This is a genomic window from Sinorhizobium sp. RAC02 (assembly GCF_001713395.1).
Taxonomy (GTDB): Bacteria; Pseudomonadota; Alphaproteobacteria; order Rhizobiales; family Rhizobiaceae; genus Shinella.
In genome coordinates this window covers 1859950-1916841 of sequence record NZ_CP016450.1, presented here as the reverse complement: position 1 = coordinate 1916841, position 56892 = coordinate 1859950, and the positions used below count along the sequence as shown (strand labels likewise).

General features: G+C 61.6%; 52 protein-coding genes and 1 tRNA gene (2 of these 53 cut by a window edge). 23 read left to right on the top strand and 30 right to left on the bottom strand.

Annotated features, from left to right (window positions below; genetic code table 11):
* Nucleotides 1–352 carry the final stretch of a DMT family transporter gene (locus tag BSY16_RS09190; RefSeq protein WP_069059380.1) on the top strand. The gene continues 587 nt to the left of window position 1, outside the view, so the window shows 352 of its 939 coding nt (coding positions 588–939); the start codon falls outside the window, past its left edge; it ends in the stop codon at nt 350–352.
* Nucleotides 353–377: 25 nt separating this feature from the next.
* Here BSY16_RS09190 and BSY16_RS09185 read toward each other — a convergent pair whose 3' ends face one another.
* The 7 genes from BSY16_RS09185 to BSY16_RS09165 form a co-directional block, all read right to left on the bottom strand.
* On the bottom strand, nt 378–1658 hold the full coding sequence (locus BSY16_RS09185) for an MFS transporter (protein ID WP_069059379.1): 1281 nt from the start codon (nt 1656–1658) through the stop codon (nt 378–380).
* A gap of 376 nt (nt 1659–2034) precedes the next feature.
* The gene (locus tag BSY16_RS32350) at nt 2035–2178 is read right to left on the bottom strand and encodes a hypothetical protein (protein WP_160860611.1); all 144 of its coding nucleotides are present in this window, start codon (nt 2176–2178) and stop codon (nt 2035–2037) included.
* Between the two features lie 41 nt (nt 2179–2219).
* Nucleotides 2220–2396, bottom strand: coding sequence for a hypothetical protein (locus BSY16_RS32345; protein ID WP_171902399.1), 177 nt, complete (start codon nt 2394–2396; stop codon nt 2220–2222).
* Nucleotides 2397–2607: 211 nt separating this feature from the next.
* The gene (locus BSY16_RS09180; protein WP_069059378.1) at nt 2608–3468 is read right to left on the bottom strand and encodes a uracil-DNA glycosylase; all 861 of its coding nucleotides are present in this window, start codon (nt 3466–3468) and stop codon (nt 2608–2610) included.
* A gap of 45 nt (nt 3469–3513) precedes the next feature.
* Nucleotides 3514–4806, bottom strand: coding sequence for an Hsp70 family protein (locus BSY16_RS09175; RefSeq protein WP_069061457.1), 1293 nt, complete (start codon nt 4804–4806; stop codon nt 3514–3516).
* A gap of 141 nt (nt 4807–4947) precedes the next feature.
* A complete protein-coding gene (locus BSY16_RS09170; RefSeq protein ID WP_069059377.1) occupies nt 4948–5736 on the bottom strand; it encodes an SDR family oxidoreductase in 789 nt (262 codons plus the stop codon).
* 24 nt (nt 5737–5760) lie between these two features.
* Entirely contained in the window at nt 5761–7164 is a 1404-nt protein-coding gene (locus BSY16_RS09165; RefSeq protein ID WP_069059376.1) for an FAD-binding oxidoreductase, read from the bottom strand.
* A 264-nt stretch (nt 7165–7428) separates the two neighbouring features.
* On the opposite strand from BSY16_RS09165, the gene BSY16_RS09160 reads away from it, so the two are divergent.
* The 5 genes from BSY16_RS09160 to BSY16_RS09140 all read left to right on the top strand — a co-directional run bounded on the left by BSY16_RS09160 (nt 7429) and on the right by BSY16_RS09140 (nt 12894).
* The gene (locus BSY16_RS09160) at nt 7429–9093 is read left to right on the top strand and encodes an electron transfer flavoprotein-ubiquinone oxidoreductase (protein WP_069059375.1); all 1665 of its coding nucleotides are present in this window, start codon (nt 7429–7431) and stop codon (nt 9091–9093) included.
* 158 nt (nt 9094–9251) lie between these two features.
* Nucleotides 9252–9884 (top strand): L,D-transpeptidase, encoded by a 633-nt coding sequence (locus BSY16_RS09155; RefSeq protein WP_069059374.1) that lies wholly within the window; start codon nt 9252–9254, stop codon nt 9882–9884.
* A 164-nt stretch (nt 9885–10048) separates the two neighbouring features.
* Nucleotides 10049–10462, top strand: a complete 414-nt coding sequence (locus tag BSY16_RS09150) for a VOC family protein (RefSeq protein WP_069059373.1) — start codon at nt 10049–10051, stop codon at nt 10460–10462.
* 385 nt (nt 10463–10847) lie between these two features.
* Nucleotides 10848–11846 carry an ABC transporter substrate-binding protein gene (locus BSY16_RS09145; protein ID WP_069059372.1) on the top strand — a complete coding sequence of 333 codons (999 nt, stop codon included), beginning with the start codon at nt 10848–10850 and terminating at the stop codon, nt 11844–11846.
* A gap of 160 nt (nt 11847–12006) precedes the next feature.
* The gene (locus BSY16_RS09140) at nt 12007–12894 is read left to right on the top strand and encodes an ABC transporter permease (protein ID WP_069059371.1); all 888 of its coding nucleotides are present in this window, start codon (nt 12007–12009) and stop codon (nt 12892–12894) included.
* Between the two features lie 178 nt (nt 12895–13072).
* Here BSY16_RS09140 and BSY16_RS09135 read toward each other — a convergent pair whose 3' ends face one another.
* The gene (locus BSY16_RS09135) at nt 13073–13981 is read right to left on the bottom strand and encodes a DMT family transporter (RefSeq protein ID WP_069059370.1); all 909 of its coding nucleotides are present in this window, start codon (nt 13979–13981) and stop codon (nt 13073–13075) included.
* Nucleotides 13982–14122: 141 nt separating this feature from the next.
* On the opposite strand from BSY16_RS09135, the gene BSY16_RS09130 reads away from it, so the two are divergent.
* Entirely contained in the window at nt 14123–14593 is a 471-nt protein-coding gene (locus BSY16_RS09130) for an Lrp/AsnC family transcriptional regulator (RefSeq protein WP_069059369.1), read from the top strand.
* Between the two features lie 112 nt (nt 14594–14705).
* Here BSY16_RS09130 and BSY16_RS09125 read toward each other — a convergent pair whose 3' ends face one another.
* A complete protein-coding gene (locus BSY16_RS09125; RefSeq protein ID WP_069059368.1) occupies nt 14706–15122 on the bottom strand; it encodes a DoxX family protein in 417 nt (138 codons plus the stop codon).
* A 191-nt stretch (nt 15123–15313) separates the two neighbouring features.
* Nucleotides 15314–16537: an MFS transporter gene (locus BSY16_RS09120; RefSeq protein WP_069059367.1), complete on the bottom strand. Its 1224-nt coding sequence runs from the start codon at nt 16535–16537 to the stop codon at nt 15314–15316.
* 371 nt (nt 16538–16908) lie between these two features.
* Here BSY16_RS09120 and BSY16_RS09115 point away from each other — a divergent pair, with 371 nt between their 5' ends.
* A complete protein-coding gene (locus BSY16_RS09115) occupies nt 16909–17847 on the top strand; it encodes a diacylglycerol/lipid kinase family protein (protein WP_069059366.1) in 939 nt (312 codons plus the stop codon).
* Between the two features lie 168 nt (nt 17848–18015).
* On the opposite strand, the gene BSY16_RS09110 is transcribed toward BSY16_RS09115, so the two are convergent.
* Nucleotides 18016–19374 carry a glutamine synthetase family protein gene (locus BSY16_RS09110; protein WP_069059365.1) on the bottom strand — a complete coding sequence of 453 codons (1359 nt, stop codon included), beginning with the start codon at nt 19372–19374 and terminating at the stop codon, nt 18016–18018.
* Nucleotides 19375–19523: 149 nt separating this feature from the next.
* Between BSY16_RS09110 and BSY16_RS09105 the strand changes: the two genes are divergently transcribed.
* The gene (locus tag BSY16_RS09105) at nt 19524–20897 is read left to right on the top strand and encodes an aspartate aminotransferase family protein (RefSeq protein WP_069059364.1); all 1374 of its coding nucleotides are present in this window, start codon (nt 19524–19526) and stop codon (nt 20895–20897) included.
* Between the two features lie 329 nt (nt 20898–21226).
* On the opposite strand, the gene BSY16_RS09100 is transcribed toward BSY16_RS09105, so the two are convergent.
* From BSY16_RS09100 to BSY16_RS09085, 6 genes are all read right to left on the bottom strand, one after another.
* Nucleotides 21227–21544: a PIM8 family immunity protein gene (locus BSY16_RS09100; protein ID WP_069059363.1), complete on the bottom strand. Its 318-nt coding sequence runs from the start codon at nt 21542–21544 to the stop codon at nt 21227–21229.
* A 151-nt stretch (nt 21545–21695) separates the two neighbouring features.
* The gene (locus tag BSY16_RS09095; protein WP_069059362.1) at nt 21696–23198 is read right to left on the bottom strand and encodes an AMP nucleosidase; all 1503 of its coding nucleotides are present in this window, start codon (nt 23196–23198) and stop codon (nt 21696–21698) included.
* Between the two features lie 61 nt (nt 23199–23259).
* On the bottom strand, nt 23260–23580 hold the full coding sequence (locus tag BSY16_RS09090; protein ID WP_069059361.1) for a YnfA family protein: 321 nt from the start codon (nt 23578–23580) through the stop codon (nt 23260–23262).
* A 68-nt stretch (nt 23581–23648) separates the two neighbouring features.
* Entirely contained in the window at nt 23649–23825 is a 177-nt protein-coding gene (locus BSY16_RS32340) for a hypothetical protein (protein WP_171902398.1), read from the bottom strand.
* Between the two features lie 26 nt (nt 23826–23851).
* Nucleotides 23852–24016 (bottom strand): hypothetical protein, encoded by a 165-nt coding sequence (locus BSY16_RS32335; protein ID WP_171902357.1) that lies wholly within the window; start codon nt 24014–24016, stop codon nt 23852–23854.
* A gap of 196 nt (nt 24017–24212) precedes the next feature.
* On the bottom strand, nt 24213–24551 hold the full coding sequence (locus tag BSY16_RS09085; RefSeq protein WP_069059360.1) for a DUF2147 domain-containing protein: 339 nt from the start codon (nt 24549–24551) through the stop codon (nt 24213–24215).
* A gap of 466 nt (nt 24552–25017) precedes the next feature.
* Between BSY16_RS09085 and BSY16_RS09080 the strand changes: the two genes are divergently transcribed.
* On the top strand, nt 25018–25287 hold the full coding sequence (locus BSY16_RS09080; protein WP_069059359.1) for an SEL1-like repeat protein: 270 nt from the start codon (nt 25018–25020) through the stop codon (nt 25285–25287).
* A 104-nt stretch (nt 25288–25391) separates the two neighbouring features.
* On the opposite strand, the gene BSY16_RS09075 is transcribed toward BSY16_RS09080, so the two are convergent.
* The 4 genes from BSY16_RS09075 to BSY16_RS09060 all read right to left on the bottom strand — a co-directional run bounded on the left by BSY16_RS09075 (nt 25392) and on the right by BSY16_RS09060 (nt 28845).
* Nucleotides 25392–26504 carry a pyridoxal phosphate-dependent aminotransferase gene (locus BSY16_RS09075; RefSeq protein WP_069059358.1) on the bottom strand — a complete coding sequence of 371 codons (1113 nt, stop codon included), beginning with the start codon at nt 26502–26504 and terminating at the stop codon, nt 25392–25394.
* 117 nt (nt 26505–26621) lie between these two features.
* Nucleotides 26622–27050: a PilZ domain-containing protein gene (locus tag BSY16_RS09070; RefSeq protein ID WP_069059357.1), complete on the bottom strand. Its 429-nt coding sequence runs from the start codon at nt 27048–27050 to the stop codon at nt 26622–26624.
* A gap of 94 nt (nt 27051–27144) precedes the next feature.
* A complete protein-coding gene (locus BSY16_RS09065) occupies nt 27145–27501 on the bottom strand; it encodes a hypothetical protein (protein WP_069059356.1) in 357 nt (118 codons plus the stop codon).
* A gap of 120 nt (nt 27502–27621) precedes the next feature.
* The gene (locus tag BSY16_RS09060) at nt 27622–28845 is read right to left on the bottom strand and encodes an acyl-CoA dehydrogenase (protein WP_069059355.1); all 1224 of its coding nucleotides are present in this window, start codon (nt 28843–28845) and stop codon (nt 27622–27624) included.
* On the opposite strand from BSY16_RS09060, the gene BSY16_RS31910 reads away from it, so the two are divergent.
* Complete coding sequence (locus BSY16_RS31910; protein ID WP_150129910.1) at nt 28844–29035, top strand: hypothetical protein; 192 nt, start codon at nt 28844–28846, stop codon at nt 29033–29035. The genes BSY16_RS09060 and BSY16_RS31910 overlap by 2 nt on opposite strands.
* A gap of 37 nt (nt 29036–29072) precedes the next feature.
* Nucleotides 29073–30101 (top strand): extracellular catalytic domain type 1 short-chain-length polyhydroxyalkanoate depolymerase, encoded by a 1029-nt coding sequence (locus tag BSY16_RS09055; protein WP_069059354.1) that lies wholly within the window; start codon nt 29073–29075, stop codon nt 30099–30101.
* Between the two features lie 7 nt (nt 30102–30108).
* Here BSY16_RS09055 and iolB read toward each other — a convergent pair whose 3' ends face one another.
* The 5 genes from iolB to BSY16_RS09030 form a co-directional block, all read right to left on the bottom strand.
* A complete protein-coding gene (iolB, locus tag BSY16_RS09050; RefSeq protein WP_069061456.1) occupies nt 30109–30903 on the bottom strand; it encodes a 5-deoxy-glucuronate isomerase in 795 nt (264 codons plus the stop codon).
* Between the two features lie 35 nt (nt 30904–30938).
* Complete coding sequence (iolE, locus tag BSY16_RS09045) at nt 30939–31856, bottom strand: myo-inosose-2 dehydratase (RefSeq protein ID WP_069059353.1); 918 nt, start codon at nt 31854–31856, stop codon at nt 30939–30941.
* A 177-nt stretch (nt 31857–32033) separates the two neighbouring features.
* Nucleotides 32034–33884, bottom strand: a complete 1851-nt coding sequence (gene iolD, locus BSY16_RS09040) for a 3D-(3,5/4)-trihydroxycyclohexane-1,2-dione acylhydrolase (decyclizing) (RefSeq protein ID WP_069059352.1) — start codon at nt 33882–33884, stop codon at nt 32034–32036.
* A 74-nt stretch (nt 33885–33958) separates the two neighbouring features.
* Nucleotides 33959–35881 carry a bifunctional 5-dehydro-2-deoxygluconokinase/5-dehydro-2-deoxyphosphogluconate aldolase gene (locus tag BSY16_RS09035; protein ID WP_150129909.1) on the bottom strand — a complete coding sequence of 641 codons (1923 nt, stop codon included), beginning with the start codon at nt 35879–35881 and terminating at the stop codon, nt 33959–33961.
* A 120-nt stretch (nt 35882–36001) separates the two neighbouring features.
* Nucleotides 36002–36859: a MurR/RpiR family transcriptional regulator gene (locus BSY16_RS09030; protein WP_069059350.1), complete on the bottom strand. Its 858-nt coding sequence runs from the start codon at nt 36857–36859 to the stop codon at nt 36002–36004.
* Nucleotides 36860–37058: 199 nt separating this feature from the next.
* Between BSY16_RS09030 and BSY16_RS09025 the strand changes: the two genes are divergently transcribed.
* Nucleotides 37059–38180 (top strand): Gfo/Idh/MocA family protein, encoded by a 1122-nt coding sequence (locus BSY16_RS09025; protein ID WP_069059349.1) that lies wholly within the window; start codon nt 37059–37061, stop codon nt 38178–38180.
* Nucleotides 38181–38277: 97 nt separating this feature from the next.
* Nucleotides 38278–41622: a caspase family protein gene (locus tag BSY16_RS09020; RefSeq protein WP_069059348.1), complete on the top strand. Its 3345-nt coding sequence runs from the start codon at nt 38278–38280 to the stop codon at nt 41620–41622.
* A 73-nt stretch (nt 41623–41695) separates the two neighbouring features.
* Here BSY16_RS09020 and BSY16_RS09015 read toward each other — a convergent pair whose 3' ends face one another.
* Nucleotides 41696–42397: a glutathione S-transferase family protein gene (locus BSY16_RS09015; RefSeq protein WP_069059347.1), complete on the bottom strand. Its 702-nt coding sequence runs from the start codon at nt 42395–42397 to the stop codon at nt 41696–41698.
* Nucleotides 42398–42420: 23 nt separating this feature from the next.
* Here BSY16_RS09015 and BSY16_RS09010 point away from each other — a divergent pair, with 23 nt between their 5' ends.
* Nucleotides 42421–42939 (top strand): MarR family winged helix-turn-helix transcriptional regulator, encoded by a 519-nt coding sequence (locus tag BSY16_RS09010; RefSeq protein ID WP_083242864.1) that lies wholly within the window; start codon nt 42421–42423, stop codon nt 42937–42939.
* Between the two features lie 63 nt (nt 42940–43002).
* On the opposite strand, the gene BSY16_RS09005 is transcribed toward BSY16_RS09010, so the two are convergent.
* Complete coding sequence (locus tag BSY16_RS09005; RefSeq protein WP_069059345.1) at nt 43003–44115, bottom strand: calcium-binding protein; 1113 nt, start codon at nt 44113–44115, stop codon at nt 43003–43005.
* A 302-nt stretch (nt 44116–44417) separates the two neighbouring features.
* Between BSY16_RS09005 and BSY16_RS09000 the strand changes: the two genes are divergently transcribed.
* The 6 genes from BSY16_RS09000 (at nt 44418) to BSY16_RS08975 (ending at nt 52034) form a co-directional block, all read left to right on the top strand.
* Nucleotides 44418–44507: transfer RNA gene (locus BSY16_RS09000), tRNA-Ser, on the top strand.
* Between the two features lie 355 nt (nt 44508–44862).
* Nucleotides 44863–46296: a calcium-binding protein gene (locus tag BSY16_RS08995; RefSeq protein WP_069059344.1), complete on the top strand. Its 1434-nt coding sequence runs from the start codon at nt 44863–44865 to the stop codon at nt 46294–46296.
* Between the two features lie 386 nt (nt 46297–46682).
* Complete coding sequence (locus BSY16_RS08990; RefSeq protein WP_171902397.1) at nt 46683–48035, top strand: calcium-binding protein; 1353 nt, start codon at nt 46683–46685, stop codon at nt 48033–48035.
* A 634-nt stretch (nt 48036–48669) separates the two neighbouring features.
* Nucleotides 48670–49734, top strand: a complete 1065-nt coding sequence (locus BSY16_RS08985; RefSeq protein ID WP_069059342.1) for a porin — start codon at nt 48670–48672, stop codon at nt 49732–49734.
* Nucleotides 49735–49903: 169 nt separating this feature from the next.
* Complete coding sequence (locus tag BSY16_RS08980; protein ID WP_069059341.1) at nt 49904–50872, top strand: tyrosine-type recombinase/integrase; 969 nt, start codon at nt 49904–49906, stop codon at nt 50870–50872.
* 49 nt (nt 50873–50921) lie between these two features.
* Nucleotides 50922–52034, top strand: a complete 1113-nt coding sequence (locus BSY16_RS08975; protein WP_069059340.1) for a porin — start codon at nt 50922–50924, stop codon at nt 52032–52034.
* Nucleotides 52035–52145: 111 nt separating this feature from the next.
* Here BSY16_RS08975 and BSY16_RS08970 read toward each other — a convergent pair whose 3' ends face one another.
* Both BSY16_RS08970 and BSY16_RS08965 read right to left on the bottom strand, forming a co-directional pair.
* Nucleotides 52146–53036 carry an alpha/beta fold hydrolase gene (locus BSY16_RS08970; protein WP_069059339.1) on the bottom strand — a complete coding sequence of 297 codons (891 nt, stop codon included), beginning with the start codon at nt 53034–53036 and terminating at the stop codon, nt 52146–52148.
* Between the two features lie 119 nt (nt 53037–53155).
* Nucleotides 53156–55225 (bottom strand): lytic transglycosylase domain-containing protein, encoded by a 2070-nt coding sequence (locus BSY16_RS08965; RefSeq protein WP_069059338.1) that lies wholly within the window; start codon nt 55223–55225, stop codon nt 53156–53158.
* Between the two features lie 323 nt (nt 55226–55548).
* Here BSY16_RS08965 and dapA point away from each other — a divergent pair, with 323 nt between their 5' ends.
* Together dapA and smpB are read left to right on the top strand one after the other, a co-directional pair.
* Complete coding sequence (gene dapA / locus BSY16_RS08960; protein ID WP_069059337.1) at nt 55549–56433, top strand: 4-hydroxy-tetrahydrodipicolinate synthase; 885 nt, start codon at nt 55549–55551, stop codon at nt 56431–56433.
* Between the two features lies 1 nt (nt 56434).
* Nucleotides 56435–56892, top strand: the 5' portion of a protein-coding gene (gene smpB / locus BSY16_RS08955) for an SsrA-binding protein SmpB (RefSeq protein ID WP_069059336.1). 22 nt of this gene lie beyond the right edge of the window; only the first 458 of its 480 coding nucleotides appear in the window; it begins with the start codon at nt 56435–56437; its stop codon lies off the right edge, out of view.

The following is a 56892-nucleotide window of genomic DNA, read 5'->3' as shown; positions in this document are numbered from 1 at the left end:
CTCGCTGTTCGCCTCGATCTTTTCGCTCGGCACGCTGCCGTTCGGGTGGATCGCGCTGAGCTGGCAGTCGCTCGGCCTGATGGCGCTTGCCGGCTTTTGCGGCGGCATCGCCCAGATCCTGCTGACGTCGAGCTACCGTTATGCCGACGTGTCGACCATCGCGCCGTTCGAATATACGTCGATCGTGCTCGGTCTCATCATCGGCTATTTCCTGTTTGGCGACGTGCCCACCGGTCCCATGCTGATCGGTACCGCCGTTGTCGTCAGCGCCGGCATCTTCGTCATCTTCCGCGAACACCAGCTCAACCTGACGCGCCGGGCGGAACTTCGCCACAAGTTGCCTCAGGGGTAAAAACAGGCCGAGTTTTCGCGCGCGCTCAACGCCACTCCGGCGTCGTCGTGTCCTCGACCCGCTCGTCCGTCACGGCATCAGGCTGGAGCGCGGCAGCGGCGGCATCGGCGCCAAGCGGCTGCGCCGACATCGCCTGATAGTCCGTCTTGCTAACGAGGCCTTCATTGGCTTCGCGCCGGCTGATGCGCCAGGCGGCATAGGCGCCGTAGAGCGCGAAATAGACGGCGAGCACCGCAAACAACGAACCGGGGCCGAAGCGGTCCATGATTGGTCCGACCATCAGCGGCCCGGAAATCGTGCCGAAGCCATAGACGATCATCATGCCCGAGGAGACCTCGACATATTCGTTCGGCTGGGCGCGGTCGTTCGCATGCGCCACATTCAGCGCATAGATCGGGAAGATGACCGAGCCGACGAAGGCCGCGACTGCGTAAAGCATCATCGGCGGCCCACCGGCCACCAGGGCCATCACCAGGCAGGAAATCGTGCCGACGATGCCGCAGACGACCATGACAAGACGACGGTCCATGCGGTCCGAGGCGCGGCCGATCGGAATTTGCGCAAGCGCGCTGCCGAGCAGCACGCAGGCGAGCAGCGTTGCGCCTTCCGCGGTCGACAGGCCGGTGCGCTGCGTGAACACGCCGCCAAGATTGAGCCAGGCGCCGGAAAGCGCGCCGGCAAGAAACGCACCGACGACAGCGACGGGCGAGCGCCGGTAGAGTTTGGGAATGTCGAAGCGAGCCTGCGTCGGCGGGGCAGGAAGCGGCGATGAGGTGAGGGCGGTCGGCAAAAGGGCGACCGAGAAGATGATGCCGCACAGAATGAACAGCGAGGTGTTGGACGGATCGCCGAGCGGCACGAGATATTGTCCGCCGATCGTGCCGACCATCGTGGTGATCAGGTAGATCGAGAAGACGGAGCCGCGATTCTCGTTGGTCACGCGTTCGTTCAGCCAGCTTTCGATGATGAGATAGCTGCCGGAAATGGCGAAACCGGAAATGGCGCGGAACAGCATCCACGCCCGCCAGTCGACGACGAGCGCGCACAGCAGGATCGCGATGGCCAGCAGCGTGATCAGCGCCACGAAGACCCGCACATGGCCAACAAGCAGCACGAATTTCGGCGTGACGACGCAGGAGAGCGTGAACCCGACCGTATAGCCCGTCGCGATCATTGCGATCGTCTGCGTTGACCAGCCTTCAGCAACCGCCCGCACCGGCACGACATAACTCTGCAGGCCGAACGCCACCATCATCAGCAGGGTGGACAACATCAGGCTCAGGATGGAGACAAGGCTCGCCAGCATGGGGGCTCCGGGAGAGGGCGCAGGTTGCGCATTCTGTTTCGGAGTGTCGCTCTATTGCGGCGACGGCGCGCTGTCCACTGCGACAGTGACTGACGTAAGCAAGAAGATTTGCGAAGGACCGGAATTCAGCGAATTCGCGGAAGGGTTGTGTTACAACAATCCGCCGGGAAATCTCGGCAAGACGAAAGGAGGTGAGACGTTTGAAAATCCGGCTTACGCTGACGATCAGGTTCAGGACTTGGCGGTTCACCCTGACAATCAGCTAAGAAAACGGAGATCGGGCTTCGGCCCGGTCTCCACCGGAGAAAGGCGTCTCACCTCCTCACAGAAATGATAGTACCACGGTGGGAGCCGGGTTCAAAGCCGCGGCCGGACCTCAGTTCGGCAGGAAGGCCTTGAGCGGATCGCGGCGCTGAGCGGCATCGCGTGGCAGCGAGGCCAGCACGGAATATTCCCGGGCCGCATTCACGGCGACGCGGATGTCGGCAATGTCGGCGATCAGTTTGCGAATCTTGGTCATGGCTTGCTCCTTGAAACGGTGGCGCGGGTGAAGGGTTTCACTCAGCGCGTGATGAACTCGGAGAAGAGCTGGACGGGGCGGTTGATGCGGGCAAAGCCCGTGGCCGTGAGCTGCTCGTTGGCCCGGGCAGCGATGCTGCCGAAGCCGTGCCCGGTGCGAAGACCGGAATGGCGGAGCGTCTCGAAGCTCGAATGAATGGGCCGAAAGCGGGCGGTCATGGGTCGATTCCTTAAATCCTGTCCCTCCCGTCTCGATATATTGCGCCGCAGCATCGATTTTGCAATGCGACATTCTGCCCGGCAGATATGTCTAATTCGCATGGCTGCTGAAACAAATTGTTCATGCATGAGGCAAAGTTGCGGCGAATCTGGACGGGCACCCATGGCGGGGCGGTCAAGTAATTGAAAACGTTGGTTATGGCTTTGCTGCCTAACCTTCAAGCCCTGCACGAAAAGCAAGCAAATCCTGCCAGGCAAGGCGCTTGCTGATCGCCGCTGTCACCAGATCTTGCGGGTGCAGGGTCGCAAATGCCGGAATGGTACGCCCGCAAACATCGATTTCCCGCCATTCGCCGCGCAGTTGATGGATCGTATCGTTCGATCGGAACAGGAATCGCGCGGCGAAATTGCCGAGAACCAGCAGATGATTCGGTTCGGCAAGTGCAATCTGCCGCTCGATGAACGGCCGGCAGATATCGGCCTCGCGTTGCGATGGCGGGCGGTTGCCCGGTGGCCGCCATGGAACGACATTGGTGATCAAGAGGTCGCTGCGGGCAAGTCCGATACCGGCAAGCATGCGGTCGAGCATCGCGCCCTGCCGGCCGGAGAAGGGCTGGCCATCTCGATCGTCCTCGGCATTCGGCATGGCGCCGATGACCATGATGGACGGCCTGGCATTGCCCTCGGCAAACACGAGGCAGCGGGCGCTGGTCTTGAGATTGCAGCCGTTGAAGGCCTCCATGGCCGTGCGCAACTCGTCCAGGGAGCGCGCGCTGCTCGCGGCAAATTCGGCCTCGGCGACGGCCTGCCCGTCCGGTATGGCGACGTTCGGCAAGGGGGCAGGGGCCGCGGCGCGCGGCTGCTCCTGCCGCACGGGGGCCTGCCGCGCCGGCTGCTGCGGCGCGGACACCGCCTCCGGCTGTGCCGGCACACCCCGGGCGGCGCGCATCGCCTGGAATTCGGCAAAGCGATCGACCGGTTCCTCCTCCAGCAGCCATTCCACGCCCGCATCCGCATAGAAATGCAAAAGCGAACGAAGGTGCTCGGGGTGGAGGTCTCTGGCGGCGTTCATGTCCTGCACACTATCGAAGCCGGCTCCGGGAGGGAAGCGTTATGCTCACGCCGCCCATGTCGCGACATCGTCGCTTTCGCCGATAAGCGCAAGGCCGTGCGCGATGGAGAGAAGTTCCCCGCCGCTCTCGATCTTGCTCGCGTCGAAGCGGCGGGAAAAGATGCCGCGCACCGCCGGCACGAAGGACGTGCCACCGGTCAGGAACACCTTGTCGATTGCGTCCGGCGCCGTGTTGGTCTGTTCCAGCACCTCGTCGAGCGCACCCTCGATGCGCGCGAGATCCGGTGCGATCCAGTGTTCGAAATCGCTGCGCTTGACCATCTTGCGGCCTGCGGCCCCCAGCGGCGGAAAGTGGAATTCCGCCTCGTCGGCGGCCGACAGCGCCATCTTGGCGGCCGAGATCGCCTGGTACAGCGGGTAACCCTCGTCATGTTCGACGAGGTCGATGAAGAGTTCCAGCTTTTCCGGCTCCAGCGCCGAGCGCACCAGCGATTTGAGATCGGTGAATTCGCGCGTCGTCTTGAAGATCGACAGCTGGTTCCAGCGGGCGAAGTTGCTGTAATAGCCGGACGGCACTTCCAGCACCTTGTCGAAGCTCTTGAAGTGGGAGCCCTTGCCGATTTCCGGCGCGACGAGATGTTCGATCATGCGGGAATCGAAATGGTCGCCGGCAATGCCGACGCCCGAATGGCCGATCGGCTTTGCCGTCAGCCGGCCGGCTTGCCGCTCGAAGCGGATCAGCGAATAGTCCGTCGTGCCGCCGCCGAAATCGGCGACGAGCACCGTGGCATCGCTCTTCAGTGTCTGGGCGAAATAGTAGGCGGCCGCAACCGGTTCGTAGACATAGTGGATTTCCGGAAAGCCCAGCCGCGTCAGCGCCGCGTTGTAGCGCTCCAGTGCCAGCGCCGGATTGGGGCTTGCGCCGGCAAACTGCACCGGCCGCCCGGCGATCACCCGCGAGACCTCAGTCGGCCATTCATCCCCCGCATAGGCCTTCAGCCGGCGCAGGAAGATTTCCATCAGGTCGTCGAAGGCATGCCGGCGGGCATAGATCAACGTGCCCTGGAAGAGGGCGCTTGCCGCAAAGGTCTTGATCGATTGCAGGAAGCGGCAGTCGCCGGGATTGTCGATGAACTGGCGGATGGCCGCCTGACCTGCCTCGACCTTCAGCGCCTGCGCCCCGACGAGCGGGTCCTTCATGAAGGAGAGCGCCGTGCGCATCGTGTCGGTTTCGCCGACGCTGCTGGTAAAATGCATCGATTGTGTTTCGCTGCCGCCGGCCGCGAGCGCCATAACCGTGTTCGTCGTGCCGAAATCGAGCCCGAGTGCGCGTGCCATCGCCGTGCCCCTTGTGATCGCCATAATGTGTTGAACCGGAGCGAGAGGCTCCGCGCGAAAGGGCGCGCTATCGCGCACCCGAAAATTTGAGAGCGCGCCAGATGGCACAGGGCATGGCGAATGGCAAGGGGAGGGCGGTTTTTAGACCGACCGCGCCGCCCCGCCGTCGCAGCGCACCAGACTGCCGGTGACGTAGCTCGCCGGTGCACTGCACAGGAAGGCGGCCGTCGCCGCAAATTCCTCGACGGTGCCGTAGCGCCGGGCTGGAATGGCCTTTTCCGAGGCGGCGCGCACCTCGTCTACGCTCTCGCCGCTGCGCTCGGCCGCGGCAGCATCGAGGCTCTTCAACCGGTCGGTCATGATGCTACCGGGCAGCAGCATGTTGCTGGTGACGCCATATTGCGCGACCTCGGTCGCCAGCGTCTTTGACCAGCCGGCCAGCGCCGGGCGCAGCGTGTTGGAGAGCGCGAGACCAGGGATCGGCTCGATGACGCCGGACGAGGCGACGGTCAGGATACGGCCCCAACCCTGTTCCTTCATGCCGGGCAGCAGCCGGTTGGTCAGCGTGATGATCCTGAGCACCATGGCGTGAAAATAGGTGATGAGCTTTTCCTCGCTCATGTCCTCGGTCGAGCCCGGCGTCGGGCCGCCGGAATTGTTGACGAGGATATCGATGCCGCCAAGCTTTTCCTGGACGGCCTTGACGAGGGTGTCGACGAAACCCTCGTCGCCGAGGTCCGCTTGCACCCAATCTGCTCGGCCGAAACCTTCCGCATTGATGGCATCGCAATTGGCTTGCAGCGTTTCGGCACTGCGGCCGCAGAGCAGCACCTGCGCGCCCTCACGGGCAAGGGCAACCGCGATGCCTTTGCCGAGGCCGCGGGAAGAGGCGAGAACGAGGGCGCGTTTGCCGGCGATGCCGAGATCCATGGTGATGTCGTCCTTATGTTGCGCTCAGTCGGCGCAGTAGGGCACCTTGCCCGTATTGAACAGATTTTTTGGGTCGAGCGCCGCCTTGATGGCCTGCGCCACGGCACGGCGCGCAGGATTGCCATAGGTAAGATAAGCACGACGCTTTTCCGTGCCCACCCCGTGCTCGGCAGAAAAGCTGCCGCCGAGTTCCGCAACGCCGGAATAGACGGCGTCTTCGATCGGTTCCTTGAATGCGGCACCCGCGACACCATCGCCAATGACGGAAATATGCAGATTGCCGTCGGCGATATGGCCGTAGACATAAGCGTCGAAGCTCACGTCTATCGCCTTCAGCCGTGACCTGAGACCCGTCACATAGGCGTCGAGCGTGCCGGGCGGCACCGAGACGTCGAAGGAGGGGGCAGCCGGAAAATGCCGGTACATGAAGTCGCTGTCCTCGCGCAACGCCCAGAAGCGGCGGGCCTGTTCGAGCGAAGCGGCGACGATGCCGCTCGACAATCCCTGTTCCTCCCAGAGCGCCGCGAGCCCCTCTTCCAGGGCTTCGCGCGCCTCCGCCTCGCTGCCGGCGGAAACCTCCATCAGCAGGACTGCGGGCGTGTTGTCCTCCAGCCAATCGACATCAAACCCCTTGTCGGCCGCGCTGTCGCGCATATAACGCTGCCACATCAGTTCCGCGCCTTCGAGCTGCAAGGCCGGCTGTGCCCGGAAATGGGCGATGAGGGCAAGCGCCGAGGTGGCATCCCGCACGCAGACGAGCGCTGTGGCGCGCATAGGGTTGAAACTTTCCAGCTTCAGCACGGCGCGGGTGACGAAGCCGTAGGCGCCTTCCGAGCCGATGAGCAACTGCTTGATATCCGGTCCGGCGCTCACTTTCAGCACGCGCGTGAGATCGCTGAACAGCGTGCCGTCCGGCATCACCGCCTCGATGCCGAGCACCTGGTGGCGCATCACGCCGTTGCGGAAAGCGAGGATGCCGCCGGCATTGGTGGCGATCATCCCGCCGATCGTCGCACTGCCGCGTGCGGCAAGGTCGATGCCGGGGACAAGACCAACCTCGGCCGTCGCCTCCTGAAGCGCTTGCAGCGTCACGCCGGCGCCAACGGTCACCGTGCGGGCGAGGGTATCGATCGCTTCGATTCGGTTCAGCCGGGCGGTGGAGAGAATAAGGTCGCCCGGCCGGCTGATGCCGCCGCCGACGAGGCCGGTGCGGCCGCCTTGCGGCACGATGGGCACATTGTGCTCGAGACACCAGCGCACCACGGCCGTCGCTGCTTCGGGCGTTGCGGGCTCAGCCATGACGCCGGCGCCAAAATTGTCGCGATGCTCGCCGGGATGCCGGTTGCCTAGGCGCTCGCTTCCGATAAGGTGAAGATCCTCGCCGAAATGGTTCAAGTCGCGCTGGAGCGATCGGATAATCTCGGACATGGCTGGCGATCCTCTGGCGGCTGGATGGCTCAAATGCCTAATCCTGCATGCGGGCGGAATCAAGCGAGCAGATCGTTGCGTCTCCGACAAACAGTTGACGTTTACGTTAAAGTCAATAAACTTTCGGCGCCGTCATGAAGTCATGCGCAAAAGCGGGGAAACTCTGTCGCAGAACGGCTCGACAAGGTTTCTGGTATTTGTCATGACAGAACCGACCCGAGGGACTTTCCGCGGCTTTTGAGGGGTTGCGGGGTGGAGAGACGAATGAGCGAAGCAATGGAACTGCCCGAGCGCGAAAGCATGGAATTCGACGTGGTGATCGTCGGCGCGGGGCCTGCCGGCCTGTCGGCGGCGATCCGCCTGAAGCAGGTCAATCCGGACCTCACCGTCGTCGTGCTGGAAAAGGGCTCGGAAGTCGGCGCGCATATCCTCTCCGGCGCCGTCGTCGATCCGATCGGCATCGACCGTCTCTTGCCCGATTGGCGCGAGGATGACAGCCATCCCTTCAAGACCGCGGTGACGGACGACCATTTCCTGCTGCTCGGCCCCGCCGGTTCAGTCCGCCTGCCGAACTTCGCCATGCCGCCCCTGATGAACAACCACGGCAACTACATCGTCTCGCTCGGCAATGTCTGTCGGTGGCTGGCGACGAAGGCGGAAGAACTCGGCGTCGAGATCTATCCGGGCTTTGCCGCCACCGAAGTTCTCTACAATGACGAGGGCGCGGTGATTGGCGTCGCCACCGGCGACATGGGCATCGAGCGCAATGGTGAGCCCGGCCCGAATTTCACCCGCGGCATGGCGCTGCTCGGCAAATACACGCTGATCGGCGAAGGTGTGCGCGGCTCCCTCGCCAAGCAGCTGATTTCCAAGTTCGATCTCCAGAAGGATCGCGAGCCCCAGAAATTCGGCATCGGCCTCAAGGAGCTCTGGCAGGTCAAGCCGGAGAACCACCGTCCGGGCCTGGTGCAGCACTCCTTCGGCTGGCCACTCGGCATGAAGACCGGTGGCGGTTCGTTCCTCTATCACCTGGAAGACAACCTCGTCGCCGTTGGCTTCGTGGTGCACCTCAACTACAAGAACCCCTACCTCTTCCCCTTCGAAGAGTTCCAGCGCTTCAAGACGCATCCGGCGATCCGCGGCACCTTCGAGGGCGGCAAGCGCCTCTCCTACGGCGCGCGCGCCATCACCGAAGGCGGCTACCAGTCGGTGCCGAAACTGTCGTTCCCCGGCGGCGCGCTGATCGGCTGCTCGGCCGGTTTCGTCAACGTGCCGCGCATCAAGGGCAGCCACAATGCTGTGCTGTCCGGCATCCTCGCTGCCGAAAAGCTGGCGGATGCCATCGCCCATGGCCGCGCGAACGATGAGCCGATCGAGATCGAACAGGGCTGGCGCGACAGCGCCATCGGCTCGGACCTGCGCAAGGTGCGCAACGTCAAGCCGCTGTGGTCGAAGCTCGGCACGGCGCTCGGCGTGGCACTCGGCGGCCTCGACATGTGGACGAACACGCTGTTCGGCGGCTCGATCTTCGGCACGCTGAAGCACGGCAAGACGGACGCACAATCGCTCGAGCCGGCAGCCAAGCACAACAAGATCGACTATCCGAAACCGGACGGCGTTCTGACCTTCGACCGTCTCTCCTCGGTGTTCCTGTCGAACACAAACCACGAGGAAGACCAGCCGATCCATCTTCAGGTGAAGAACCCGGAGCTGCAAAAAACGTCGGAACTCGACGTCTATGCCGGCCCGTCCACCCGCTACTGTCCCGCCGGTGTTTACGAGTGGGTGGAGAAGGACGGCAAGGACGTCTTCGTGATCAACGCGCAGAACTGCGTGCACTGCAAGACCTGCGACATCAAGGACCCCAACCAGAACATCAACTGGGTGCCGCCGCAGGGCGGCGAGGGGCCGGTCTATCCGAATATGTGAGGGACGCTCACTGCAATGAATTGGCCGCCCTGGAGGCGGCCTTTTTATTGCCACTCACCTTAATATGTCCTGCAACCAAAGCGCGCCGCTTAACCATCGGTTAACCATAAACACATAATTTTCAGCCCAGAGGATCATATATTCAAAGGGCTTTAACCATGTCGATTTCCCGCCGCGGATTCCTGCTTGGCGCATCTGCCGTATTGCTCGCAGGCTGCGCGACGAACGGCACCAGCGACCATGCCAATTACAGCGATCGCATGGAGGAAAAATTTCCGCTGAAGGCGATGCCGCTCGACAAGATCAAGCCCGAGCTTCGCCGCCAGGAAGTCGCCTATGTCACCCCCCATGCGGCAGGAACGGTCGTCGTCGATACGCCGGAACGCCGGCTCTACTACGTGCTCGGCAATGGCAGGGCGATGCGCTACGGCATCGGTGTCGGCCGGCAGGGCTATTCGCTGGCGGGCAGCGCCTATATCGGCCGCAAGGCGGAGTGGCCGACCTGGACGCCGACGCCCAACATGATCCGCCGCGACCCGAAGAAGAACATGAAATATGCCGGCGGCGTGCCGGGCGGCCTCAACAACCCGCTCGGCGCGCGCGCCATCTACCTCTACCAGGGTGGCAACGACACCATGTTCCGCATCCATGGTACCAACCAGCCGTGGTCGATCGGCCAGGCCATGTCGAGTGGTTGTGTGCGCATGCTCAACCACGACGTGATCGACCTTTACGAGCGCGTCAAAACCGGCGGTCGCGTGCATGTCATCCAGGGGCGCCGCGAAGCCTGATCCCCGGGAATACCGCGAAGAGACAAGGCCGGCTTCTGTAACCGGGTCGCAAAACTCTCACTTTGATTGGGAATTTTGCGACGGCGTGTCGGTTCCCGTCCAGGCCGATCGTCTTTATCCCGAGCGGCCGGAAAAGCCTGTCCGCCTCATCGAGGAGAAAACAGATGAAGTTCGTTGCCTATCTCAGCTTCGACGGCCGTTGCCGGGAGGCCTTCGAGTTCTACGCCAAAGTGCTCGGCGGCAAGATCGTGGCCATGCTCAGCCATGGCGAGACGCCGGCCGGCGAGCATGTGTCCAGGGAATGGCAGGACAAGATCATCAATGCACATCTGATCGTTGGTGACCAGGAACTGATGGGAGCGGACTCGCCGCCGGAAATGGGCGGAGGCGCGAAAGGAGGCTTCAACATCTCGATCCAGATCGACAAGGAGAAGGACGCCGAGCGCATCTTCGATGCCTTCGCCGATGGCGGCACGGTGATCATGCCGTTCGAGACGACCTTCTGGGCGAAGAAGTTCGGCATGGTTACGGATAAATACGGGACGCCGTGGATGATCAATTGCGGGATGACGGGTTAAGTCGCGAAATCCTAAGTGTCGCGACAGGTATCTGCGATGGGACCTATTCCACATTTCCGTGACGGGCCGGGCTTTTGCCCGGTCTTTTGTTTTGCGGGTTGAAAAAGCTGAATTGTATCATACCATTGCCGGCGTGCCCGCGACCTTGGACAAAGTCGGGGCGGTCTCGCGAATTTGATGGCTCCATGACGCATTGGGGTCAATCGTGGGCGCATTTGTACCGGCATTCGACTCCGTAGCTGCAAAAGTCGAGCGTGCGGTATCGCGACGTCGGGCCTTGCAAGGCCTGTTGTCCGAAAGCGATCTGCTAAGATCACGGGCCCGGCCGCGGCGGTGCAGCGGGCCCTTGTCGGCACAATGACACCGCCGAAATGAGGGAACGGATATGAAACATCTTCTTGCTTCCACCTGCCTCGTCGCTGGCCTGTTCGCCATGACGGGTGCGGCGCGCGCCGAATGCGGCGACGTGACCATTGCCAGCATGAACTGGCAGAGCGCCGAGGTTCTCGCAGCCCTCGACAAGTTCATCCTGACCGAAGGTTACGGCTGCAACGCCGAAGTCATCGTCGGCGACACGGTGCCGACCATCACCTCGATGATCGAAAAGGGCGAGCCGGATCTGGCGCCGGAAGGCTGGGTCGACCTGCTGCCGGACGTCGTCAACCGCGGCATCGAGGAAGGCAAGCTGGTCGGCGCTGCCGTGGCGCTGTCCGACGGTGCCGTTCAGGGCTGGTGGGTCCCGAAATACATCGTTGATGCCAATCCGGACATCAAGACGATCGAGGATGCGTTGAAGCATCCGGAACTCTTCCCGGATCCGGAAGACAAGGCCAAGGGTTCCGTGCACAACGGCCCGCAGGGCTGGGGCGGCACGGTCGTGACCGGACAGCTCTACAAGGCTTACGGCGGCGAAGGCGCGAACTTCACGCTGGTCGATACGGGTTCTGCTGCCGGCCTCGACGGCTCGATCGCCAAGGCCTACGAGCGCAAGGAAGGCTGGGTCGGCTACTACTGGGCCCCGACGGCGCTTCTCGGCAAGTACGAGATGGTGAAGCTCGAGCATGGCGTGCCCTATGACGCCGCCGAGTGGAAGCGCTGCAACACGGTTGCCGATTGCGCAGACCCGAAGAAGAACGACTGGCCGAAGGACAAGGTCCAGACGCTGGTGACCAAGCCGTTCTCCGAGCGTGCCGGCGCCGATGTCATGGGCTACCTCAACAAGCGCGCCTGGACCAACGACACCGTCAACAAGCTGATGGCCTGGATGACCGACAACCAGGCGAGCGGTGACGATGGCGCCAAGCACTTCCTGGAAGAGAACGAAGCGCTCTGGAAGGACTGGGTCTCGCCGGAAGCTGCCGAAAAGATCAAGGCTGCTCTCTGATCGCCTGATCGAAACGGGCGGCGCGTCATGGGCGCGCCGCCCTTTGCCTTCGTTTTAGCGCATGCCTTTGGCGCAAATCGCTGCGCACTCTCCCTCGGCATGCTTCAGGGTTGGCTCATGAAACCGGCGCAAGACCGGCCGGAGCCGGAAGGGGATCGATATGGAATGGTTCACGAAATTTCCGACATTGGACGCGGGCTCGCTGCGCGACCTCAAGAAGGTGATCGATGAAGGCTTTCGCGCCTTCACCCGCGCCTATGGCGACAGCATCGAAACCATCTTCGTGCCGTTGCAGCATTTTCTCATCTGGTCCGAGCGTTTCATGACGCGCACGCCCTGGCCGATCATCATCCTGCTGATCGCGGCCGTCGCATGGTTCGCCAGCCGCAACTGGAAGATCGTCGCCGGCGCCGTCGGCACGCTTCTCGTCATCGGCTATTTTGACATGTGGGACGATACGATGAAGACGGTCTCGATGATCTTCGTCTGTACGGTGCTCTCCATCGTCATCGGCATACCGATCGGCATCCTCATGTCGCGGTCGGATCGCCTGCAGGGCGTGATCAACCCGATCCTCGACGTCATGCAGACCATGCCGAGCTTCGTCTACCTCATCCCCGTCGTCATGCTGCTTGGCATTGGCAAGGTGCCCGGCTTGATCGCGGTGGTCATCTACGCTATCCCGCCGATGATCCGCCTCACCAATCTCGGCATCCGCCTCGTCGACAAGGATGTGCTCGAGGCTGCCGACGCCTTCGGCTCGTCGAGCTGGCAGAAGCTGAAGAACGTGCAGATGCCGCTGGCGCTGCCCACCATCATGGCTGGTATAAACCAGACGATCATGATGGCGCTCGCCATGGTGGTCATCGCCTCGATGATCGGCGTACAGGGCCTCGGCCAGCCGGTTCTGAAGGCGATTTCCAACCAGTATTTCACGCTCGGCATCTTCAACGGCCTCGCCATCGTTGGCATCGCGATCATCTTCGACCGCGTCAGCCAGGCTTTTGGCAAACGGCTGCAAAAACACCGCGAGATCATCCACGGTTGATCCAAACGCAGACATGGAAAAGGGCGCCCCGGCGAGAGCCGCGGGCGCCCTTTTGCGTGCATGCGCTTACCCCATATTCTCCGTCATCCTCGGGCCTGACCCGAGGATCCACTGCTTCAGGCGCAGGATGGATGGTCGGGTCAAGCCCGACCATAACGACGGAGAGGTTTTCCGAAGCTCAGCGTCTGGGTGAGAAGACGCCCGTGGAGAGCGCCACACCCGCGCCGACGACAATGGCTGCGGTGATTTCGGCGATGCCAAAACTTTCCCCCAGGAATATCGCTCCGCCAAACGTTGCCAGAACCGGCGTGATGGCGGTGAAGGCGGCGGCCTGGCTGCTGCCGAGCGCCCGGATCGCGGTGCCGTAGGCGAAGGTGGCGATGAGGCCGGAAAGAATGCCCTGGCTTGTCACCTGGAGCGCAAGGTCGGGAAACGATGCCGCCGCCAGATGCGTGCCATAGAGCGCGGCCAGCACGAGATGGATCAGGAAGGACCAGATCGCGATGAGGGCGGCACCTTGCAGCGCGGTGAGGCCCGAGCGGCGGAAGGCATGGGTGAAGCCCGCCCAGAGCACGGCACCGATGGGCAGCAGCACGAAGCCGGTCATCGTCATGCCGCTCTTCTGCATGCTGGCGGCAAGCAGGATCACCACGCCGGCGACGATCGCGGCAAGTCCGAAAAGGCGCATCCGGTCCGGCCGCTCGCCGAAGAGGGCGATGCCGATCAGTGCGGTGGCCAGTGGCAGGGAGCCGCCGAGCAGGATGCCGCCTGGCGCGGCGGGCGTCACATGCAACGCACCCGCGGTGACCTGAAAGAACAGCGCACCGGCCCCCGCCACCATGACGACCACGAGTTTCAGCGGCACGCCCCTCGGCAGAAGCCCGGTTTTCAGCCAGACCGGCGCAAGCAGGATGGCCGGCACGCCATAACGGATCAGGCCGATATCGATGGTGCTGAGCGGCGTCGCGGCCGTGTGGCGTGTCGCCAGGACCCAGGTCGCCCAGACCAGCACGGTGACGACCGCGCCGGCATAGCCGGCGGCCAGCGGGTTGGATTTTTCGTCGGAAGAAAACGATAGCACGGCCATGGCGATGTCCTTGTCTCGGCTGTGGCGCAAATCATGGCCAGACTCTAATGCCGGGGGGCGGGGCATGTCCTTGCGTGTTGTGCCTGTCAGCATGTAGCTTGCGCAGGATCATGCCAAAGATCGCGAAGAAGGTTCCCAAATATGCCAAATCTCGATAAATTCGATATCGCCATCCTCAAGGTGCTGCAGGAGGATGCGCGGGCGACGAATGTGGAGATCGCCGAGCGGGTGAACCTCTCGCCGTCGCCCTGCCTGCGCCGCATCCGCACTCTGGAAAAATCCGGCGTGCTGCGCGGCTACCGTGCCGATATCGATCGCAAGGAGGTCGGGCTCGGGCTCACCGTCTTCGTCGAGATCAAGGTGGGGCGCCACAGCCGGGAAAACGCCATGGCCCAGCAGGAGGCGCTGCTCGCCGTGCCCGAGGTGGTGTCCTGCTTCCTGATTTCCGGCAACGCCGACTTTCTGGCGGAGGTGGTGGTGGAGGATCTTTCGGCCTACGAAAGACTGTTGACCGAAACGCTGCTCACCATGCCGGGCGTGACCGATATCCGCTCCAACTTCGCAATCCGCAGCATCAAGACCGGCGGCCCTCTGAAACTGCCATCGATCTAAACCCGAAAACCGCCCCGACGGGCAGCGTCGGGGCGGCGGGGACGGCCGGAGAGGCAGGGCCGTCCTTCCATGGACGCCGCTTCCGGAGAGAAGGGCGGCGCCCGGCCTGTCGTCAATGCGCAGGGACGACAGGCGCTTTCGCGGATTTCCAGGCGACGACCATCAGCGCGCCGATGACGGTGACGTGCTCCATAACCACGTAGAATTCGATGGTGCGGATCGGCTCCTGCATGGTCCAGAAGTTGTGGGCGATCGGGATGGTGAGCGCCGTGAACACGGCGAGCATGCCAGCGCCAAGCCAGGTCCAGCGGTTGGCGATGATGAGGGCCGAGCCGACCAGTTGCGTGACGGCGACGGCGATGTTGAAGGCCATGGCCGGCTCTAGGCCGAAATGCGCCATCTCGGCGACGCCGGCATTGAAATCGGCGATTTTCGCGATGCCGGAAAGCCAGAACATCGAGGTCAGGATGGTGCGGGCCAGGAGGCCGAAGATGCGGTTGCCGGTGATGCTGTCGATAAGGGCGGACATTCAGTATCTCCAATAGACTTCATGGGCTTGCGGTCCGTCGTTTCTTGCGTCGTTTCGGCGGGCTGCGATGACCTATGTCTAGCAGAGTCCGGGCGTGGCCCTGTCACTTTGGTAACAGGGTTGGCGCGCATCCATGCAAACGAAAACGGCGCCCGATGGGGCGCCGTTGCGATTGTCCTGCAGGCAGCTGATTACTCGGCAGGGCAGACCGGCGTTGCCGCGCGATCCATCTTTTCGAGCGACAGGGAGACGAGGAACACGCCAAAGCCGATGACGGCGGTTGCCGCACCAACGAACCCCATCGATTCGTAGCCATAACCGCCGCTGATCGCCAAACCGCCGAAGAGGGCGCCAAGCGCGTTGGCGACGTTGAAGGCGGAATGGTTGAGGGCTGCGGCAAGCGTCTGTGCGTCACCCGCGACGTCCATCAGGCGCGTCTGGAGGGCAGGGCCGACGACGAAGCTGCAACCGATCAGGAAACAGCAGATGCCGAGCAGGATCGGATTATGCGCCGTCAGCGACAGGCCGATGAGCACGAAGAAGTACAGCACCAGCGACCAGCCGATGGTGCGCATCAGCGACAGGTCGGCGAGCTTGGCGCCAAAGATGTTGCCGACGATCATGCCGCAGCCGAAGATCGCCATGATGACCGGCACCATGCTGACATTGAGGCCGGCGACTTCGGTGACGATCGGCGAAATATAGGTGAACACCGCGAACATGCCGCAGAAGCCGGAGGCTGCGACGCCGAGCGTCAGCCAGACCTGCTTGCGCTTGAGCGCGCTTAGTTCCGTCAGCGCGTTGATGCCCTTCGGCGCCTTGTCGCGCGGCAGGAAGATGGCGATGAGCGCGACGGTCAGCAAACCGGTGATGCCGACCGCGATGAACATGTACTGCCAATCGAGCAACTGGCCGAAGAAGGCGGCAAGTGGCGTGCCGATCAGCGTCGCGAGGGTGAGGCCGAGCATCACCTTGCCGACCGCCTGCGTGCGCTTGTTGACCGGCACCATGGATGCTGCGACCAGCGCGGCCACGCCAAAATAGGCACCGTGCGGCAGGCCGGAGAGGAAGCGGAGCAGCATGAAGCTTTCGAATGTCGGGGCGACGGCGCTGGCAAGATTACCGGCGGCAAAGACGCCCATCAGCACCAAAAGAAGGTCGCGCCTGCGGAACCGGGCACCGATGACGGCGATGATCGGGGCACCCACCACGACGCCGAGGGCATAAGCGCTGATGACATAGCCGGCCTCGGCGTTCGTCACGCCGAAGGTGCCGGCGACATCGGGCAGCAGGCCCATGATGGCGAATTCGCCGGTGCCGATGCCGAAGCTGCCGACGGCGAGGGCAAGGATGATCAGCGTGACGGTAAGCGAGGAAACGGGCAGTGGCCCCGAGGAGAGGGCAACATTCGGCATGGGATGTTCGGACACGGGGTGGCTCCGCAAGGGTGGCCCATGCGCGGCAAATCCAGCGACAGACCCTGCACGGGCGGCCACTCCTCCTGGCTGCTGATGCGGTATGGTCTGGCCGAAAGGGCCACGGTAGGGAAGAAAACAGTCCGGCCGGCAAGCGCACTCCCGACGCAGGCAACCGTGCGGCAATATATCAGAGACGAGCGCCCTGCCTACTCCGATTTTTGACCTCTCGCGCATTTGATCGGGTGGTCCGGTGCTCACGATTTATTGCATTGTATTTCGCGATCGCCTGTTAATCGCCGTTTTCTCGACTATCTAATGGATCGACTGTCACCCTTCAGGCGTTCTCGGCTGAGACGCGGAGTATGCGAATGAGAATTCAGGCGATATTCAACAGGGACGGGGGGACGTTCCGCACCACCGACATGGAGGCGTTTGCCCGGCATGCGGAAGAGGCTTTCGCCGCGGCCGGGCACCACCTTGATTGCGATATCGTCGAAGGGGCCGATATCGAGATGGCGCTGAAGCGCTGTTCGGACCGCACGGATCTCGACGCCATGCTGGCGGGCGGCGGCGATGGCACGGTTTCGGCCGCGGCCGGCCTTGCCTGGCAAAACAAGATGCCGCTCGGCATCGTCCCGGCCGGCACGATGAACCTGTTTGCCCGCTCGCTGAACATTCCGCTCGATATCTGGCAGGCGATCGACGCGCTGGCAGATGGCGACATCGCTGCCGCCGATATCGGCACGGCGGATGACCGCGCCTTCGTGCACCAGTTCTCCGCCGGCCTGCATGCCCGCATGGTGCGCTTGCGCAACGCCATGACTTACCGCTCGCGGCTGGGCAAGATTGCGGCGAACACCCGCGCCGCCTTCGGCGTCATCCTCGATCCGCCGGAATTCGAGGTGGAATTCAACGTCGATGGCGTCGAGGAGCATCGCAATGTCTCGGCCATCAATGTGTCGAACAACCGCTTCGGTGCAAATGGCCTGCTTTATGCCGATGATCTCACCGGTGGCCATCTCGGCTTCTACACGACAAACCCGCTGAAACCGGCAGGTGTCGCCAAACTCGCCTTCGATATCCTGCGCGGCAAGCTCAGGGAAAACGCCGATGTCACCGAAATGACCGGCACGGCCGTCGACCTGCACTTCCCGAAGGTCGACCGGGCGATCAACTGCGTGATCGACGGCGAGCTGCTTCCGATGGACCGGGATGTGTCGATCCGGCTGCATCCCGGCGAGTTGAAGGTGATGGTGCCGAAGGTACAGGCGGCGAACATGGCGACGAGCGAGCCAGCTGCGGCTTGAGCCATGCATCTTGATTGAAGGGTGCTACCGGCCCCTTCTCCCCGTGGGGAGAAGGTCGCGGCAGCGGGATGAGGGGGATAGGCACGACGATTGCCGTCTCACCCCCTCATCCGACCCTTCGGGCCACCTTCTCCCCGTTGGGGAGAAGGGAGTAACGAACGTGTTGCTTCAAATCCGCGGCAGATAGGTCTGGTAGTCGAAATCCGAGACCGTGCGCAGGAACATGATCGCTTCCTTGCGCTTCGTATCGCCGTAGAGCTTCTGGTACTCCGCGCCGAAGGCATCGGCGATGAAGGGCGACGCCGAAAACTCTTCCACGGCCGTCAGGAAGTCATGCGTCAGCCGCTTGGCATCCGGTGCGTCCTTGCCGGGTTCCGTCACCGGGCCTGGATCGAGTTCGTTGTCGAGGCCAAGCAGGATGCCGCCGAGGATTGCCGTCAGCAGCAGGTAGGGGTTCACGTCGGCACCCGCCACGCGGTGCTCGACGCGTGCTGCCGGGCCGTCCTTGTCCGGAATGCGGATCGCGGTGCCGCGATGGCCGAAACCCCAGGTGAGGTCGACCGGCGCAAACGAACCCGGCTGGAAGCGGCGGTAGGAATTGGCGAAGGGCGCGAAGACGAGCTGGGCATCGCGCATCGTGGCGAGCATGCCGGCGCAGATCGACTTCAGCTTCTTCGGATCGCCGCCCTTGGCGTCGAGGATGTTCTTGCCGTCCTTGTCGATGACGCTGCAATGGACATGCAGGCCCGAACCGGCATGCTCCGCATAGGGCTTTGCCATGCAGGTGGATTTGAGCCCGAACCGCGGCGCGGCCAGCTCGGCGATGCGCTTCAGGTAGATGCAGTCATCGGCAGCGGCGAGTGCGTCCGGCCGATGCAGCAGGTTGATCTCGAACTGGCCGGGACCGAATTCCGCCGTCGTCGCATCAGCGGGCAGATCCATGGCCTTCGCCCAGGCGCGCACCGTCTGGAGATAATCGTCGAGCGCGTCGGTCGCGCGCATGTCGTAGAGCTGGAAGCCGTTCGGCTCGCCGCGGTACATCAGGGCTGCCGGCGGGCGCGGCTTGCCGGTCTCGCGCCAGTCGTCCTCCACCAGGTAGAATTCGAGTTCGGTCGCGACGACCGGTGTCAAACCACGGTCTTCAAACCGCTTCACCATGCGGGCGAGGATGGCGCGTGGATCCATGAAGGAGGCGGTGCCGTCGAACTCGTGCATGGTGGCGAGCACCTGCTGGGAACCCTCCGGCGCCCACGGCATGACCGTCAGTGAACGGCGGTCGGGGATGCACACGCCGTCCGGGTCGCCAACGGAAAGGGAGAGGCCGGTAATGTCGTCATTGTCGTCGCCCCAGATGTCAAGCGACTGGGTGGAGGAGGGCAGGCGCACCGAGCCGTCCCAGATTTTCTTCTCGCCTTCGAGCGGAACCTGCTTGCCGCGCAGGTCGCCGTTCATGCCGACGAGAAGGATTTCGATACGGGCCGGGGCATTGGCGGGCGGCGAACCGGCTGCCTTGGTGTGATTTGTCATGGTGCCTGCTTCAGTTTGGCGGGAAGCCTGGACAAGAAATTTTGCTTTCGCTCGATCACTTGCCAAATGCTTGTTGTATGGGCATTTTCGTAACTCATTCTGTCCCGCCGTTCAATAAGGCGGAACCTACCCCTAAGGATGTATTCAAAATGTCGAACAGCAATGTAGCAGCCATATCCAACCTCGGTGCCCTCGATGCCGCCCATCACCTTCATCCCTTTTCGGACATGAAGAAGCTGAACGCGACCGGCACGCGCATCATCGAGCGCGGCGAAGGGTGCTACATCTTCGACAACCACGGCAAGCGCTATCTCGACGGTTTTGCCGGCCTCTGGTGCGTCAATGTCGGCTATGGCCGCAAGGAAATCACCGATGCGGTGATGCGCCAGATGAACGAACTGCCCTATTACAACACGTTCTTCGGCACGACGACGCCGCCGGCCGTGCTGCTCGCCCAGAAGATCACCGCGCATGCCGGCCCGAACATCAACCGCGTGTTCTTCACCGGTTCCGGCTCCGAGGCCAACGACACCTGGTTCCGCATGGCCCGCGTCTATTGGGGCGCCATGGGTAAGCCGACCAAGAAGGCGATTATCGCCCGCAAGAACGGCTATCACGGTTCCACCGTCGCCGGCGCCTCGCTCGGCGGCATGAAGTGGATGCACGAGCAGGGGGATCTCCCGATCGCCGGCATCCACCACATCGACCAGCCCTTCTGGTACGCCGAGGGCGGCGACCTGGCGTCCGATGAATTCGGCCTGAAGATGGCCCGCCAGTTGGAAGAGAAGATCGACGAACTCGGCGAGGACAATGTCGCCGCCTTCGTCGCCGAGCCGATCCAGGGGGCGGGCGGCGTCATCGTTCCGCCGGCCACCTACTGGCCGGAAATCGCCCGCATCTGCAAGGCGCGCAACATCCTGCTCGTCGCAGACGAAGTGATCTGCGGCTTCGGCCGCACCGGCCACTGGTTCGGCCACCAGCATTTCGGCGTGGAGCCGGATCTGGCGCCGATCGCCAAGGGCCTGTCCTCCGGCTACCTGCCGATCGGCGGCGTCATGGTTTCCGATCGCGTCGGCAATGTGCTCGTGGAAGAAGTCGGTGATTTCAACCATGGCTTCACCTATTCCGGCCACCCGGTCTGCGCCGCCGCGGCGCTTGAAAACCTGCGCATCATCGAGGACGAAAAGCTCGTCGAGCGCGTGCACGACGATATCGGCCCCTATCTCGCCGCCGGCCTCAAGTCGCTGGAAGACCTGCCGATCGTCGGCCAGGTCCAGCAGGTCGGCCTGATGGCCGCCGTCCAGCTCGCCGAGGACAAGGCGAGCCGCAAGCGCTTCGAGGACAAGGAAAAGGTCGGCGTCACCGTGCGCAACCATTGCCTGGAAAACGGCCTCGTGCTGCGCGCCACCGGCGACCGCATGCTCTTCTCCCCGCCGCTCGTCATCAGCCACGCCGAAGTCGACCAGATGATCGACATTACGCGCAAGGGCCTGGAACATGCATGGAAGGTGATGACGGCCTGATTGGAAATGAAAAGAGGGGTGGTACGACCGCCCCTGACCAACGCATGAATATGCGATCACGAGTCGGCCGCAGAACCTAGCGTTTTGCGGCCGAATTCAATTTGAAATCAGGCGTTTGATGGCTCCACGCACGGCTGGGGCCGGGGGCCTGTGGACGTTGGTTTCGCATCGGCGCGTAAAATGCGGGATGGTGCGGATGATTCTGGTGCCGCTAGTGCTTCCGCAGAGTCCGCGTGTTCTGCAAGGTCTCCTAGCCAAGCGTCGTGAACATCGTCGCCTTTCGCGTTAACTGACGGAAAAGGGCCAAAAACTTCACCTCTTACAGGTGCTCAAGGTTGTGAGGTAACGGGTTGCGATTCTATCACGCGCAGGCTCAAGCATTTGAATGCGACCAGCCCGTGTTCGATATCAGTAACTGAATATTTTGCCTCTTCAAGTTGCCAAGCTGAAATGTCTTGGACATTCAGGCTCGATCTCACAGCGCTGTTAAAATCGCTGATCACAACCTCTGTTGCTTGCTGGCACTCCAAGCGAATGTGCTGGCCGTGAGCATCAAGACCCTCAAGAAAAATGTCGACATAAGAGGAACGAGGATCGTGCCTCTTCAAAGTCACCAGCGTGAGGGTCAAGTTAATTGGGTACAACATTCACAGTCCTCTCCGGGTAGAGAAGCCAGCAATTACATTGCTCAAACGCAGCATCAACGAGCTTAGCGGCTCTGTAAAAAGCGGCTTTATCCCGATATTCTCGTTCGGGTGAGCGACAAGCTGCCATCACGTATTTGTTGCCATCTCGCAGCTATTGAAACGCCGTCTCGAAGAAGCTCCTGAGCTTGCGCGAATGCAGCTTCTCCGTCGGCATGCCGGCGAGCTTTTCCAGCGCGCGGATGCCGATGCGCAGATGCTGGTTCACCTGCGTGCGGTAGAAGGCTGTGGCCATGCCCGGGAGCTTCAACTCGCCGTGCAGCGGCTTGTCGGACACACAGAGCAGGGTGCCGTAGGGCACGCGGAAGCGGAAGCCGTTGGCGGCGATGGTGGCGGATTCCATGTCGAGCGCGATGGCGCGGGACTGGGAGAGGCGCTTGACGGGCCCCCGCTGGTCGCGCAGTTCCCAGTTGCGGTTGTCGATGGTGGCGACGGTGCCGGTGCGCATGATGCGCTTGAGGTCGTAGCCTTCGAGGCCCGTCACTTCTTCAACGGCACTTTCCAGCGCCACCTGCACTTCGGCCAGTGCGGGGATCGGCACCCAGACGGGCAGGTCGTCGTCGAGCACGTGGTCCTCGCGCACATAGGCGTGAGCCAGCACATAGTCGCCGAGCGTCTGACTATTGCGCAGGCCGGCGCAATGGCCGAGCATCAGCCAGGCATGCGGACGCAGCACGGCGATATGGTCGGTGATCGTCTTGGCGTTGGAGGGGCCGACGCCGATGTTGACGAGCGTGATGCCGCCATGGCCCTTCTTCTTGATGTGATAGGCCGGCATTTGCGGCAGGCGGGCGAGCGTCAGGTCGGTTTCCGGCTTGTCGGCGCCGGCGGGCGTGGTGATGTTGCCGGGCTCGACGAAGGCGGTGTAGCCGTTGCCGCCCTCGGCCATCTGCTGGCGTGCCCAGGCGCAGAATTCGTCGACATAGAACTGGTAGTTCGTGAAGAGCACGAAATTCTGGAAATGATTGGCGCTGGTCGCCGTGTAGTGGCTGAGACGGGCGAGCGAATAGTCGATGCGCTGTGCGGTGAAGGGCCCGAGCGGCGAGGGCTCGCCGGGGCCGGGCTCGTAGGCGCCATTGGCGATTTCGTCGTCAGTGGTCGTGAGATCCGGCGCATCGAAAAGATCGCGCAGCGGCAGTTCGATGCCCTCGGCGATCTCTGCCTCGACATAGGCGCCCTCGCCAAAGGCGAAGTGCAGCGGGATCGGCGTCGTCGATTCCGACACGATGACGCGAATGCCGTGGTTGCGCATCAGGAGGCCGAGCTGTTCTTTGAGGTAGTGCCGGAAGAGTTTCGGCCGGGTGATGGTCGTCGTGTAGACGCCGGGCGAGGCGACATAGCCGTAGGACAGGCGGGAGTCGACATGGCCGAAGCTGGTCGTTTCGATCGAGACCTGCGGGTAGCAGGCGCGGAACCGCTTGTCGGGTGAACCGGCCTTGCCGAGCGCCACGAAAGCGTCGGTCAGGAAGGTCGTATTGCGCTCGTAAAGCTCTTGCAGGGCATCGACCGCGGCCACCGGATCATCGAAGGAGTGCGGCTCGTAGGGTGCCGGCGTGGCGAAGGAAAGTGGCTTGTGAGAGAAGATTCGTTTGCTCATGATTGATTATAGTGTGTTGTTTTTTACAAGCAAACGACAACGTATGCCGCGTCCACAAGGCCTATCGCGGGGCCGCGAGAATGATGCCGGCACCGACAAGCGCGAAGCTCGCACCGACCATATCGAACCGGTCCGGCCGCATGCCCTCTGCCAACCACAGCCAGAGTAGGGACGCCGCAATATAGACGCCGCCATAGGCGGCATAGGCGCGGCCGGCAAAGGCACTGTCGACCTGGGTGAGCAGCCAGCCGAACAAAGCGAGCGAGATCATGCCGGGAAGAAGCCAGAAGATGGGTTTATCGAGCCGCCACCAGGCCCAGAAGGCAAAACACCCGGCGATTTCGGCGAGTGCCGCGGCGGAAAAGACGAGAAGGGATTTCATCCGGTACTCCGGGCTGGCGACGAAGGCCTGCCCGGTCTAGCACGGATTTTTGCGAGGGAAAGACTGTACTAGCTCATCGACTGGCGCTGGAGGGTGATGAAGAGCATGAGGCCCGCCCCCTGCTTTTCGATGCCGAGACCACCTGCATTGCTCCAGGTGAGTGCGCCGACCGGCGCGATCATCATTGCCGAAAGGGCGAGGATGCGCAGCGCGACGACGGAGGTGTGGAGCAGGGCGATGGTCATTTCGGTTTTCCCGGTGTCGTCAGTTATCAGAGCGAAGCGCGGCACATGTCCGGGGTCGAGCAGGCTACCAGCTTGCCAGTGGTGTTGTGCGTGCTGCGGCGGTAGTCGGTCTCGACGGCTGCAGCGAGCATGATCGCGAAGATGGCCATCAGCAGGGTGATGATGGTGAGGCGGCGTGCGAGGATGTCCATGGTGTTGTCCCTCATTCAAATCGTTCAATATGACCCTTGTCGCATTGCGGGACTGAACGCTCCCTGAGAGGGCGGTTCATCTCCTGTTCAGGAATGGTGTGATTCGTTTTTTTGGCCCGAGCTTGAAACGAAAAAGCCGGCGCAAGGCGCCGGCTTGGGGTCTGACAAAGCGTTGTGACTTCGGGTGCGTTTGCGCTCAGAGCCGAGACCAGGTCTGCGACTTGCAGAGCACCGCGAGCACGCAGCCCTTCATCTTCAGGGATTTTCCGCTGACCGCGCCCGAGCCGCTATAGGTCTTGTCGGTCTCCGGATCGGTGATCGAACCGGAATAATCGGAGCCCGAGCCGCTCAGCTTGCCGATGCTTTTGCCGGCATGTTTGCCCGTCTTCAGCGTGATGCAGAAGCTGCCGCCGCATTTCGCGATCACGGCGGTAGCGCCACTTGCGGTCTTCCAGTTGCCTTCGATCGGCTCGGCGGCAAGGGCAACGCCCGGCACGACGAAAAGGGCGGCGGCGATCCATGTCCTCAGTTTCATTCTCTTCCTCCTCCAGAATGAGAAGCGCAGAATATCTTACGCAAACGTAAAGGTAAATATGCGCGCAGGCCGGTTTTCGAGACACTTTGCTGGGTCGGGGAAGGCGGGAAATTGCCAGGCGGAAAAACCGGACCGTTTTGCGTGGTTACCGAAGGGTTGAAATCGCCGGTTGAACAATTCGTAAATTTTGAAGCAAATCCGCTCGTTTCCAGCCGCTCCGATGTTTAACGAAAACCCAATTTTACCAAGCGTTTGGATTTTGTTTGCCTCCAGTTAAGCATGCATTTTAAGCGCATTTTGAAAGGCCCGCGGCATAGTGGAGCCATAAGACGAGCACGGAAAAACCGGCCGGCAAAACTCTCACGAAAGACCATGCCACAGAAGATGGCAGGCGCCGGGAGAGGCCCGAAAGGGCAGGTAAAACAGGACACTAACGCAGTAAACAAGTCAGACAGGGACGAACGAAATGGCACGCTTTGATTTTCAGAATACCGAAACAGCCGCCATGACGGGCGGCGAGAACCGCGCCGAAACCTTCTGCGACATGGGCCTCATGTATGCGACGGGCAGAGGTTGCGACATCGACGTGGTGCAGGCCCACAAATGGCTCAATATCGCCGCCATCAAGGGTTGTGATCGCGCCGCTGAACTGCGCGCCGACCTTGCGGCGACGATGACCAAGACCGACCTCGCTCTGGCGCTGCGCGCCGCCCGCGAGTGGATGACGGTTCACTGAGAAATGCCGGCTGGCGCCGGCGATCAGAAAAGCATCACGGACATCAGGGCGATAAACGGCGCAAGAACCGGATCCGCCCCGCTGACCTCAAGATGCTCGGTCGCTCAAGCCAGCTGCTTCAAGACCCGCGGCAAAGCTTCCTCGAGCAACGCCATATCGTTATCCGGCCCGACGCTGATGCGGATGCATCGGTTGAGGGGGGCGATACCCGGCATGCGGATGAAGACGCCATGTTCCATCAACCCGTCGACAATGGCCTTGGCGTGGGTGCCGTCCCGGCCGCAATCGATGGTGACGAAATTGGTGGCGGAGGCGAGCGGAGACAAGCCGTTGGCATGCGCGAGGCGGGAGATGCGCTCCCGCGATGCGGCAATGCGGGCGATGACGTCCGAAAGATAGGCCTGATCCTTCAGAGCGGCGAGGGCCGCCTGAACCGAAACCCGGGCCATGCCGAAATGATTTCGGATCTTGTCGAAGGCCTGCGCATTGCCGAGCGTGCCGATCGCATAGCCGATCCGCGCGCCGGCAAGGCCGTAGGCCTTCGAGAAGGTGCGCATGCGCAGAATGTTTGGCTGGCCGATCAGCGCATCGATCGACGGGATCGTGCCGGCCGGTGCCGTCTCCCCATAAGCTTCGTCAAGAATGAGCAGCGTCGTTTCCGGTAGCGCCCGCGCGAAGGACACGACGCTGTCGGCGTCCCACCAGCTTCCCATCGGATTGTCCGGGTTGGCGAAATAGACGAGGGGCGCATTTTCCTGGCGCACGGCGTCGAGCAGGCCGTCCAGATGTTCCCTGTCGCCGGCATAGGGCACGGTGACGAGCCGTCCGCCAAAACCATTCACATGATAGTTGAAGGTGGGGTACCCGCCGAGCGAGGTCACGACCGGCGTGCCGGGCTCGATGATCAAGCGCACGATCTCGCCCAGCAGCCCGTCGATGCCGCCGCCGATCGCGATGTTGTCGCGCGAAACGCCATGATGCAGGGCGAGGGCTTCGCGCAGTTCGTAATTCTCCGGATCGCTATACATCCAGGTCGTCCCGGCAGTCGCGCGCATCGCCTCCAGCACGGAGGGCGCGGGGCCGAAGCCGCTCTCGTTTGCGCCGATGCGGGCCTTTACGGCAAGGCCGCGGGTACGCTCGATGGCTTCCGGCCCGACGAAGGGGACGGTGGCAGGCAGGGTCTGGGCGAGGGCGGTGAAGCGGGAGAATGCGGACATGAAAACGCCTGAAGGTCGATGAAACGGTCTGGAAGCCGCCGGCCGAACGCCGCAAGGCACCCGCCGGAATCAGTCATCCGGGGGCACCCTAACCAATAAAGCGCAAAGGAGAAATGCTCAGGTGGTCGCGGAGCTGCGGCCGCCCTTTTCCACGCCGACCATGTAGCGCCGCTCTTCCTTCTTCGGCTTGGCGGCGACGCCACCGGTAAAGTACTCGGAGCGCACGATCGTGTGCAGCAGTTCCTCGTCGATTTCCTTGATGAACTGCACGCCGATGCGGTTGTCGTTGCGGTAAACTTCCGCACAGCCGATGCGCGAGGTTACCCCGACGATGGAAAGGTAGTAGTGGAACGGCAGGCCGATCGTCGTGGTGACAGTGAAGCTTGCCCCGCCGACCGAGATGTCGACCAGCTTGCAGGTGCGCATCTTGGGCGCTGCCAGGTCCAGGCCGACGCTCATCAGCATGCCCTGCCGGTTGACGGTGAAGCGCTCCCACTTGCGTTCGTAAAGTCCGGCGCTGGATCGCTTGTCTGCACCAATAGCCATTGCCCATTCTCCCGATGGGGACGTCATGTCCAGTAGAGATGACGGGAGTGTTGCAGGGGAGTATTTTGTTTCGTTGAAACAAATACTTAAAAATTTAATTGCCGTGCGTTTCGGTCTCGCGGCCGAGCACATGGTTGAGGAAATCCGTATCGAGGAACATGTTGAAGCGCACCACCAGCTCGTCGCCGTCGCGCTTGAACTCCGTGCAGGGGATCTCGTCGCGGATGCCGTGGATTTCCAGGTAGAAGCTTTCCGGCAGCGTTAGCGTCTTGTTGATGGAGAGCACCGCGCCGGCGCTCGAAATGCTGCGAATAAGGCAGGTGTAGCGCATCGCCGTGCTGAGATGATGGCCGATCGGCGTGATGAAGCCGGGCTTGTCGATGCGATACTGGACGAAGCTGCGCTTGGGGTGGCGCAGGTGAAGTTGCTCGTGGATGCCGTCGAGGGGCATGGTGCCCTCCCGCTTCTGTTGTCGGGTTTGAACTGTATCGAAACGGGATGGACAAAACATGAAAACGGCCGCTCGCATTTGAACGAGCGGCCGCCGAATGTGTCTAAGGACAAGCCTGGCTTACTGGAAAGCCTGAAGGCCGGTCTGCGCGCGGCCGAGGATCAGCGCATGGATGTCATGCGTTCCCTCGTAGGTGTTGACCGCTTCGAGGTTCATGACGTGGCGAATAACGCCGTACTCGTCGGAAACGCCGTTGCCGCCGTGCATGTCACGCGCCACACGGGCAATGTCGAGCGCCTTGCCGCAGTTGTTGCGCTTCATCAGCGAGATAAGCTCGGCCGGCGCGCGATGTTCGTCGAACAGGCGGCCGAGGCGCAGCGCGCCCTGCAGGCCGAGCGAAATCTCGGTCTCCATGTCGGCGAGCTTCTTCTGGATGAGCTGGGTGGCGGCAAGCGGCTTGCCGAACTGCTTGCGGTCGAGCGTGTACTGGCGCGCGGCGTGCCAGCAGAATTCGGCAGCCCCCATGGCGCCCCAGGCGATGCCGTAGCGGGCGCGGTTGAGGCAGCCGAACGGACCGGCAAGGCCGGCCACTTCCGGCAGCAGGTTTTCATCGGGAACGAAGACGTCCTGCATCATGATCATGCCGGTGACGGAGGCGCGCAGCGAGAACTTGCCCTCGATCTTCGGCGTCTCGAAGCCCTTCATGCCGCGTTCGAGCACAAAACCCTTGATCTTGTTGTCGTGCGCATCGGATTTTGCCCAGACGACCGCGACATCGGCGATCGGCGAATTGGTGATCCAGTTCTTGGCGCCCGAGATGAGATAGCCACCATCGACCTTCTTGGCGCGGGTGATCATGGAGGAGGGGTCCGAGCCATGGTCCGGCTCGGTCAGGCCGAAGCAGCCGACCCACTCACCGGAGGCGAGCTTGGGCAGGTACTTCTTGCGGGTCTCTTCCGTGCCGAAGGCGAAGATCGGGTGCATGACGAGCGAGGACTGCACGGACATCGCCGAGCGGTAACCCGAATCGACGCGCTCGACTTCACGGGCAACGAGGCCGTAGGAAACGTAGTTGGCGCCGACGCCACCATATTCTTCCGGCACGGTCGGGCCGAGCAGGCCGAGTTCGCCCATCTCGGTCATGATCTCGCGGTGGAAGATCTCGTGGCGGTTCGCTTCGGTGACGCGCGAGGCAAGCTTGTCCTGGCAATAGGCCCGCGCCGTATCGCGGATCATGCGCTCTTCTTCGGTCAGCTGGTCTTCCAACAGGAACGGATCGGCCCAGTCGAAAGGCGCCATCTTGGCGCGCGCCTGTTCCGGGGTGGCGCTGTGGTGCTCGCTCATGGATTCCCTCCTGTCGCGTTTTGTCGTTGCAGAAGTGCTACATCAGCCGCTCCGTCTTCGAAAGGGCTGGAACGAAAAGGGCAGACCGACGCTTTGGCTATTTATGAATGCCCTCATGAGCCTGGAGAATGAGCTTTTGGCCGATTTCCGCGTTTTTGCCTTGATCCTGCCGCTCCGTGTGAGCAAGTAACCTGACAATGAGCAATTCCCCCACAAGGAGGCCAAGCATGCGCGACCGTTTCAAGCGATCGGTCGAACGGCTTCTGCCGACCGATGCCCCCCTGGGTGACCTCTTCTGGCCGTTTTCCCGTGATCCCGAGCGCAAGGCGCCCGCCGTGCGGCGCCGGCCGGCGGGCTCGTCGCCTCTCCACGAAGTCGTCGGGTTCGGCAGCAATCCGGGCGGCCTGCGCATGTTCGAGCATGTCCCCGAAGGCCTGCGTGCCGGTCGCCCGCTGGTGCTGGTGCTGCATGGCTGCCAGCAGGATGCGGAAAGCTATGACCGCGCCGCGGGCTGGGCGTCGCTCGCGCAAGAGCGCGGCTTTGCCGTCGTCTATGCACAGCAGCGGGAGACCAACAATCCGCGGCTCTGTTTCACCTGGTTTCGCCCAAGCGAGGTGACGCGCGACCGCGGCGAACTGATGTCGATCCGCCAGATGGTGGCGCATACGGCCGAACGGGCGGCAAGCGATCCGCAACGCCTCTTCATCACCGGCCTTTCCGCCGGTGGGGCGATGACCGCTGCCATGCTCGCCAACTATCCGGATGTCTTCGCCGGTGGCGCCGTCATGGCAGGCCTGCCGTTCGGCGCCGCGCGCGACGCGAGCCGCGCCTTCGATGCCATGGCGGCAGCGCCCGAGCGAACCGCCGACGAGTGGAGCGATCTCGTCCGCACCGTCTCCCCGCGCATTGCCCGCAAACCCGCAATCTCGATCTGGCACGGCACGGCGGACGAAACCGTTTCGCTATCGAACGGCGTCGCCCTCGCCGAGCAATGGCGCGACCTCTACCGACTGCCAAAAGAAGCCTTCGTGGAAAAGCGCATGACGGGCCGGCGCACGCGCATCTGGCCGGACAAGGAGGGCAGGGCGCTCGTCATCCTGCACGAGATCGACGGCATGGGCCACGGCACGCCGGTTCTGCGCGGCGAAGGCGGCGGCTATGCCGCCTCCAACGAGCCGTTCATGCTGGAGGCGGGCTTTTCCTCGACGCTGGAAATCGCCAAGGAATGGGGACTGACACGGAAGTGGAAGCGGTAGCGGCCGATCAGGCCAGCAGCCATTCATGCTCCTTGGCGTTGTGGAATTTCCACACCCGCTTTGGTCCCGCCATGACGTTGAGATAATAGAGATCATAACCATGGATGGTGGCGCAGGGGTGATAACCCTTCGGCACCAGCGTCACGTCGCGGTCCTCCACCGCCATGGCCTCGTCGAGCGAGCGGTCGTCCGTATAGACGCGCTGGAAGGCAAAACCCTGCGGCGGGTTGAGGCGGTGGTAGTAGGTTTCTTCGAGAAAGCTCTCGTTCGGCAGGTCGTCCTGGTCGTGTTTGTGCGACGGGTAGGACGAAGTGTTGCCGCTCGGCGTGATGACCTCGACGACGAGAAGCGAATGGGCCGATTCGTCGTTTTCCGGCATGATATTGTAGACGTGGCGGACGTTCGAACCCTTGCCGCGGCTGAGCTTGGGGTGCGTGCCGGGTGGAATTTCCTTGGCCTGGTAGCTGCCGCCGCCCGGTGCCGAGCAGACGGCGAGTTCCAGATCCGTCTCCGCCGTCACCGACCAGTTGGAATCGGCGGGTATATAAAGCGCGTGCGGCGCGCCCTCGAACGGGCTCATGCGTTCCCCCAGCACGCCGAAATCCTGGCCCGCGCCCGTTGCCTTGCCCTTGCCGGAAATCCAGACGAGGCAGACCTCGCGGGTCCCGGTTTCCGCGGCGAGAATTTCGCCGGGCTTCATGCGGTGCACGTCGAACCCTACATAGGTCCAGCCGGCGCTTTCCGGCGTGACGTGGCTGACGCGACCGTGCGCGCCGTCCGGCTTTACGAGAAGTTTCGGCATGGGCTTGGTCCTTTCATTCGGCATGCGGTTGAGGCTTATCCTTTCGGAAAACCTTCCGTCTCCACGGTATAACCCGCGGCGGTCATGACGCGCATCAGTTCCGCATAGCCGACTTCGGCCATCTTCTGCGGGGGCGCTTCACGCGGGTCCTGTTCGGCCTCGACGACGAACCAGCCTTCATAACCATAATCCGCGAAGCGCTTCACGATGGCGCCGAAATCGAGCGAGCCATCGCCCGGCACAGTGAAGGCGCCAAGCGCCACCGCGTCGAGGAACGACTGCCTGCTGCGATCGAGCCCATCGACCACCGACTGGCGGATGTCCTTGACATGGACGTGGTTGATGCGGGCGTGATGGTTGTCGATGGCGCGCAGGACATCGCCGCCGGCAAAGGCGAGGTGCCCGGCATCGAGCAAGAGCGGAATGCCTTCGCCGGAATTGCGCATGAAGGCGTCGAGTTCCGGCTCGGTCTCGACGACGGCGGCCATGTGGTGGTGATAGGACAGCGGCATGCCCTGTTCGGCGCACCATTCGCCGAACTGCGTGAGCTTGCGGCCATAGGCCTTCATCTCATCGTCAGACAGGCGCGGTTTGGTGGCGAGCGGCTTGGAGCGGTCGCCCTGGATGGAGCGGCCGACTTCGCCATAGACGATGCAGGGCGCGTTGACCGCCTTGAACAGCTCGATCATCGGCGCGATGCGGTCCTTGTTGGCGGCGAGTTCCTCGTCGACCAGCGTGCCGGAAAACCAGCCGCCGCACAGCGTCACGTCGGCGGCGCGCAGGATGGGCAGCATCACCGCGGGATCTTCCGGGAAGCGACGGCCCTTTTCCATGCCGGTAAAACCGGCGCCGCGCGACTGGCGCAGGCATTCATCGAGGGATACGTCGTCGCTGAGTTCCGGAAGATCGTCGTTCCACCAGGCGATGGGCGACATGCCGAGTTTGGCTTTCATTATCGTCTCCTTGGCGGGAGGCAACGGCCTCCCTTGCATTGTCATTGTCTCTTCCCTCTCTTCCGTCATCCTCGGGCTTGACCCGAGGATCCACGCATCCGCACCGCCCTGCCTGTGGCATGGATCCTCGGGTCAAGCCCGAGGATGACGGAGGGGAGTAGAAGGGCGTTATCTATCCTAACCGATCCGCTGGGCCTCAAGCGCCTTCACATAGGCTTCGCGCGCCTTGTTGACCTCGTCACGCGGGCTCACTTCCGGCACCGCCACATCCCACCAATGGCCTCCCTCCTTGGTGGTGATCAGCGGGTCGGTGTCGATGACGATCACCGACGTGCGGTCATTGCCCTTGCTGTTCTGAATGGCCGTTTCGAGATCGGCAATCGAAGAGACCTTCACGGCGACCGCGCCCATGCTTTCGGCATGCGCCCGGAAGTCGATATCCGGCATCATCTCGATCATCGAGTCCTTGAGCAGGTTGTTGAAGTTCGCGCCGCCGGTGCCCATCTGCAGGCGGTTGATGCAACCGTAGCCACGGTTATCCAGCACGACGATCGTCAGCTTCTGGCCAAGCATGATCGAAGTCGAGAGCTCGGAGTTCATCATCATGTAGGAGCCGTCACCGACCATGACGACGACATCCGCCTCCGGCCGTGCCAGCTTCACGCCAAGGCCGCCGGCAATCTCGTAGCCCATGCAGGAAAAGCCGTACTCCATGTGGTAGCCGCCCGGCTTGTGGGCCTGCCATAGCTTGTGCAGTTCACCCGGCAGACCGCCGGCGGCGCAGACCATCACCGAATTCTCACCGCCGATCGTGCGCTGCACGGCGCCGATGACCTGCGCATCGGAGGGCAGGTCCGCATTGGTCGGAGCGGTTGCACGGTTGGCGGCAGCCATCCAGGCTTCCTTGCGGGGCTTTGCAGATTCCGTAAACGAAGCGGGCGCCTTCCAGCCGCCGAGCGCTTCGGACAGCAGCGTCAAGCCCTCGCGCGCATCGGCGACGAGCGGCTGGCTGTCGCGCTTCGCGGCGTCGAAGGCCACGGTGTTGAGGCCGATCATCTTGACGCCATCGTTCTTGAACAGCGCCCAGGAGCCGGTGGTGAAATCCTGCATGCGGGTGCCGACGGCGAGGATGACGTCCGCTTCCTCCGCAAAGGCATTGGCCGCCGAGGTGCCGGTGACACCGACCGAGCCCATGCAGAGCGGGTGATCATCCGGCAGCGCCGACTTGCCGGCCTGGGTGACGGCGACCGGAATGCCATGCATGCCGGCAAAGGCCTTGAGTTCCGCCGTCGCCTGCGAATAGAGCACGCCGCCGCCGGCGATGATCAGCGGCTTTTCCGCCTTGCGCAATGTCGCGATGGCCGCCGCAAGCTCGTCCGTGTCCGGCCGCGGACGGCGATGCGTCCAGACCTTCTCCTCGAACAGGCTTGCCGGGTAGTCGTAGGCTTCGGCCTGCACGTCCTGGCAAAGCGACAGCGTCACCGGGCCGCAATCGACCGGATCGGTCAGTATCTGCATGGTGCGCTTCAGGGCGGGGATGATCTGTTCTGGCCGGGTGATGCGATCGAAATAGCGCGACACGCAGCGGAAGGCGTCGTTCACCGAGACGGTGCCATCGCCAAAGTTCTCGATCTGCTGGAGGACCGGATCGGGAATGCGGTTGGCAAAGACGTCGCCGGGCAGGAAGAGGACGGGCAGGCGGTTGACATGCGCGACGCCGGCAGCGGTGATCATGTTCAGCGCGCCGGGGCCGATCGAGGTCGTGCAAGCCATGAAGCGCTGGCGAAAGCTCGCCTTGGCGAAGGCGACGGCGGCATGCGCCATGCCCTGTTCGTTATGCGCGCGCAGCGTCGGCAGGTCATTGCGCACCTGGTAAAGCGCTTCCCCCATGCCCGCGACGTTGCCGTGGCCGAAAATACCCCAGACGCCGGCGAAGATCGGCTGTTTCTTGCCGTCGACGACCGTCATCTGTGCCTTCAGGAAATGCGTGACGGCCTGCGCCATCGTCAGCCGGATCGTCTTGCCCATGGTATTCCTCCCAAATTCTCTTCATTTGTCGCGATCCCGGGCGGAAAACCGCCCACTCGTTTCCTGGGATTGCTTTAAAGACCGCGCGTGTGCAGCCAGGCGTCGGTCATTTCGCGGAAGCGGCCGGCCATGTCCGATATCGCTGCCTCGTCGTCCATCTTGCCGGCCATCCAGGCGCGGGCGGCATCGACAAAGATCGTGCGGCCGACGGCAAAGCCTTTGACGGCCGGTGCGACCTTGGTTGCCTCGAATGCCTTGACCAGTTCCTCCGTCGGCGCCTCCAGGCCGAGCAGCACGATACCACGGCAATAGGCGTCATTTTTGGCGATCACCGCCTCGATGTTTTCCCATGCCCCGCTCGATGCCTGCGGCTCCAGCTTCCACCAGTCCGGCTTGATACCGAGATCGTAGAGTTCCTGAAGTGCCGTCGAGACCGTATCATCCTTGAGCGGCCCGTTCTTGCCGGCAATGATCTCGACCAGCAGTTCACGGCCAACCCGGCGTGCCGCCTCAAACAGGGTGCGCAGCTTTTCCTGCTGCTCCTTCTTGAGCGCTGCCGGATCGTCCGGATGATAGAAGCACAGGCACTTGATGCAATGGTCGAGCGGCCATTCCACCAGCTGCGAGCCGATGTCCTGGCTGAACTCGAAGCGCAGTGGCTTGGAGCCCGGTAGTTCGACCGGGCGGCCGAGCCAGGAGAAATTCTGGTCGGCAGCATCGAAGAAGGCGTCGCGGCCGAAACGCTCGTCGATCAGCATGCCGTAGCCCGGCCGGCCATCGGCGACACGGGCGGCGGCCTTCACGGTCAGGCGCTTGAACTCGGAAATCTTTTCCTGCGGCACCTTGAGTTCGTCGGCAACGTCGACGAGCTGCATGCGGTGGTCGCAGGCGAGTGCCATCAGAAGCGGAATGTCGGCCTGCTTGCGGTTGGTCGCCCAATGGATGTGGTTGATCGCCTCGTCCTTGCGCAGCGCGCGGTGCTTGCTGCCGTTCTTCAGGAAGAACTCCAGCTCGTCCCAGCTCGGATATTCCGGCGAGCAGAGCAGGCGGGAGACGGCGAAGGCGCCGCAGGCATTGGCCCAGGTGGCCGAGGTCGCATGATCCTCGCCCCGCAGCCAGCCTCGCAGGAGGCCCGACATGAAGGCATCGCCGGCACCCAGCACATTATAGACCTCGATCGGGAAGCCCTGGCCGATAATGCCGTCTTCCAGATTGTCGGAGATCGGGCCGTCATAGACGATGCAGCCCATGGCGCCGCGCTTCAGCACGATAGTGGCGGAGGAGAGGGCGCGGATGGCCTTCAGCGAGGAAAGCACGTCATCGGCGCCGGACGCGATCATGATCTCCTCTTCGGTGCCGACGATGAGATCGCAATCCGGCAGGACGGATTTCATGATGGCGGAGACGCGGTCGGATTTCACATAACGCTCGAAACCCTCGGCATGGCCGGCGAGGCCCCAGAGGTTCGGGCGGTAGTCGATGTCGAAGATGACCTTGCCGCCGTTTTCCTTGGCGATGCGGATGGCCTTGCGCTGCGCGGCCTCGGTGTTGGGTCGCGAAAAATGCGTGCCGGAAACGAGCACGGCGCGGGAGGAGCGCACGAAGGCCTCGTCCACGTCGCCCTCGTCGAGCGCCATGTCGGCACAGTCGGTGCGCACGAAGATCATCGGCGAGACGCCTTCGGATTCAATGGCGAGCAGCACAAGCGCCGTCAGTCGATCCTTGTCGGTCTTGATGCCCTCGACATTGACACCTTCGCGGGCGGATTGTTCGCGGATGAAACGGCCCATCTGCTCGTCGCCGACGCGGGTGATGAGCGCCGACTTCAGGCCGAGGCGGGCGGTGCCGATCGCGATGTTGGCCGGGCAGCCACCGACGGATTTGGCGAAGGAAGCGGTGTCTTCGAGCCGCGTGCCGAGCTGCTGGCCGTAGAGGTCGACGGACGAGCGGCCGATCGTGATGACGTCGAGCGTCCTGTCTTGTTCCGTGTGCGGCATGTCTTCCTCCCGGTCTTGCGGCGCCGCCATCTCACTGCGGCGGTACGTCGAGAAAATGAAACATGAATTCCATTATTCTGTCAATTCGGAATATTCATTCCGTTTCTATTCCGCAGCATTTCATTTGGTTGAGCGCCGCAGGCTGCGGCGCTTTTCGGCAATCGCAACGGGCAGCGCCATCGCAAGCGCCATGGACGCGGAGAGCGAGCGGAATCCGGCATAATCGGCTTCGGAGACTTCGAACCAGTATGTCGCGGAGGCGGCGAGTGGCGAGAAAACCGAGTCGGTGATGGCGACGATCGGCACGCCGCGCGCCGCCAATTCCTGCGCCTGAGTCAGGCTTTCGGCGGCGTAGGGCGCAAAGCTCGCCGCGATGACTGCATCCTTGTTTGTCGCAAACTGCGTCATTTCGGGATCGATGCCGTTCGGCGAGGCGATGATCTGGTGGCGGATGGCGAGCTTGCCGAAGGCGTAGGCGATATGGGCGGTCAGCGGATAGGAGCGGCGCTTGGCCACGAGATAGATGGTTTCCGCGCGGGCGAGCAGATCGACGGATTTCGAAAAGGTCTCGCCGTCGATGGTGCTGGCGAGCCGCGCAACGGACTGGCTTGCCGCCGTCAGGAAGCCGGAGAGAAGTTCCGTATCAGTGTTGACGGCCGGTCCCGCTTCCAGGGTGAGAAGGCGCTCTTCGTAAGACAATGTGCGGTCGCGCAGCCGGGCGCGAAAAACATTTTGGAGGTCTGAAAAGCCTTCATAGCCAAGGTGATGGGCCAGCCGCACGAGGGTGGAGGGCTGCACATCCGCCGCCATTGCGATGCTTGCCGCGGTGCCGAAGGCCATCTCGTCCGGGTTGGAGAGCGCGTAGGCCGCCACCTGCGCCAGTCGCTTCGGCATGGTCGCCTTGCGCTCGATGATCACGCTGCGCAGGCTGTCGAAATCGCGCGGTACACGTGCCAGGGCCGCTTCGGTGTCGTTCATGGATCCAGTCCTCCTCGTGCGGCCATTCTGCTACGAATGAAATAAATATTCCATATTGCCAGAAAAGATAGTTTTCGTTCCAAATCTTTCCCGCTATGCATGATGTGAAGCGCTCTTGTGGCGAGATATAGCAAGTCCAGCAAAACTGCGTAGCGGTTTTGCGTCTGGAACTGCGCGGAGACACAGCGGAGGAAATGTCATGAAGGCCTTGGGAATCGGATTGATCGGCACGGGCTATATGGGCAAGTGCCATGCGCTCGCCTGGAACAATGTCAGCACGGTCTTCGGCGATGTCGACCGCCCGCGCCTCGTGCATCTCGCAGAAGCCAATGCGGATCTCGCGGCAAGCCGCGCCCGCGAGTTCGGTTTTGCCAAGTCCACGGCCAATTGGCGGGACCTGCTCTCCGATCCTGACGTCGATGTCATTTCCGTCACCACGCCGAACCAGTTCCATGCCGACATGGCCATCGCCGCGCTTGAAGCCGGCAAGCATGTCTGGTGCGAAAAGCCGATGGCGCCGGCCTTTGCCGATGCCGAGCGCATGCTCGCCGCGCAGCGGTCCTCCGGCAAGATCGCGGTCATGGGCTATAACTACATCCAGAACCCCGTGATGCGGCACATCCGCTCGCTGCTGGATGAAGGCGCCATCGGCACGGTCAATCACGTCCGCATCGAGATGGACGAGGATTTCATGGCCGATCCGGAGGCGCTGTTTTACTGGAAGAGCGAAGCGACCTCCGGTTACGGCGCACTCGACGATTTCGCCGTGCATCCGCTGTCGCTGCTGTGGAGCCTGTTCGGCCATGTCGAGGCGGTCATCGCGTCGCTTGCCAAACCCTATGCCGACCGCCCGCTGAAGGACGGCAGCCGCCGCGATGTCGAAAACCACGATATCGCCAGCGTCCTGATGCGCCTTCCCGGCGGTATTTCCGGCGTGCTGATGGCCAACCGTTCGGCCTGGGGCCGCAAGGGCCGCATCGCGCTGCAGATTTATGGTTCGAAGGGCTCGATCCTCTACGATCAGGAGCGCATGAACGAATTCCAGCTCTATACGACGGACGGCCGCGCCACCGAGCAGGGCTTTTCCACAATCCTGACGGCGCCGCACCACAAGCCCTATGATCGTTTCATCCCGGCGCCCGGCCACGGCCTCGGCTTCAACGATCTCAAGGTCATAGAATGCCGTGAGCTTATCGCCGCCATTGCCGGCATGGCTTCGCATTCCATCGACTTCAACCATGGCCTGCGCATCGAGCAGTCCGTGCACGCCATGGCCGAATCTTTCCGGCAGGGTCGCTGGGTGGAAATCGCCGCCGAATGAGTTTCCAGCGACCGGGCCAAAAAAATCCGGTCGCTTCCTCATTGAAACAGCACGGGCCATACGTAATACTCTCGGCAATAATGCCGGAGGGATGGGCATGTTCAAGCAAATGCAGAGACGCTGGGCGCCGGTCCTCTTCGTCTCGATTGCTGTCATCGTGTTTAACGCGAACGCCGCAGAGGCGAAACGTGTTGCACTGCTGATAGGCAATCAGAAATACGAAGAGACGGCCCAGCTCAACAATCCTGCGAACGATGTGGAGCTGATGCGCGCCTCGTTCGAGGCCGCGGGTTTCGATTCCGTCAAGACGGTGCTGGATCTCGACCGCGCCGCCATGGTGAAGGCGTTGCGCGAGTTTGAGGACGAGTCGGCTGACGCGGACATGGCGGTGGTCTACTATTCCGGCCATGCGATGGAGATGAACGGGGTCAACTACCTTATCCCCGTCGATGCGGCGCTGAAGAGCGACCGCGACGTCGAGGACGAGAGCGTGGCCATCGACCGCGTCCAGCGGTCGCTGGAAGGCGCCAAGAAGCTGAAACTCTTCATTCTCGACGCTTGCCGCAACAATCCGTTCTCGCAGTCGATGACCCGTTCGATCGGCACCCGTGCCGTGACGCGCGGTCTTGCCCGCGTGGAACCCGAATCGGCCGACACGCTGATCGCCTTCGCTTCGAAGGCCGGTACGGTGGCGCTCGACGGCGAGGGCATGAACAGCCCGTTCGCGACGGCACTCTCGAAATACCTGACGGAGCCCGGCCTCGACGTGCGCATCGCGCTCGGCAAGGTGCGCGACGAAGTGGTGGAAGCCACCAATCGCGAGCAGGAGCCCTTCGTCTACGGTTCGCTCGGCGGTGCGCAGATCTTCCTGAACATCAAGGAAGTGAACATCAATATTTCCAACAGCGGCAATACGCAGGAGGTCTCGCCGAACGGCCAGTCCGAAGCGGCGGCCGACTGGCAGAACATCCGCGATCTCGCCGATGAAGACCTGATCAATGCCTTCATTTCGAAGCATGGCAAGGATCCGGTCTACAAGATGCTGGCGGAAAAGAAGCTCGCCAGCCTCCAGGAGGCGACCCAGAACGATGGGCAGGATGCGGCGGCAATCGCGTGGGATGCCCTGAAGGAATCGACCGATGCGGCTGCCTTGCAGCGCTTCATCGAGCGCTATCCGGATAGCCAGCATCGCAGCAGCGCCGAACAGCTGATCGCAGCACTCGAACCGAAGAAGGGTCTCAGTGTCGATCTCGCCTCCAAGGAAACGGCCGCCTCGCGGGATTGCTTCCTGCTGGCCGGCGAACCGCAATCGCTGCCCGGCTTCCTGGGCGTCAACTTCCTGAAGATCGATGCCAAGCGGGCGCTTTCCGCCTGTGCGCAGGCCGTCAACGAAAATCCGTCCGACGGCATGCTGGTAAACCTTCTCGGCCGCGCGCAGGACGCCGACCGCAACTATGTCGAAGCCCGTCGCAACTACGAAAAGGCGATAGAGCTCGGCAACATGTACGCGCTCACCAACCTTGCCTGGTTCTCGATCTACGGCACGGATGGCCCGGTCGACGTGCCGAAGGGCCTCTCGATGCTCGAGAGGGCTTCGACCGCCGGCAATTCCTATGGCCAGGCCTCGCTCGGCTGGCTCTACCGCGAAGGCTATGGCGGCACGCGCCAGGACTATAACGAAGCGGTAAAATGGTATCAGCAGTCGGCCAACCAGGGCTATGCCAATGCCATGGCGACGATGGGCTGGTTCTACCGCGAAGGCCTCGGCGTTTCGCAGGATTACGTCCAGTCGCTCACCTGGTACCGCAAGGCTGCGGACGCCGGCGACGCCAACGCCATGTCCTCGCTCGGCTGGGCCTACCAGAACGGCCTCGGCACGGCGCAGAACTATGCGGAAGCCAAGGTCTGGTACGAGAAGGCCGCCAATATCGGTGATTCCTACTCGATGGCCTCGCTCGCCTGGCTCTATGACGTCGGCAACGGCGTGAAGCAGGACTATGTCGAAGCCCGCTACTGGTATGAGAAGGCCGCCAATTCTGGCAGCGCTTACGCCATGGGCAACCTGTCTCGTCTCTACGACCAGGGCCTCGGCACGCCGGCAGACGCCAAGGAGGCTGTCCGCTGGGCAGCGGCCAGCGTCGAAAGCGGCGATCCCGCCAAGCTGAAGGAACTCAAGGAAACCCCGGCCAACTTCACGGTCGCCTTCCGCAAGGAGCTGCAGAACCTTCTCAAGGAACGCGGCTATTACAGCGGTTCGTCGGATGGCGAATTCGGTGCCGCCACACTCGCCGCGATCGACAAGCTCGCTGCCGGCCGCAACGACAGCAGCTCGCTGTCGAGCACGACGACAACCACCACGACCGATCAGTCGACGCTGACGCTGAGCGGTTCGGACGCCGACCAGTGCTACGAACTTGCCGGCGAACCGAACCTGCGCCCGGGCTTCCTCGGCAAGCTCTTCGCGCAGATCGACTATGGCCGCGCGATCTCCGTCTGCGAAGCGGCACTCAATGCCAATCCGTCGGACAACTCGATCCGCAACATGGTCGGCCGTGCTCATGACGCCGCGAAGAATTTTTCGAAGGCGCGCGAGCACTACCAGAAGGCTGCCGACGAGGGGAACCTCTACGCGCTGACCAACCTCGCCTGGTACTCGATCTACGGTACCGACGGCGCGGTCGACATGGCCAAGGGCACCCGAATGTTCGAGCAGGCCTCGAATGCTGGCAACCCCTATGCCCAGGCCTCCCTCGGCTGGCTCTATCGCGAAGGCTATAACGGCACGCGCAAGGACTATGACGAGGCGATCAAGTGGTACCGCAAGGCAGCCGAACAGGGTTATGCCAATGCACAGGCGACGATGGGCTGGTTCTACCGTGAAGGCCTCGGCACGACACGCGACTATGCAGCCTCGCTCGACTGGTACAAGAAGGGCGCGGAAGGCGGCGACATCAACGCCATGTCCTCGGTCGGTTATGCCTACCAGTCCGGTCTGGGCGTGGCGGTCGATTATGTCGAAGCGCGCAACTGGTACGAAAAGGCTGCCGCCCAGAACGACTACTACTCGATGGCCTCCATCGGCTGGCTCTACGACGTCGGCAACGGCGTGAAGCAGGACTACAACGAGGCCCGCGACTGGTACGAGAAGGCAGCGAACGGTGGCAACACCTACGCCATGGGCAATCTCTCCCGCCTCTACGACCAAGGCCTCGGCACGCGCGCCAACGCCAAGGAGGCTGCCCGCTGGGCCGCCGCCAGCGTGGAGGGCGGCGACCAGGGCAAGCTGCAGGAACTCAAGGGATCGGCGGCGAATTTCACGCCGCAGTTCCGCAAGGAGTTCCAGCAGATCCTCAAGGATCGCGGCTATTACAACGGCCCGATCGACGGTGATTTCGGTGCCTCGACGCAGAACGCGATCGATCGCCTCGCTGCCCGCACCTGAGCCATCCGGTCGGGATTGAAACAAAAAGCCGCTGGAAACAGGTCGTTTCCAGCGGCTTTTCTTTGGGCTTCGGTCAGGCGGCCAATTTGAGCAGCCAGGCGTCGTGATCCTTCAGAAAGACCTTCAATCGTTCCGGGTAGTCCTCCGCCACTGCCGTGCGCACACTCGGGCGTTGCATCAGGGCAGCACGCCAGGCGGAAACTTTTTCAAGCCCGTCAAAAACGCCCGTGGGTGTCACCGTGTCGAAGACGTCGAAATAGCGGAAGATCGGGGCGAAAACGGCATCGACGAGGCTGAAATGTTCGCCGGCAAAGAAGGGACCATTGCCGAGAGCGGCTTCGACCCGCCTGAATTTTTCGGTGAGAGCCTGGCGTTTCGTCGCGTAGGTTTCGGCGTCGCTGGCGGTCTCGAATCCCCAGAGATCCGACAGGATGGAGGAACCGAACTCCATCCAGCCGCGATGTTGTGCTCGCACGAGCGGATCGGCTGGATGAAGCGGTCTACCCGTCTGCGTATCTTCCAGATACTCGCAGATGACCGCACTTTCGAACAGCACCGCTTCGCTGCCATCCTCCCGCCGGATGACGAGGAGTGGCACCTTGCCGAGCGGCGACATGGCGAGAAACCAGTCGGGCTTTGCGGCAAGGTCGACCGTGCGGCGTTCAAAGGCCACGCCTTTTTCGGCAAGTGCTATGGCAGCGCGCTGGACATAGGGGCAGAGGTGATGGCTAACCAGGGTGAGCGTGGCGCCAGTCGTGGGAGTGGGGTGAGGCATGGCGTGTCTCCGGTTCGAGATGAATGCAATTGCATATATGCACCCTTGCCTTTGCCGTCAAGATGAATGTAATTGCATCTATGTCCGACTCGTCACCCGACCAGACCCCCACGCCCTCCGCCGCCACGACACGGCTCTGGATCGCGCTCATGCGCACGCAGCGCGTTCTCCTGGCCGCCATCGAGCAGGATCTGAAAGCCGCGGATCTGCCGCCGCTCGGCTGGTACGACGTGCTTTGGGAACTGGTGCGCGCGGAAAAGGGGAGGTTGCGGCCCTTCGAAATCGAGGCGCACACATTGCTTGCGCAACACAACCTCTCCCGGCTTCTCGACCGGATGGAAGCGGCAGGCCTCGTCCGCCGCGAAATTTTACCGCAAGACGGCCGTGGCCGCTGGGTTCTCGTCACAGAGGCGGGTCGCGCGATGCAGCAGCGCATATGGACGGTCTACGGCGCCTCCATTGAACGCCATCTTGGCGAAAAGCTCTCAAATACAGATGCCGAACAGCTTGCGAACGAGCTTGCACGTCTGGTTCGCGGGTGAGCACAAAAGCAAACGCCGGAGCAAGAAGCCCCGGCGTTTGCCTGTCTGCGTGCCTGTTTCGGATCAGAGCAGGAAGTCGTCCACGTAGTACTTCGTCAGCCCGGCATTGATCTCGAAATCCGCGCGGCCGTCGCCATTGATGTCGCCCGAGATGACCGTGCCGGAGTAGCGCAATTCGCCTGCCGTGCCGGAGAACGAAGCCTTGCCGATGAATTCGAAGGCCTGGTTGCCGCTGCGACCGGTATTGGCGTCGATGTCGCGCAGGTCGATGACATCGCCCTGGCTGTCCGGGTTGAAGTCGTCGATGACGTCGCGCAGCGAACCCACGCGGCTGTCGGATGTTTTCGTGAAGCGGAACGTGTCAGCGCCGGTGCCGCCGACGAGGAAATCGTTGCCCGCACCGCCAACGAGGAGGTCGTTGCCGGAGCCGCCGACGAGATCGTCATTGCCGTTGCCGCCGTACAGACGGTCGTTGCCGGCCTCGCCATAGAGGTCGTCATTGCCATCGTCGCCGTAGATTATGTCCACGCCGTTGCCGCCATAAAGCCGGTCGTTGCCGGCAAGCCCTTCGAGCTGGTCGTTGCCGCTGCCGCCCTTGAGGATATTATTGCCCGCGGTACCGATCAGCGTGTCGGCATAAGCAGTGCCGACGACGTTCTCGATGCTCGTCAGCTTCTCCAGGCGACCCGTAACGGCCTTGGCGTAGCCTTCATCGAGATCGACATAGATGCCGCGGCCCTTTTCGCTGCTCGAATCCTGCAGCGAATAGTTGATCGTGTCGGTGCCGGAACCGCCGTTGAAGGTGTTCTTGAAGCCGACGGAGTAGAAGGTATCGTTTCCGGTGTCGCCGTTATAGACACTCTGATAGGTCTTCACCTTGAATAGGTCGTTGCCATCACCGCCGCTGACGACGTCATACTCGCCTGCGGCCTTCGCTGCGCCGCTATGGATGTAGATGTCGTTGCCTGAACCGAGATAGATATCGTTGCTGCCCTCGAAGCTGTTGCGAACGATATCATTGCCGCTGCCGGCCTCGACATAATTGTCACCGCCGCGGCTATCGACGCGGTTCAAAATGATTTCGTCGTCGCCGCCATAGGCGAAGACATCCATCGGGCCCCGGGAATTCTGTACGATGAGATCGTCACCGTTCGTGCCTTTAACAACCACAACCATTTCCGTTTCCTTTCCGCATCAACGGCCTGTTGCACGATATCTATCGCCGACAAGCTGAACAGTTGTTGAACAGAGTCGCTGCGGGCGGCGATTTCGAGGCGGAACCGGGGAATTTTGCAGGCAGGGGGCATATCGACCGTGAAGCACGTCGTCCGGTGCGCCAATCACGCCGCTGTTGATCGATCTCAGGAGCCTTTACGGCTCCCCACCATACATACCTGTATATATTGAAAGCGCTTTTCAGCCTTTTCTCCAAAAAGCTCTTGATCACCGAGGGCTTTGCCCGTATCAGGGCGGCGAGCGGAGAGGTGGCCGAGTGGTCGAAGGCGCTCCCCTGCTAAGGGAGTATACCCGGAAGGGTATCGAGGGTTCGAATCCCTTCTTCTCCGCCAGTTCCGTTCAGCGATGCTGAAAATACCGAACACCCGATTGTTAAGGGTTTGCGGGCTGATGCCTTGGAACATAAAGGGATCCGCTAGGTCCTCAAAATGAAGCGCCCTTTCAAACATTTCACGACAGGTGCGAGGCGATGTCTGCATTACGAAAAGGCGCGCCTGCGAAAAGCGCGAGAGGAGGCATGGATCATCCGATGCCGGCTCCTTACAGCCAGATACTGGATCGCAAAAAATAATCCTATCCAGAATCCTCCCGATTCAAGAAAAGGGGAAACTCTCTAGCCTGAAATTGAGTTGACGGCCCTATAAACGTCATGCGAGCATTCTGGTCTTGCGCGGAGGATGTAGGGATATGGCTGTTTTTTTTGGTTCAGGTGATACGAGAAGCACGGCGCTCAATTTTCTCACCATGTGGAAGGCCGCCGCCGAATGGGAGCCGGGCACAACGGTCACGAATGAAATCCATTATGAAACGGCACATTCTGGCAGCAGGATTGATGAGTACACACTAACCGGATCCTTTGAGTACAGTGTGGATCCCGCTACGCTGGAACTCACGTCTTTAACCGGAGCGGTCACGCAGTTCGACTATCATTGGGAAGAGACGCTCAACGGCTTCGAGGAGGCGTCGTCCAGAATCTCTGACTTCAGCCTCGACATCAGTAAATTCGACGGTTCGTTAACTGCAGTGCAGCTCTCCATGCTCATTTTTGCCGGAGACGACAAAATCGAAGGCGTGGCACGCCCCGATGTCGGCTTCGACGCTCCCTATACAAATGTGCTTTACGGTTACGGTGGCAACGATACGATCATTGGCGGCACTGGTCGCGATATCCTCAACGGAGGATCCGGCCGCGACATCATGACGGGCAACCAAGGCGATGATGTCTACTATGTCGACAACGCGCGCGACATCGTACGGGAGTTTGCGGGCGAGGGCGATGATCTGGTCTTCAGCTCAATTTCCTACACTTTGCCAGGGAACGTTGACGACCTGCGCCTGACTGGGGCTGGGGCAATCAACGGCACCGGTAACGCAGGATCCAATACTCTCTTTGGAAACGACGCAGCAAACATTCTCAACGGGATGGATGGTGATGATGCCATGTATGGGGGGCTCGGTGACGATACCTACTTCGTCCAGAGCGACGGTGATTCTGTATATGAATCAAGCAATGCAGGCACCGACCTCGTCATCGCCTCGATAAACTATACGCTCGATTCTCATGTCGAAAATCTTGTGCTTCGAGGCCACGGGAACCTGTTTGGCGTGGGCAATGCGCTTGCCAACAATATCCGCGGCAATGATGACGCGAACCTTCTCAACGCGGGGGATGGCAACGATACGCTCTATGGCAATGGGGGCAACGACACGCTGATCGGCGGGAAGGACAACGATACGCTCCATGGCGATCAGGGCAATGACACGCTGACCGGCGGTCGGGGCGCCGAAAAGCTCTATGGCGGCGTCGGAGCGGACACTTTCATCCTGCAATCCTTCAGGGACAGCGTGCTGGCGTCGCGGGACACGATCTATGACTTCTCTCAATCGCAGCAGGACAAAATCGATCTGTCCATCATCGACGCGCGTACAACGGCGACAGGCAACCAGGCCTTCACCTTCGTTGGCACGAAAGCGTTCAGCGACAAGGGTGGCGAACTGCGTTATTTCAACAAGGCCGGTGAGACCTTTATCTATGGCGACCTCGACGGTGATGCCGGTATCGATTTCTCAATCCGCCTCAAGGGCGTGTTCGATCTGAAGAGTTCCGATTTCATCCTGTGATGAACGACCACCATCGCTTTTGGTTCAATCAAGGCCCCGCTGTGTGCGGGGCTTTTTGTGTGCCGCGCATATCAACCGGCCCCACGTCCCAGCATTGCATCGAACCTTCTCGTAATATCCGCCAGGCTTCATTCTTACTGTGCTTGGGTCGCTTCGGTGTTGCGCGATCGCGTTATATCGCAAACGCGCCACTGCCACGGTGCAATGCGTAGGGGTTGATTGGTAGGGTCTCAGCCCAGGAAAAGCAAAAAGAAATCGCCGCAACGAGTATACTCCAGTTGGGGGGTGAGGTTTTGTTCTGCATGCGGTATTCCGCCTTGGTTTGAATTGGTTTTCGTGTAAACGGCATGCAACATGAAGATCGACAATATGTGAGGGATGGGTATATGGCTGTTTTTTACGGATCCGGTGGAACGAAGGGTGTTGGTCTCGATTTTCTCGAAATGTGGAAGGCGGAGACACAATTAGAACCAGGGACGACGACGACAGATGAAATATATTATGCGGAAATGTGGAGTGTATATGAGGAGTATCAATATACTTTCACGGGTGAATTTGAGTATATTGTTGATCCTGACACATTTGAACTGACATCTTTCACCGGAATCGTCACGCAATTCGACTATCAATGGCGGACGTTTTACGACGATGAGGAGCTTGGTTCCTACAGAATATCGGGATTTGGTCTCGATTTGATCAATTTCGATGGGTCCTTGACCGCCGGGCAGATCGCCGCGCTTATTTTCAACGGCGACGACAGGATTGTGGGGGAGGGGCTTGGCGATTCCCTGTTCGGTTACAATGGGGACGACACAATCATCGGCGGACGTGGCAACGACGATCTCGATGGTGGTGCCGGGCGGGATATCCTGCTTGGCGAGGAAGGGGACGATGCCTACCATGTCGATAATGTTCGCGATGTCGTCTGGGAATATGCCGGCGAAGGATACGATCGGGTTTTTAGTTCCGTTTCCTACACGCTTTCGAACAATGTCGACGTCCTGACCCTGACGGGGTCAAAGGCGCTCAATGGCACTGGCAACGCCCTTAACAACACGTTGGTGGGAACCAGCGCCGCAAACGTTCTCGACGGGCGGGCGGGCGCCGACCGCATGTTCGGAGGGCTTGGCAACGACACGTTCGTTGTCGAGGACGCGCGGGATGTCGTCACGGAAAAGGCAAACGAAGGCACAGATATCGTCAACGCTCTGATAAGCTATGCCCTGGTCGCGAATGTCGAAAATCTCGTGCTGAAGACGGCGAGTGATTTGAACGGTACGGGCAACGCACTCAACAACGTTATCGCCGGTAATTCCGGTCGCAATACACTGTCCGGCGCCGCCGGCAACGACACGCTCAAAGGCGGTGGGGGCAATGACAAGCTGATCGGCGGATTGGGAGCAGACAAACTCTATGGCGGTAGCGGCGCGGACATGTTTGTCCTGAAGTCCTATAAGGACAGCCTGGTGATCTCCCGGGACACGATCTACGATTTCTCGCGAACCGAGAAAGACAAGATCGACCTGTCCGAAATCGACGCGCGTTCGACGATTGCTGGCAATCAGGCCTTCACTTTCGTCGGAACGAAAGAATTCAGCGAGAAGGCCGGAGAGCTTCGCTATTTGAAGAAAGGCGGCGATACCTTCCTCTACGGCGACCTGAACGGTGACGCTGGCATCGACTTTTCAATCCGACTTGACGGTACGATCGATCTAAAAGCCTCCGACTTCATTTTGTAGTTTAAGGATATCGAACCGAGGTGCCTGCCCTTTCTTCATAAGGCCTCGCTTCGTGCGGGGCCTTTACAGTTTCTGGGGCGATGTGCCGGAAGCGGCACCGTGATCGGCTGTTGTGACGCCCCGCGGATCATATCCTTCGACGTCGGGTTGCTAGGGTCCTCTTAGCCCTCCGCCCAGCGACTCAGCTCGAATCGCTTCGCCGAGTCGCACCTTCCGATTCTCGGTTTCCCTAGCTTTCGGGCGACGACAGAGAGGGACGAGCGCGCCAAAACGGTCGGGCCGCCACCTTATAGCGCGGGGTTTGCCCACTTCCTGCCGCGGTTATGACGTCTCCGTCAGTCGGGGCGTGGTCGCTAAGTGCCCGCTTCATAAGGCATTTTGTTAATGATCCATAAACTTTTAGCGATCCGCTTCGCCATTTTGTGTCCTTTGCGCAACAGCGCGGGGCGAAGGCTGACACAAATCCCGCCTCCTTTCAGTTTGGAGATTGCTTACGGAACCGCGTCTTGTATTTTCAACCTCGGAAGAAGGGGCGGTTGATCGTCCGCTTCCTGAACTTGGGTATGGGGCAGGGAACGCTGTCCTTCAGCAAAAAACCCAGACCCGTTTGAAACTTTTTGACTGGAGGTCAGAAATGAACATCAAGAGCCTTCTTATCGGCTCCGCTGCAGCTCTCGCAGCAGTATCCGGCGCCCAGGCTGCCGACGCTATCGTCGCTGCCGAGCCGGAGCCCATGGAATACGTTCGCGTTTGCGACGCATTCGGCACGGGTTACTTCTACATTCCGGGTACCGAAACCTGCCTGCAGATCAGCGGCTACGTTCGTTTCCAGATGAACTTCGCTCAGGACGTCGCGGGCGCTGACGGCGAAGAAGACGGCTACAACTACAACAGCCGTGGTTACATCTCGCTCGACGCGAAGAGCGACACCGAGCTCGGCACGCTGACCGGTCATATCGACCTTCAGGCTGACTCCAACGACGGTCAGACGAAGCTCGATGGCGCCTGGATCGGCCTCGGCGGTTTCAAGGCCGGTTACTTCTACGGCTTCTGGGATAAGGGCATCAACGGCGAAACCGACATCAACGACTCCGGTTTCTCGGCGATCTACAACTCCGTGTCCTACACGTATGAAGCTGGCGCTTTCTCGGCTTCGGCTGCGATCGACAACTTCAACGACTTCTCGGATAAGGACGTCCCTGGCCAGGCGTTCTCCAAGTGGTCTGACGACTGGGGCGTTTCGGCTCAGGTCTCGGGTGCCTTCGGTGCCGTTTCCGCTGACCTGCTCGCTTCCTACGACTTCGACGCTGAAGCAGTTGCTCTCCGCGGCTTGATCTCGGCTGACATCGGCCCGGGCCAGCTGCAGGCATTCGCTGTCTGGGCTTCCGATGCGAACCGTTACTGGGCGATCTCCGAGTGGTCGGCAGCCGTTTCGTACAAGGCTCAGATCAACGAGAAGCTCTCGATCACCCCCGGCTTCCAGTACTTCGGTAGCCTCGGCGGCACGGGCCTCAACGTCGACGGCCCGGACTGGAAGGGTTCGGACTTCGGCAACGACGACGCTTGGCGCGCTGGCGTTACGCTCGACTACGAAATCGTCAAGGACCTGACCACCAAGGTCAGCGTTCAGTATGACGACGTAGACGGCGAAGACGATGGCAACTGGAACGGCTTCGTCCGTCTTCAGCGCTCGTTCTAATCTGATCTAGTATCGGATACAGCGGCCCGCGTTGGAAACAACGCGGGCCGTTTCGTTTCAGACACATCTGCTGTTTACCTGTTGTGGAAAAGCCGCCGTCGGGACGAATTCTGTTGCAAGCCTTTTGAGACCATCGCGCACTCTCCTGCCTGCAGTAGGTGGGACCGCAATGGGCCGGTATAGCAAGAGAGAGGACAAAGACGACGTCAAGGGAGCGTCGGTTGGTACGTACGAAGTACATTACCAATTCTCTCTGGGAGCGCCGATCCGATCGGTAAAGGACGTCTCTCTGAAGACGCTGCTGACGCGGTACGTCGATATTATATGGGAGCCAGGGTCACACAAATACAATGTGACTGCCTTTGTGCTCGAACTCGATGAAATCCTGCTTGGCTGCGAATTCAACGTTTTTACCGATGAAATGATCGACAGGCTTGTTGGGGCACTCCGCAAACGCGGCAACAGCAACGCGACCATCAATCGAAAGATGGCTGCGCTTAGCAAGCTGTTGCGGAAAGCCTACAAGATGGGTGACATCCATAGTCTTCCCGAGTTCAAGCGCCAAAAGGAGAAAGCGGGACGAATTCGATTCCTCGAACCCGATGAGGAGGCGCGCCTCTTTGAAGCTATCTCCTTACGCAATAAACTCTATGCGCGCTTCTGCATTTTCTTGGTTGATACAGGAGCGAGATTAGGCGAGGGGATTGGACTCAGGTGGGCCGACATCCAAAATCGAAGAGTAACGTTCTGGATTACCAAAGGTGGACGAAGCCGCTCCGTTCCACTTACATCTCGCGCTTTAGCTGCAATCAAGGCATCTGATAAAACCAAACGCGGTCCGTTTGTCGATATTGACCAGCAACACTTCCGGGCCGAATGGAACCGTGCAAAGGAGGTGGTCGGGCTTGGAGGAGATAGTGACGTTGTACCCCACGTCCTCCGCCACACATGCGCGTCACGCCTGGTTCAAGGCGGCGTAGACCTTCGCCGCGTACAGACATGGCTCGGACACCAAACCCTGCAGATGACTATGCGATACGCTCATCTCGCCTCGCACGACCTTGATATGTGCGTACCGATTCTTGAGCGAGCTGCTGAACCGCGGCCGTCGCACGACGCACCCGACGACGGGGACTGATAACGGATTACACCCCAGCGAGATGCCAAATTCTGACTGGAGGTCAGAAATGAACATTAAGAGCCTTCTTATCGGCTCCGCTGCAGCTCTCGCAGCAGTATCCGGCGCCCAGGCTGCCGACGCTATCGTCGCTGCCGAGCCGGAGCCCATGGAATACGTTCGCGTTTGCGACGCATTCGGCACGGGTTACTTCTACATTCCGGGTACCGAAACCTGCCTGCAGATCAGCGGTTACGTTCGTTTCCAGGCTGACTTCAAGCAGGACGGCGTCACGGAGACGCGGGTCAACCCGGTTACGGGTCTTCTGGAATCCCGCACGGATGACGGTTACAAGGCTTTCAGCCGTGGTTACATCTCTCTTGATGCCAAGAGCGACACCGAACTCGGCACGCTGACCGGTCACATCGATATCCAGGCTGACTCCGATGGTTCGGGCGTTGAGCTTGATGGCGCGTGGCTGCAGCTCGGCGGCTTCCGCGCTGGCTGGTTCTACGGCTACTGGGATAAGGGCATCAACGGCGAAACCGACCTTAACGACAGCGGCTTCGGTGCTATCTACAATGCTGTTTCGTACACCTATGAAGCTGGCTCATTCTCGGCTTCGGCTGCTCTCGAGACCTTCAATCAGACCGATCGTGCGGATCGCCTTGATCCGGGCGGCTGGGCTAACAATGGTTCGTTCTCGAAGCTCTCTGACGACTGGGGTATTTCGGCTCAGGTCTCCGGTGCCTTTGGTGCCGTTTCCGCTGACTTGCTCGCTTCCTACGACTTTGACGCTGAAGAAGCTGCTATCCGCGGCCTGATCTCGGCCGATCTCGGCCCGGGCCAGCTCCAGGCATTCGCTGTCTGGGCATCTGGTGCGAACCGTTATTGGAACGCGTCTGAGTGGTCGATCGCTGCCTCCTATAAGGCGCAGATCAACGAGAAGTTCTCGATCACCCCCGGCGCTCAGTACTTCGGCAACCTGAATCCTGCCGGCTTCGGTACCGATGGTACGCTTGATGGCGACTTCCTTGATGACGACGGCTGGAAGGCTGGCGTGACGCTCGACTACGAAATCGTCAAGGACCTGACCACGAAGGTCAGCGTTCAGTACGAAGATCTCGACACGCGCGAAGACTCCAACTGGAGCGGCTTCGTCCGTCTTCAGCGCTCGTTCTAATCTGATCTGACTTCTGTCAGTGATGGGAGACCCGGCTTTCGAGCCGGGTCTTTTTTGTTTGGGCGGGAAAATGTCGAACCGCGCGGTGTGAGCATCGTGTAGCGTCCGCGTTCAGCCGCTGAGCCTCACCAGAAAGTCCCGGACAGACGAAAAGATGCCCGGATGGTGCAGGAGTGGTGCGTGGCCCTGTCCCGGCGCATTCACGGTTTTGACGCGTGAGGAATGTGCGGCCATGCGGGCGAGAGTTGCCCGGGAAAGCAGGCGCGAACGGTCACCACGCACCACGAGCAACGGCACTTTTGCCAACAGCTCGAACTGCGGCCATAGGGTCGCCAGCGGTTTCGAGAAATCGATTGCCTGTAGCTGATCCGTCAGTTTTGGGTCGTAGTCCGTGACAAGCCGTCCGTCCTTTTCAGCGTAGAGCGCTTCGGCCATTTCGAGCCAGTCCGCACGGGAGAGGGCGGGGAAGGCAGAGCCGTGGATGCGCGCCAGCCCCTCTGCTGCTTCCTCGATGTTGGCGGGTGATGAACGCCTGGAGAGGTAGTCACGGATTTCCCGCAGGCCCTCGGCTTCGATTTCCGGGCCGAGATCGTTGAGGACCGCGCCGGCTATAAGGTCAGGCGTCAATGCGGCCATGATGTGCAGGATGAGCCCGCCCCGCGAGGTTCCCACGAAGATGGCGCGGGAGATGCCGAGCGCCGTGCAGACGGTAATGACGTCGCGGCACTCGATGCCGATATTGTAGTTTTCCGGGTTCGGATCGTAATCCGATAGCCCGCGGCCGCGATAGTCGAGTGCGATGACGCGGCGGGGTGCAGTGGGATCCTGCGCGACGAGCAGTGCAAACTGGTGAAAGTCGCGCACATTGCGGCTGAGACCGGGTAGGCAGATGACGGGGAGGCCGTCCTTGGCAGCATCCAGCCTCTCGCTGGTAGGGTAGATACAGGCGTGAAGCCTCAATCCGTCTTCCGCGGTGAAGAAGCGGCTTTCAAATGCATCCATGGTTTGATCCCTGTCGTGCGCTGCCTACAACGTGGCGGACAGCGTAGACAGGCGGCAACGCCAGGACAAGGCGCATGAGCGCGGGCGCCGTATGAACGAGATGGTGGCTCCGAGCGCTCTCAGCGCCCGACGCTGAGATCGTGCACGATATCCGCCGTCTGGCCGAGCCGGGTCTTGTAGACCTGATAGTTTTCCATGACACGCTGCACATAGCCGCGCGTTTCGGAGAAGGGGATGCGCTCGATCCAGTCGACGACCTCGTCGATCGGCTTGCCGCGCGGGTCACCGTAGCGGGCGATCCATTGTGGCACGCGGCGCGGGCCGGCATTGTAGGCGATGAAGGTCAGGACGTAGGAGCCGCCGAAATCGCTGATCTGCTCACCGAGATAATGCGCGCCGAGCGTCGCGTTATAGGCGGCGTCGGTCGTCAGGCGTTCCTTGGAATAGGCAAGGCCGTAGCGTTTCGCCACACCCTGTGCGGTGCCCGGCATCAATTGCAACAGGCCCTGCGCGTTGGCGGGCGAGACGGCGGCGGGGTTGAAGGCGCTTTCCTGGCGCGCGATGGCATAGGCGAGCGCCTTGCCGGAGCCGGCAATGTTGGCGCCATCGGGAATGACACCGATGGGGAAGGCGAGGGCCGCGACATCGATGCCGCGCCCGAAGGCGATCTTGCCGACCTGCAGCGAGAGCTGGTGATTGGCACCCTTTTCCGCCTGCGCGGCAAGAAGGGCAAGTTCGCCGGGGTTCATCAACTCACCGGCAAGTGCGCGGTACAGGCTTTCGGCACGCCAGCCGTGGCCGGCGGCCTGCAGGCGAGCAATTGCCTTGACGGCCTCGCGCTGCTGAAAGCGTGCGCGCTCTTCCGGCGACGGCGTAGGGTAGGAAACATTGAGCGCCTTGTGGCCAAGCCGGGCTCCGGCAAGCTGCCCGTAGAACGTGCCCGGATAGGTGGCGGCCTTGGTGAAATACTCCTTCGCATCCCCCGGTCCGCCCTTTTCCGCCGCGCGGCCGAGCCAGTACCAGGCGCGGGACACGGAGAGCGGGCGGTCGGAGGTCTGCAGGATGCGTTGGAAATGACTTGCCGCTACCTTGGCATCGCCGAGGTCGCGCAGGGCGTACCAGCCGGCATGGAATTCCGCCTCGACAATATCCGTCGGGTCATCCGCGCCATGGCGGGCGGCCACCCGGTAGGCGTCGCGATAGTCGCCGAGATCGGCAAGGCCGCGGCTAACGATGCGCTGCTCGTTCCACCACGCGCCCGGATTGACGAGGCGCGCCGGATCCTCGGGCATCGCGGAAAAGAGCTTGCCGGCGGCGCGGTATTCTTCCTTGTTGCGAAGATAGCGGATGCGCAGGAACGTATAGGCTGGATCCTTCTGCCAGCCTGCATCGACAGCCTTGATCAGCTCGCCTGCCGTCTTGTTCTTGCGGATGACGGCGGCCCAGGCACGATAAAGCGATTGCGCCTTGCCGAGATCGCCGAAACGCTGCGCCTGGTCGGCCCGATCGCGATACAGCAGCATTTCCATGCGTATCTTGTGGTCGGCGGCGGTCAGCAGGGTCCCGAACTCATCGAGAACCTTGTTCTCCGTGTCCCTGGAGAGTGTCTCCTTCTGCCAGAAGGACCGCAGGATTTCGCCAGCGCGCGCCGCATTGCCCGTTGCCACCAGCGCGCGGGAGAGCACGACAGCACCTTCCGCCGTTTCGGGGCGTGTCGTGCCGAAGGCCGCAAGCACATCGCCGGCCGGCGGGTTTTCCCGGGCCAGCGCCCGTTCGGAATTGGCGCGCAGCGCCTTCAGGCCGGGCCAACCCTTCAGCTCGCGCTGGGCGGCGGCAATTTCCCAGGAGGGCACGCCACGCTGGCCGGAGACGGCAATCGCCCAGGTCAGGATATGCCGGTCGAGGCTGTCGGAGGCCAAGCGGTCGCGTGCAGCCATGGCGGCTGCGGCATCCCGGTTGGAAAGGGCATCGAGGCCGTCGCGCAACGCAGCACTGACCGGCTCCGCAGTGTCCAGCCGCGGAATGGCATTGGTGATGACGTCCTTCGACGGCATGTCGGCGGCAAAGCCGAGCGGCTTTATCGCAGGTATTCCGGTATTTTCCGCCTCTACGGGCGAGGAGCGCAACGCGAGGCCGGCAATTCCGGCAAGCAGCAGGGCGCAAAGGGCGAAACTGTTCGTCGAGATCATATCATGTCCCGGATGCCTGGCAGGCGGCGCGTCTGACCGTCACTTTCCACCTGATCTTTGACAATCATTAACCCTTTATTGCCTTAACGAAACCTTAATGGCGGCCCTCACTAAGCCGTGAAGGCAAGCGCATTCCTGTCGACGGATCATGCGAAGCGAATATTCGCGTGCCCAACGTTACTTCCGCCTTGATTGTGCATGAAAAACGCCCGTAACGCCGCTTGCCGCATGACAATCGCACGACTATTGTGCCAGCGTTTTTAACCACGGAATACGGCCAAAGCATGTAAGCCCCCGGGCGGCTGTGGCCTCAGGAGTTCTCGATGTTCAAGGGATCCATTCCCGCTCTCGTCACCCCGTTTACCGATGCCGGCGCCGTCGATGAGGACGCGTTTGCCGCGCATGTCGAATGGCAGATCGGCGAAGGCAGCCACGGCCTCGTCCCGGTCGGCACCACCGGCGAATCGCCGACGCTGTCGCACGACGAGCACAAACGGGTGGTGGAGCTCTGCATCAAGGTTTCTGCCGGCCGCGTTCCGGTGATCGCCGGCGCCGGCTCGAACAACACGAAGGAAGCGATCGATCTCGCACAGCACGCCGAAAAGGCCGGCGCGGATGCGATCCTCGTCGTGACGCCCTATTACAACAAGCCGACGCAGAAGGGGCTTTTCGCCCATTTTGCGGCGATTGCCGGGAGCGTGAAGCTGCCGATCGTCATCTACAACATCCCCGGCCGCTCGGTCGTCGACATGACGCCGGAGACGATGGGCGCGCTGCACAAGGCGCATCCGTCGATCCTGGGCGTCAAGGACGCGACGGGCAAGATCGAGCGTGTCTCGGAACAGCGCATCGCCTGCGGCAAGGATTTCGTCCAGCTCTCCGGCGAGGACGCGACCGCGCTCGGCTTCAACGCCCATGGCGGCGTCGGCTGCATTTCGGTCACGGCCAATGTCGCGCCACGCCTTTGCGCAGAATTCCAGAACGCAACGCTTGCCGGCGACTATGCCGGGGCCCTGGAATACCAGGACAAGCTGATGCCGCTGCACAAGGCGATCTTCCTGGAGCCAGGGGTGTGCGGTGCGAAATACGCGCTGAACCGCAGCCGCGGCATGAGCCGCTTCGTGCGCTCGCCGCTGCTGCCGACGTTGGAACCTGGCACGGAGGCAGCCATCGACGCGGCCCTTCGTCATGCCGGTCTGTTGAACTGATATGGCAACAAAAGCACGCCCAGCGACGATCAAGAAGGTTGTAGCGGAGAACCGGAAGGCCCGCTTCAACTACGAGATCATGGATACCTACGAGGCCGGTCTGGTGCTGACCGGCACGGAGGTCAAGTCGTTGCGCGAGGGCAAGGCGAACATCGCGGAATCCTACGCCTCGGACGAAGGCGGTGAAATCTGGCTGATCAATTCGTATTTGCCGGAGTATCTCCAGGCGAATCGCTTCAACCACGAGACCCGCCGGCGGCGTAAGCTTCTGCTCTCCAAGCGCGAGATTCAGCGCCTGCGTATCGCCATCAACCGGGAAGGCATGACCCTCGTGCCGTTGAAAGTCTACTTCAACGATGTCGGGCGCGCCAAGATTGAGCTCGCGCTCGCCAAGGGCAAGAAGCTGCACGACAAGCGCGAGACAGAGAAGGAACGCGACTGGAATCGCCAGAAGGGTCG

Coding starts and splice junctions, on each gene's coding strand:
- BSY16_RS09185 (WP_069059379.1), bottom strand. CDS start 1,658: ATGCTGGCGAGCCTTGTCTCCATCCTGAGCCTGATGTTGTCCACCCTG.
- BSY16_RS32350 (WP_160860611.1), bottom strand. CDS start 2,178: ATGACCAAGATTCGCAAACTGATCGCCGACATTGCCGACATCCGCGTC.
- BSY16_RS32345 (WP_171902399.1), bottom strand. CDS start 2,396: ATGACCGCCCGCTTTCGGCCCATTCATTCGAGCTTCGAGACGCTCCGC.
- BSY16_RS09180 (WP_069059378.1), bottom strand. CDS start 3,468: ATGAACGCCGCCAGAGACCTCCACCCCGAGCACCTTCGTTCGCTTTTG.
- BSY16_RS09175 (WP_069061457.1), bottom strand. CDS start 4,806: ATGGCACGCGCACTCGGGCTCGATTTCGGCACGACGAACACGGTTATG.
- BSY16_RS09170 (WP_069059377.1), bottom strand. CDS start 5,736: ATGGATCTCGGCATCGCCGGCAAACGCGCCCTCGTTCTCGCCTCTTCC.
- BSY16_RS09165 (WP_069059376.1), bottom strand. CDS start 7,164: ATGTCCGAGATTATCCGATCGCTCCAGCGCGACTTGAACCATTTCGGC.
- BSY16_RS09160 (WP_069059375.1), top strand. CDS start 7,429: ATGAGCGAAGCAATGGAACTGCCCGAGCGCGAAAGCATGGAATTCGAC.
- BSY16_RS09155 (WP_069059374.1), top strand. CDS start 9,252: ATGTCGATTTCCCGCCGCGGATTCCTGCTTGGCGCATCTGCCGTATTG.
- BSY16_RS09150 (WP_069059373.1), top strand. CDS start 10,049: ATGAAGTTCGTTGCCTATCTCAGCTTCGACGGCCGTTGCCGGGAGGCC.
- BSY16_RS09145 (WP_069059372.1), top strand. CDS start 10,848: ATGAAACATCTTCTTGCTTCCACCTGCCTCGTCGCTGGCCTGTTCGCC.
- BSY16_RS09140 (WP_069059371.1), top strand. CDS start 12,007: ATGGAATGGTTCACGAAATTTCCGACATTGGACGCGGGCTCGCTGCGC.
- BSY16_RS09135 (WP_069059370.1), bottom strand. CDS start 13,981: ATGGCCGTGCTATCGTTTTCTTCCGACGAAAAATCCAACCCGCTGGCC.
- BSY16_RS09130 (WP_069059369.1), top strand. CDS start 14,123: ATGCCAAATCTCGATAAATTCGATATCGCCATCCTCAAGGTGCTGCAG.
- BSY16_RS09125 (WP_069059368.1), bottom strand. CDS start 15,122: ATGTCCGCCCTTATCGACAGCATCACCGGCAACCGCATCTTCGGCCTC.
- BSY16_RS09120 (WP_069059367.1), bottom strand. CDS start 16,537: ATGCCGAATGTTGCCCTCTCCTCGGGGCCACTGCCCGTTTCCTCGCTT.
- BSY16_RS09115 (WP_069059366.1), top strand. CDS start 16,909: ATGAGAATTCAGGCGATATTCAACAGGGACGGGGGGACGTTCCGCACC.
- BSY16_RS09110 (WP_069059365.1), bottom strand. CDS start 19,374: ATGACAAATCACACCAAGGCAGCCGGTTCGCCGCCCGCCAATGCCCCG.
- BSY16_RS09105 (WP_069059364.1), top strand. CDS start 19,524: ATGTCGAACAGCAATGTAGCAGCCATATCCAACCTCGGTGCCCTCGAT.
- BSY16_RS09100 (WP_069059363.1), bottom strand. CDS start 21,544: ATGTTGTACCCAATTAACTTGACCCTCACGCTGGTGACTTTGAAGAGG.
- BSY16_RS09095 (WP_069059362.1), bottom strand. CDS start 23,198: ATGAGCAAACGAATCTTCTCTCACAAGCCACTTTCCTTCGCCACGCCG.
- BSY16_RS09090 (WP_069059361.1), bottom strand. CDS start 23,580: ATGAAATCCCTTCTCGTCTTTTCCGCCGCGGCACTCGCCGAAATCGCC.
- BSY16_RS32340 (WP_171902398.1), bottom strand. CDS start 23,825: ATGACCATCGCCCTGCTCCACACCTCCGTCGTCGCGCTGCGCATCCTC.
- BSY16_RS32335 (WP_171902357.1), bottom strand. CDS start 24,016: ATGGACATCCTCGCACGCCGCCTCACCATCATCACCCTGCTGATGGCC.
- BSY16_RS09085 (WP_069059360.1), bottom strand. CDS start 24,551: ATGAAACTGAGGACATGGATCGCCGCCGCCCTTTTCGTCGTGCCGGGC.
- BSY16_RS09080 (WP_069059359.1), top strand. CDS start 25,018: ATGGCACGCTTTGATTTTCAGAATACCGAAACAGCCGCCATGACGGGC.
- BSY16_RS09075 (WP_069059358.1), bottom strand. CDS start 26,504: ATGTCCGCATTCTCCCGCTTCACCGCCCTCGCCCAGACCCTGCCTGCC.
- BSY16_RS09070 (WP_069059357.1), bottom strand. CDS start 27,050: ATGGCTATTGGTGCAGACAAGCGATCCAGCGCCGGACTTTACGAACGC.
- BSY16_RS09065 (WP_069059356.1), bottom strand. CDS start 27,501: ATGCCCCTCGACGGCATCCACGAGCAACTTCACCTGCGCCACCCCAAG.
- BSY16_RS31910 (WP_150129910.1), top strand. CDS start 28,844: ATGGATTCCCTCCTGTCGCGTTTTGTCGTTGCAGAAGTGCTACATCAG.
- BSY16_RS09060 (WP_069059355.1), bottom strand. CDS start 28,845: ATGAGCGAGCACCACAGCGCCACCCCGGAACAGGCGCGCGCCAAGATG.
- BSY16_RS09055 (WP_069059354.1), top strand. CDS start 29,073: ATGCGCGACCGTTTCAAGCGATCGGTCGAACGGCTTCTGCCGACCGAT.
- iolB (WP_069061456.1), bottom strand. CDS start 30,903: ATGCCGAAACTTCTCGTAAAGCCGGACGGCGCGCACGGTCGCGTCAGC.
- iolE (WP_069059353.1), bottom strand. CDS start 31,856: ATGAAAGCCAAACTCGGCATGTCGCCCATCGCCTGGTGGAACGACGAT.
- iolD (WP_069059352.1), bottom strand. CDS start 33,884: ATGGGCAAGACGATCCGGCTGACGATGGCGCAGGCCGTCACGCATTTC.
- BSY16_RS09035 (WP_150129909.1), bottom strand. CDS start 35,881: ATGCCGCACACGGAACAAGACAGGACGCTCGACGTCATCACGATCGGC.
- BSY16_RS09030 (WP_069059350.1), bottom strand. CDS start 36,859: ATGAACGACACCGAAGCGGCCCTGGCACGTGTACCGCGCGATTTCGAC.
- BSY16_RS09025 (WP_069059349.1), top strand. CDS start 37,059: ATGAAGGCCTTGGGAATCGGATTGATCGGCACGGGCTATATGGGCAAG.
- BSY16_RS09020 (WP_069059348.1), top strand. CDS start 38,278: ATGTTCAAGCAAATGCAGAGACGCTGGGCGCCGGTCCTCTTCGTCTCG.
- BSY16_RS09015 (WP_069059347.1), bottom strand. CDS start 42,397: ATGCCTCACCCCACTCCCACGACTGGCGCCACGCTCACCCTGGTTAGC.
- BSY16_RS09010 (WP_083242864.1), top strand. CDS start 42,421: ATGCAATTGCATATATGCACCCTTGCCTTTGCCGTCAAGATGAATGTA.
- BSY16_RS09005 (WP_069059345.1), bottom strand. CDS start 44,115: ATGGTTGTGGTTGTTAAAGGCACGAACGGTGACGATCTCATCGTACAG.
- BSY16_RS08995 (WP_069059344.1), top strand. CDS start 44,863: ATGGCTGTTTTTTTTGGTTCAGGTGATACGAGAAGCACGGCGCTCAAT.
- BSY16_RS08990 (WP_171902397.1), top strand. CDS start 46,683: ATGGCTGTTTTTTACGGATCCGGTGGAACGAAGGGTGTTGGTCTCGAT.
- BSY16_RS08985 (WP_069059342.1), top strand. CDS start 48,670: ATGAACATCAAGAGCCTTCTTATCGGCTCCGCTGCAGCTCTCGCAGCA.
- BSY16_RS08980 (WP_069059341.1), top strand. CDS start 49,904: ATGGGCCGGTATAGCAAGAGAGAGGACAAAGACGACGTCAAGGGAGCG.
- BSY16_RS08975 (WP_069059340.1), top strand. CDS start 50,922: ATGAACATTAAGAGCCTTCTTATCGGCTCCGCTGCAGCTCTCGCAGCA.
- BSY16_RS08970 (WP_069059339.1), bottom strand. CDS start 53,036: ATGGATGCATTTGAAAGCCGCTTCTTCACCGCGGAAGACGGATTGAGG.
- BSY16_RS08965 (WP_069059338.1), bottom strand. CDS start 55,225: ATGATCTCGACGAACAGTTTCGCCCTTTGCGCCCTGCTGCTTGCCGGA.
- dapA (WP_069059337.1), top strand. CDS start 55,549: ATGTTCAAGGGATCCATTCCCGCTCTCGTCACCCCGTTTACCGATGCC.